This window comes from Methylobacterium sp. BI1 (assembly GCF_056680125.1).
The window spans coordinates 1-56282 of the sequence record NZ_CM155267.1 but is presented as its reverse complement, the minus strand read 5'-3'; the positions used below and the strand labels follow the sequence as shown (position 1 = coordinate 56282).

Sequence of the window (56282 nt, the reverse complement as noted above, 5' to 3'; positions counted from 1 at the left end):
AGTGTCGACTTGAGAGAGAGGCGCATGGGAAAACCAGGGACCGCGTGGCGGGAAAGAGCCTCTCTCGATTAGCGGACTTATCTTAAGATAGACTTGATCTTCGCAAGACAACACCTCTAGGTTGTTATCTGAAAATAATACCAATCAAAACGGGTTTTCCAGCGGCGGTCAGGCCGCCGCATTGATCGAGCGCAGGCCGGCCACGAGGTCCGAGAAGCGGTCGCCCTGGACGATGACGTGCGCCCGCAGCCGCTCGGAGGCCGCGGTCTCGTCGCCCGACACGATGGCGGCCACGATGGCCTCGTGCTCGGCCAGGGACTGGCTGAGGCGGTTGCGAGCGCGAAGCTGCAGCCGGCGGAACGGTGCGAGCCGCCGGTGCAACTGGCGCGCCTGCTCCTCGAGGAAGCCATTCCGGCAGGCCCGGTACACCACGGTGTGGAAGATGTAGTTCTCGGCGTAATAGGTCTCGGGATCGCCGGCCGCGGCCGAGGCGGCGCAGGCTGCCAGGGCCGCCTTGAGGGCGGCCTCGTCGTCGGGAATGAGCCGGCGCGCCGCCAGCCGCCCGCACGAGGCCTCGATCTCCGCCATGGTCTCGAACATCGCGATCAGGAGTTGCGGGTCGGGAGCGCTGACGATGGCCCCGCGCCGGGGCTTGATCTCCACGAGGCCGGTCATCGCCAGCTGCAGCAGCGCCTCCCGGATGGGCGTGCGCGAGACGCCGAAGCGCTCGGCGAGCTCCGTCTCGTCGAGGCGGGCGCCGATGGCGAGGCGGCCGTCCACGATCTCGGTCTCGATGGTCTGCCTGAGGCGGCGCGATTGGTTCATGCGCTGAGATCCCGGCCCGTTTTTAATCCCGCCGACTCGCAAAAATCAGGCGTCCACCATTATTCAATCGCGTTGACAAAATATACAAGACATCGTTTCATGTATAACGAAGACGCAGTGCAGTATAAATGCTGCGCTGCAAAACGAGCGGCCGGGACCCGGCCTAGGGAGAGACACGCCATGATGCTGACACGCCGTGCCCTCGTCGCTGGCGGCCTCGCCGCCCCCGCCATCCTGTCCCTGGGCTCGCGGGCCCAGGCTGCCACCACCCTGAAGCTCTCGCACCAGTTCCCCGGCGGCACCATCGACGAGGGCGACTTCCGCGACCGCATGTGCCGCAAGTTCGCGATGGCCCTGGCCGAGCGCTCGAAGGGCGCCCTCGAGGTGCAGGTCTATCCCGGCTCGTCCCTGATGAAGACGAACGCCCAGTTCGCGGCCATGCGAAAGGGGGCCCTCGACCTGTCGCTCTACCCCTCGCCCTACGCCGGCGGCGAGGTGCCGGAGCTGAACATCGGCCTGATGCCGGCCCTGGTGAGCTCCTATGAGCAGGCCATCGCCTGGAAGAAGGCGCCGGTGGGCCGCAAGCTGACCGAGATCCTCGATTCCAAGGGCATCCTCCTCGTCTCCTGGGTCTGGCAGGCCGGCGGCGTCGCCAGCCGCGAGCGGCCCCTCTACGCGCCGGCCGACGCCAAGGGCCTCAAGGTCCGGGGCGGGTCCCGCGAGATGGACCTGATGATGAAGCAGGCCGGCGCCGCCACCCTGTCGATCCCGTCGAGCGAGTCCTACGCCGCAATGCAGACGGGCGCCTGCGACGCGGTCATCACCTCGTCCACCAGCCTGATCTCGTTCCGTTTGGAAGAGCTGGGCAAGTCGCTGACCTCGGGCCGCGAGCGCTCCTACTGGTTCATGCTCGAGCCGCTGATGATGTCGAAGCTCGCCTTCGAGCGTCTGCCCAAGGATCAGCAGGACCTGATCATGACCATCGGTGCCGAGCTCGAGCCGTTCGGGCAGGCCGGCGCCAAGGCGGACGACACCAAGGTCGAGGAGATCTTCACCAAGGCCGGCGCCAAGGTGCAGAACCTCGACGAGAAGACCCTCGGCCAGTGGCGCGACATCGCCCGGGACACGGCCTGGAAGGACTTCGCCGGCAAGTCGGCCGGTTGCGCCGAGCTTCTCAAGCTGGCGGAGCAGGTGTCGTGAGCCACGCCTTCGACGCGGCTTCGGCCGCCGCCGAGACGCACACCACGGTAGAGCCCCGGGTTCCGGGGCTCCTCGGCACCATCGACCGGGCCCTGAAGGGGGTCAATCACGTCATCATGCTGCTCGGCGGCATCGCCCTGGTCTGCGCCTGCCTGGTCCTCAGCTACAGCGTCGTCATCCGTTACGTCCTGCACGAGCCCACCGACTGGCAGGACGAGATGGCGGTGTTCCTCATCGTCGGCGCCACCTTCTTCTCGGCCGCCGCCGTGCAGTCCAAGCGCGGCCACGTGGCCATCGAGGCGCTGACCGGCCTGCTCTCGCCGCGGGTCAACCGCGCCCGTCTCCTGGTGGCGGACGTGATCAGTTTCGTCTTCGTGGCGTTCTTCGCCTGGAAGAGCTGGACCCTGCTCCACGAGGCCTGGGTCGACGGACAGGTGTCGCAGTCGAGCTGGGGGCCGCCCCTCTGGATACCCTACATCCTGATGGCGATCGGCATGACGCTGCTGGGCATCCAGTTCGCCCTGCAGATCGCCGAGGAGATCCTCTACGGCGCCGAGAAGGCCGGCTGGGCCAACCCGAAGATCGGCCTCGGCGCCGATCTCAACCGCGACACGCAGGGGCATTCCGGCGCCACGCCCGGGGCCACTCCGACGGGCACGCGGCCCCTCGGCGACCCCCTCGCCAACACCGTACCGGACACGAAGGTCACCCGGAGGCATCCATGAGCGTCGCGGCCATCGGCTTCCTCTATGCGGGGGCCACCCTGAGCGCGATGCTCGCCGGCATCCCCATCGCCTTCGCCCTGGGCTTCGTCGCCCTGGCCTTCATGTACGTCTTCATGCCGGGCGCCTCCCTCGATACGGTGGCGCAGAACGTCTACGAGGAGATGGCCTCGATCACCCTGCTGTCGATCCCGCTCTTCATCCTGAAGGGCGCGGCGATCGGGCGGTCCAAGGCCGGCCAGGACCTCTATTCGGCCATGCACGCCTGGATGCACCGCATCCCCGGCGGCCTCGGCATCGCCAACGTCTTCGCCTGCGCGCTCTTCGCCGCCATGGCGGGGTCGAGCCCGGCCACCTGCTCGGCCATCGGCTCGGCCGGCATCCCGGAGATGCGCAAGCGCGGCTACTCGCCGGGCTTCGCCGCCGGCATCATCGCGGCGGGCGGCACCCTCGGCATCCTGCTGCCGCCCTCGATCACCATGATCCTCTACGCGGTGGCGGCCGAGCAGTCGCTGGGACGCCTGTTCCTCGCCGGAATCGGACCGGGTCTGCTCCTCGTCGGCCTGTTCGCGGCCTGGTCGGTCTACCGCTTCCGCGCCGAATACGCGGCGGCGAAGGTCGCCTACGAGCGGAACGGCACCGCCTCGGCGATCCTGACCGAGGACACCTACAGCATGCGCCAGCGCTTCTCGACGCTGCCGCGGGTGCTGCCCTTCGTGATCCTGCTCACCGGCGTGATGGTGGCGCTCTACGGCGGCTACGCCACCCCGTCGGAGACGGCCGGTCTCGGCGGCCTCCTGGCGCTGGGCCTGATCGCCGTCATCTACGGCGTCTGGCGTCCCCGCGACGTCAGCCCGATCCTCACCGCGACCCTGCGGGAATCGACCATGCTGATGCTGATCATCGGCATGTCGCTCCTCTACGCCTACGTGATGAGCTACCTGCACATCTCGCAGTCGGCGGCGGCCGCGATCGTGGCGATGCAGCTCTCCCCCTGGGTGCTGCTGGTGACGATCCTGGGCCTGGTGATCCTGCTCGGCTTCTTCCTGCCGCCGGTCTCGATCATCCTGATGACGGCGCCGATCATCCTGCCGCCGCTCAAGGCCGCCGGGTTCGACCTCGTCTGGTTCGGCGTGGTGATGACCATCACCATGGAGATGGGCCTGATCCACCCGCCGGTGGGCCTCAACATCTTCGTCATCAAGAACATCGCCCCCGACATCCCGCTGAAGGACATCATCTGGGGCACGCTGCCCTTCGTGATCCTGATGGCGGTGGCGATCCTGATCCTCTGCCTCGTGCCCGGCATCGCCATGTGGCTGCCGAACTGGCTGCTGCCCACCACGCGGTGACGGCGACCGCCGCGCGGGCGGCGACCTGACGACGGACCCGGCCCCGGAGGGGGCGTGCGATCGGCCCCAAGCCGTCGCGCGCACCGTCCGGGGCCGATGTGTTTCGCGCGCCGCGTCCCTGGATCATCGGATCAGAGGAAAATGCGCGCCTTTAATCCTTTGAATACGGGTTGTTAACGAAGCGGTAACCATACCGGGCATCAATGGTCTGGTAAGGAATCGCGAGAGCCCGTGACTGACACAAGCCCTCCCCGCAGACCCGTTCAGCTTCGTGGCCGCGCCTTCAAGTCCCTGGTGCTGGCCCCGGAGACTCCGCTTCCCGATTGGTTCGCCGATCTGGACGAGGCGCTCCAGCGCTCGCCGACCCTGTTCGACGGGCGCGCCCTGATCCTCGACGTGGCGGCGCTGGCGCCCGCCGCGCCGGACCTCGACAGCCTGCTCGCCGAACTCGGCAGCCGGCAGATCCGCATCCTCGGCATCGAGGGCACGGACGTGTCGCTCCTCGGACCGGGGCGCCCGCCGCTCCTCGTCCAGGGACGGCCCTGGAGCACGATCGAGATCCCGGCCCAGCCGGAGCCGGAGCCCGAGGTGCCGCCGGCACCGCCCGAGCCGGCCACGACGTCCCTCACCATCGAGGGGTCGGTCCGGTCCGGGCAATCCATCGTCCACCCCACCGGTGACGTCACCGTCATGGGGTCGGTCTCTTCCGGCGCGGAGATCCTCGCCGGCGGCTCCATCCACGTCTACGGCGCGCTGCGCGGCCGGGCCATCGCCGGCGCCGCCCGCAACCCCCGCGCCCGCATCTGCTGCCGCAAGTTCGAGCCCGAGCTTCTCGGCATCGACCGCCTCGTCCGCACGGCCGAGGAGATGGGCAACCACCTGCGCGGCAAGGCCGTGCAAATCTGGCTCGATGGCGGCGCCATCAAATTCGCATCCTTGGATTGAGGAGACAGCTCATATGGCCAAAATTCTGGTCGTGACATCAGGCAAGGGCGGCGTCGGCAAGACGACGACGACGGCGGCCCTCGGCGCGGCGCTCGCGCAGGCCGGCAAGAGCGTGGCGGTGGTCGACTTCGACGTCGGCCTGCGCAACCTCGATCTCGTGATGGGCGCCGAGCGGCGCGTCGTCTACGATCTCATCAACGTGGTCAACGGCGACGCCAAGCTCAACCAGGCCCTCATCCGCGACAAGCGGCTGGAGAAGCTCCACCTGCTGCCCGCCTCGCAGACCCGCGACAAGGACGCGCTGACCGACGAGGGCGTCGCCCGCGTGATGGACGAGCTGCGCGAGAAGTTCGACTGGGTGATCTGCGACTCGCCGGCCGGCATCGAGCGCGGCGCCACGCTGGCCATGCGCCACGCCGACGTCGCCGTGGTGGTGACCAACCCCGAGGTCTCCTCGGTGCGCGACTCCGACCGCATCATCGGCCTGCTCGACTCCAAGACGCTCAAGGCCGAGCGCGGCGAGACCATGGACAAGCACCTGATCCTCACCCGCTACGACCCCGCCCGGGCCGATCGCGGCGACATGCTGAAGATCGAGGACGTGCTCGAGATCCTCTCGATCCCGCTGCTCGCCATCATCCCGGAGAGCATGGAAGTCCTGCGCGCCTCCAACGTCGGCTGCCCGGTGACCCTGAACAACCCGCTCTGCGCCCCGGCCCGCGCCTACACCGACGCCGTGCGCCGCCTCAACGGCGATGCGGTCCCGATGTCGGTCCCCACCGACAAGAAGTCCTTCCTCGACAAACTCTTCACCCGGAGGGCAGCATGAGCCTCCTCAACATGTTCAACCGGCGCGGCTCGGCGCCGGTCGCCCGCGACCGCCTGCAGCTCATCCTCGCCCATGAACGGGCGGGGGTCGGCGGCTCCGATCTCGTGATGGTGCTGCGCGAGGAGATCCTCGCGGTCATCGCCAAGCACGTCGAGGTGAACAGCGACAAGGTCCAGATCCGCCTCGACCGCGGACAGGACATGTCGACCCTCGACATCGACATCGAGCTGCCGCTCACGGCCGTCACCAAGGCCGGCCCCGCGAAGGTCAAGGCGGCGAAGCTCGCCGCCGCATGAGCCTCCGCGCCCCCGTCCCGGCCGGCATCGCCGTCAGGCCCCGATGAACAACCCGGCGAGCGTCGCGCTCGTCAGGTTGGACAGGGTGCCGGCCAGGATCGCGCGCAGGCCGAACCGGGCGATCTCCGCCCTGCGCTCCGGCGCGAGGCTGGCGAGGCTCGCGAGCTGGATCGCCACCGAGGTCAGGTTGGCGAAGCCGCAGAGCGCGAAGCACAGGATCGCAGCCGTCCGCGCATCGAGGGTGCCGCCCTTCAGCACCGGCGAGAGCTGCGCGTAGGCCAGGAACTCGTTGAAGGCGATCTTCTGACCGAGCGCCCCGCCGACGAGGCCGGCCTGGTCCCAGGGCACGCCCATCAGCCAGGCCAGGGGCGCGAACACCGCCCCGAGGAGCCCTTCCAGGCTCAGGGCGGGATAGCCCGCGAGGCCTCCGGCCCAGCCCATGAATCCGTTCAGCAGGGCGATCAGCCCCGTGAACGCGATCAGCATCGCCCCCACCGACACCGCCACGGCGAGCCCCTTCTGGGTGCCGTCGGCCGCCGCCTCGATGACGTTGACCGCCCGCGTCTCCGCGAAGGTGACCCGCGTGGAGGTGACCCGGCTCGGCTCCGTCGTCGGCACCAGGATCTTGGCGTAGAGGAGCCCCCCCGGCACCGCCATCGCGCTGGCCGCCAGGAGGTATTCCATCGGCACGCCCAGCGCCGCGTAGCCCGCGAGGATCGTGCCCGCCGTGGAGGCGGCCCCGCTCGACATCACGGCGAACAGCTCGGCCGAGGTCAGCGCCGCCAGGAACGGGCGCAGCGCGATGGCGATCTCGCTCTGGCCGATGGCGATGGTGATCACCGCCGAGAAGGTCTCGATCCGCGAGGTGCCGATCACCCGCTGCAGCACCGCGCCGATGCCGCGTGCGGCCGCCTGCATCACGCCGAAATGGTAGAGCACCGCGATCAGCGCCGAGACGTAGAGGATCTGCGGAAGGATGCGCAGGGCCAGGATGAAGCCGCTGCCGCCGAACAGCTCGAACATCCGCGGCTCGACGAGGCCGCCGAACAGGAAGGCGGTGCCGCGGTCGCCGTAGTTCAGCACGGTCTGGACGAAGGAAGCCGCTGCCGCGAGGCCCGTCCGGCCTGCCGGGATGAACAGCACCAGGGCTCCCAGCGCCACCTGCAGCGCCAGGGCCGAGAGCACCACCCGGGGCGAGATCGCCCGCCGGTTGGTGGAGAACAGCACGGCGACGGCCAGCAGCAGGGCGAGGCTCGCGCCCGCGTGAAAACACTTCTCGACCATGCCGCCCCGCTCTTTGCGCCCGAGCGGAGCAAGCCCGATGCCGCGGCGTTTGTCGCGGGCAATATGACGTTGTCTACCGGCTCCACGGGGACAGGGCGGCCGGGGTTCGCTCCCTGCTGTGGGCGACCGTCACGACACTGTCGCCCACACTTGCGATCCAGCGCCGCGACCGTCGGCGGTTTGCCGGCAACAGGGCTGCCCGCATGCCGCGCCTCCTCTCCGATACCGCCGCCCTGCCGTGCCTGCTCTTCGCGATGGTGTTCGACGCAGAGGGGCGCGGGCGCCCGTGGGAGGGTGGCGGTCTGCCAGAGCCCGTCGCCGAGGGGTTCCTGTGGCTGCACCTCGATCTCGTCGATGCCCGCCTCGACGGACTGATCGCTGCCGGGCGCTTCGGGCCACCCGCGCTCGCCGCCGCCACCTTCGCCCGGGACGGTCACCAGCGCGTGGTGATCGAGGGCACCGATCTCGGCCTCGTGATCGCCGACCGGGCCCGGGAGTTCGGCGGCCGGATCGAGGACGAGCCCGCCGGGCGCCTCCACTGTGTCCTCGGCGCGCATCTCCTCGTGAGCGGACGCCGGCACGCCACCGCCGCCGCCGAGGCCGCCCGCGACGCGGTGCTGGCCGGGCGCCGGGTGACGGCGCCGGCCGGCCTCCTCGAGATCTTCGTCACGGGAGTCGCCGCCTCCCTCGACGCCTCGGCCCGGCGCTTCTCCGACGCCCTCGACGCCATCGAGGACCGCATGCTCGACGAGGATCAGCCCGACGATCCCCGGCCCCTGGCTCCGATCCGCCGGCAGGCCGTGCGCCAGCACCGCCAGCTCGCGGGCCTGAGCGCGGTCTTCCACCGCCTTGAGGCCGAGACCGAGGAGGAGGACGACGCCCTGCCCGAGGCGGTGGTGAGCATGGCCGCCCGGGTGGTCCAGCGCCTCGACTCGCTCCACCGCGACATGCTGGTCCTGTCCGAGCGCAGCCGCCTGCTGCAGGACGAGATCGCCGGGCGCACGGCGGCCGAGACCAACCGCCAGCTCTTCACCCTGTCGATCCTCACCGCGCTGTTCCTGCCGCCCACCCTGGTCACCGGCGTGTTCGGCATGAACACCAAGGGGCTGTTCCTCGGCGAGTTCGAGAACGGCTCGCTCCTCGCCCTGGTGATCTGCGCGGTCGCCGCCCTGGCGGTCTACGGCGTGATCCGGCGTCTCGGGCTCGTCAAACGGCGCGGCTGATCGTAAGCCGGCTCTCTGTCGCGGCGCGGGGAGCCTGAAAACACCGCGACCGCCGCAAGTTCGTCATCGAAGCGTCACGTCCCGTCGCGAACGGTGCGCCAAACGCCTCTGGGAGCCTTTTCCGCATGGACTTCTTTCGCCGCTTCACCGTCCTGATGTGCGCGCCGAACTTCGATCCGGACGATCTCGAGGGCGTGCGCGTCCAGCAGATCATCGGTTCCGTGGAGAAGCTCGGCTTCGAGGTGGTGCGGGCCCGCCGCGTCGAGGATGCGGCCATCGCGGTCCAGACCGATTCGGCCATCGGCTGCATGGTGGTGGACTGGGGCAAGCGCGGCCTCGACGGCAAGGCGGCGGCGCTGATCAACCTGATGCGCAAGCGCGGGCTGGAGATGCCCATCGTCATCATGGTCCGCCGCAAGCGCCTGGAGGACATCCCCGTCGAGGTGCTGGACTTCATCGACGGCTACATCTTCCTCGCCGAGGAGACCCCGGACTACATCGCCCGCGGCCTGGTCAGCCGGGTGAAGCAATATGCCGAGACCCTGAAGACGCCGTTCTTCGGCGCGCTGGTCGACTATGCCGAGCAGGGCAACCAGCTCTGGACCTGCCCGGGCCACAACGGCGGCATCTTCTACAACCGTTCGCCGATCGGGCGGATCTTCGTCGAGCACCTGGGCGAGGCGGTGTTCCGTGACGACCTCGACAACTCGGTGCTCGATCTCGGCGACCTCCTCGTCCACGAGGGGCCGGCCCTGAAAGCGCAGAAGGAGGCGGCCGTCATCTTCGGGGCGGAGAAGACCTACTTCGTCCTCAACGGAACCTCGGCCTCCAACAAGATCGTGCTCTCGGCCCTGGTCGCCGAGGGCGACCTCGTGCTGTTCGACCGCAACAACCACAAGGCCGCGCATCACGGCGCGCTGTTCCTCGGGGGCGCGATCCCCGTCTTCCTCGAGACCGACCGCAACGCCTACGGGCTGATCGGGCCGATGTACCACGAGGCCCTGGACGAGAAGACCATCCGCGAGAAGATCCGCACCAACCCGCTGATCACCGACAAGGAGGCCTGGCGGCGCGAGCGGCCCTTCCGCGTCGCGGTGGTCGAGCAGTGCACCTACGACGGCACGATCTACAACGCGCAGATGATCCTCGATAAGATCGGGCATCTCTGCGACTACATCCTCTTCGACGAAGCCTGGGCGGGCTTCATGAAGTTCCACCCGCTCTTCGCCGGCCGCTTCGCCATGGGGCTGAAGGGTCTCGACGAGACCTCGCCGGGCATCATCGCCACCCAGTCGACCCACAAGCAGCTGGCGAGCTTCTCCCAGGCTTCGCAGATCCACACCAAGGACAGCCACATCCGCGGCCAGACCCGGCGCATCGAGCACCGGCGCTTCAACGAGACCTTCCTGGTCCACGCCTCGACCTCGCCGTTCTACCCCCTGTTCGCCTCGCTCGACGTCGGCGCGCAGATGATGAAGGGCCGCTCCGGCGTCGTCCTGTGGGACGACACGATCCGCCTTGGCATCGAGTGGCGCAAGAAGGTCCGCGCCATCCGCCGCGAGTTCGAGGAGAAGGAGGGCGATCCCCTGCGGCGCTGGTTCTTCGACCCCTTTGTGCCGGACACGGTCAAGGGGCCGGACGGCAAGGTGCCGTGGGAGAGCCTCTCCACCGACGAGCTCGCCGGCAGCGCGAAGTACTGGGAGCTGACCCCGGGGGCCGACTGGCACGGCTTCACCCACGTGGCGCCCGACTACGCCATGACCGACCCCAACAAGCTCACGGTGCTCACCCCCGGCTTCAACCGACACACGGGCGAGTATGCCGAGCACGGCGTGCCGGCCCCCATCGTGGCGCAGTACCTTCGTGAAAACCGCATCGTGCCGGAGAAGAACGACCTCAACTCGCTCCTCTTCCTGCTGACGCCGGGCGTCGAATCATCCAAGGCCGGCACACTGATCTCCGGCCTCGTGGCCTTCAAGCGCCTGCACGACGACAACGTGCCCCTCGAGGAGGCGATGCCCGAATTCGTGCGGCGCCGGCCCAATCGCTACAAGGGCGTGCGCCTGCGCGACCTCTGCGCCGACTTCCACGCCTTCCACCGCGAGCACGGCACCAGCACGCTCCAGCGCAAGCAGTTCGAGCCGGGACACCTGCCCGAGATGGTGATGACGCCCAAGGAGGCGGTGCAGCAGCTCACCCGCAACAACGTCGATTACGTGCCGATCGCCGAGGCCGAGGGGCGCGTGGCGACGACCTTGCTTCTGGTCTACCCGCCGGGCATCGGCACGGTGCTTCCCGGCGAGCGATTGGACGAGCGGGCCAAACCCATGCTGGACTACTTCAAGATGTTCGAGCGCTCCGCGAACCTGTTCCCGGGCTTCGAGGCCGAGATCCAGGGCGTGTTCCGCGACGTCGATCCGGACGGGACGATCCGGTTCTACACCTATGTCATGCGCGAGGGGCGCTGATGGCGGGCGCGGCCGAGAGCGACCCCGACCTCGTCATCCGGCCCTCGTCGGATGCCGACGTGCCGGACATGGTGGACATCTACGCCCACCACATCCGGCGCGGCGTCGGCGATGTCGGGGATTTCGAGGCGGATCCGCTCCATCCCGACGACCTGAAGCGGCGCCGGAAAGCCATGCGCAAGAAGCGCCTGCCGCACCTGGTGGCCGACCGCGACGGCATCGTGGCGGGCTACGCCTACGCGGTGCCGTTCCGCAAGCGTCCCGCCTACCGCTACACTCTGAAGCACTCGATCTACGTGCATCACGAGCATCTGAACGCCGGGATCGGCCGGCGCCTGCTGCCGGCGCTGATCGAAGCCTGCGCGGCGGGCGGCTACCGCCAGATGATCGGTTACATCGACGCGCAGAACGAGGCGTCCCTGCGCCTCCACGAGGCCTGCGGCTTCGTCCGCGTCGGCCTGCTGCCGGCGGTGGGCTACAAGTACGGACGCTGGAGCGACAGCGTCATGGTCCAGCGCGCCCTCGGGTCCGGGGCCACGGACCAGCCCGGCACCTGGACCCGCACCGTGGAGGCGGTGGTGGCAGGGCACGACTGGATCGGGAAGTAGCGAGGGAGGGGCGCCGGGGGCGCCCGCGCAGGAACGGGGCTGCCTATTGCTGCGCGCGGTTGATCAGCGCCTGCAGCGCCCGGGCCACGGCCTCGCTGACGTTCTTGCGGTACTTGCGGTGGACCAGCTGGCCGTTGTGATAGATGTCGTGCTCCACGTAGAGCTTCTCGCCGTCCCACCGAACGATGTTGTCGGTCTCGGTGGTCTCCTCGACGCCGAGATCCTCGCGAAAGGTAACGCCCCCGGCTTGCGCAAACATGGCTCGTCCCTGCTGATCGAAGCGACTTTCCGGCTTCCTGGAGCCGCATCTTAGGCAGCCGGCGCGCGGCGCGCTACCCGAAACGGGCCTCAGCGCACCGTGACCTGATCCTTGATCCGCTCGTAGACCGCACGACTGAGAACGCGCTTCGACAGGAGCTCGCCGACGGAGGCGTAGGGGCGCTTCTGCACGATGGCGCGCCCGATCATGCCGCCGCCCCGCAGCCCGTTCAGTTCGGCGACCGTTCCGGTGTTGAGGTCGACGATCGCGATGCCGCGCGGTCCGGCCGTCTCGGCGGCGTTGTCGATGGCCTCCTCGCCGGCCGACGGGGACGTCGGGCGGGCGGCGGTCCCGAGGTCCGGATCGGGCGCCGGGAGGCTCGGCACCGGGGTGCGCGGCGGCGGAGAGGTGGGCGTGGCTGCATTCGGCGCAAGCGATGGGGCCGGCGAGGGGGCCGGCAAGGGCGCAGTCGGTGCCGGTGCGGTCGTCGGCGGCATCGCGGCCTGTGGTGCCGGGGCGGGCGGCGGAGCGACTTGCGGCAGGGGCGCCGGCGCCACGGGGGAGACGGGCCGTGTCGCGGCCGGCGGCACCGCCGCCTGGGTTCCGGCGGCCCCGGTTTCCGGGGTCGTCCGGGTGATGGGCGCCTCGGATGTTCCGCTGTCATGCGGACGCAGGATTTGGATGATCCCGGCCAGGACGGCTGCCACCACGATGAGAATGCCGACCCGCAGGACCGCTGAACCGCTGAGCATTGTGAGGGCGGCCTCGCGCCTGTGATGAGGATGAACGCCTAACATAGGCGATAAAGTGAAGTCTCGCCGGTGAAACGCCTGTCCTCAAGAGCTTGAAGACTTCGGCCGGTCCTGCGCTGACATCTGCGCGATGGGGGTGCGGCGTCTGCGGCATCGACGGGGGGAGCCTGCCCGGTCATGGTCCCGGCCGATGCCCGACCGCCTCTCCGCCCTGACGGCCCTCTCCGCGCGCCTCGGCGCCCTGCGCCACCTGCCGGCCCTGGCGCGCCTCGTCTATGCCGCGAGTCCCCGCCTGCTCGTGGTCAGCCTCGGCCTGCGCCTGGCGCGGGCGAGCCTGCCCGTGGCGATGCTCTACCTCGCCAAGCTCATCCTCGACGCGATCGTGGCCGAGCATGCCCGGCCCCATCCGGGCGGCCTCGGGCCCGAGGCCTGGCTGTCCGATCCGGCCTTGCGGCACCTCGCCGTGCTGGTGGCGGCGGAGTTCGGCCTCGCCATCCTGGCGGACCTGCTCGGGCGGGCCAGCACCCTGGTCGACGGCCTCGTGGCCGATCTCTACGGCACGGCCGCCACCCTGAAGCTGATGCGGCACGCCGCCAAGCTCGATCTCGAGCAGTTCGAGGACAGCGCGCAGCAGGACCGACTCGAGCGGGCCCGCCGTCAGGTCACCGGCCGCTCGAACCTCCTGTTCCAGCTCTTCGGCCAGGGGCAGGATCTCATCACCCTCGTGGCCTTCGCCCTCGGGCTCGTGGCCTTCGCACCCTGGCTGATCCTGCTGCTCGTGGTCGCCCTGGTGCCGGCCTTCCTCAACGAGACCTACTTCAACCGCGAGGGCTACCGGCTGGCCTGGACCCGGACGCCCGAGCGGCGCGAGATCGACTACCTGCGCTTCCTCGGCGCGAGCGTGGAATCCGCCAAGGAGGTCAAGCTGTTCGGGCTGAACGGCTACATCGCCGAGCGCTACCGGGGGCTGGCATCCAAGCTCGTGGCCGACAACCGCGCCCTGGCCCTGCGTCGTGCCGGCTGGGGCGGGGCCTTCGCGGCCCTGGGCACGCTGGCCTATTATCTCGCCTACGCCACCATCGTCTGGCGCACGGCCGCCGGCCAGTTCTCCATCGGCGACCTCGCCTTCCTGGCGGGCTCCTTCCAGCGCCTGCGCGGCCTGATCGAGGGGCTGCTCCTCGGCTTCTCGCAGATCGCCTCGCAGGCCCAGTATCTCGACGACCTGTTCTCGTTCTTCGCCGTGGTGCCGGCGATCCGCTCGCCCGCGAACCCGGAGCCGCTGCCGCGTCCGATCCGGAGCGGGATCGTCTTCGAGGCGGTGGGATTCCGCTACCCCGGCACCGAGACCTGGGCTGTGCGCGACCTCAGCTTCCACCTCGCGGCCGGAGAGGTGCTGGCCCTGGTGGGCGAGAACGGCGCCGGCAAGACCACCATCGTCAAGCTGCTCACCCGCCTCTACGACCCGACGGAGGGCCGCGTGCTCCTCGACGGTCGGCCCCTCTCCGCCTACGACCTCGACGACCTGCGCGGCCGCATCGGCGTGATCTTCCAGGATTTCGTGCGCTTCAGTTTCACCGCCCGCGAGAACGTGGCCGTGGGCCGGATCGAGGCGCGCGACGACACCGGCCGGGTCGCCCGGGCGGCCGGGCGCAGCCTCGCCGACGGGGTCATCGGCCGGCTGCCGCTCCAGTACGACCAGCCGCTGGGCAAGCGCTTCGCCGAGGGCGTCGATCTCTCGGGGGGCGAGTGGCAGAAGATCGCCATCGCCCGCGCCTACATGCGCGAGGCCGAGATCCTGATCCTCGACGAGCCCACCGCCGCCCTCGATGCCCGGGCCGAGTTCGAGGTCTTCGAGCGCTTCCGCGAATTGAGCCACGGGCGTACGGCGGTGCTGATCTCCCATCGCTTCTCCACCGTGCGCATGGCGGACCGCATCCTGGTGCTGGCCGGCGGGCGGGTCATCGAATCGGGCAGCCACGCGGAGCTGCAGGCGCTGGGCGGACGCTACGCCGAGCTGTTCGAGCTTCAGGCGGCCGGCTACCGCTGAGCCGGCCTAGGCGCCGAGGGCGTCGCGATAGGCGGGCGCGAGGCGCAGGCCGAGGGGCACGGGGGAGCGCGGCGGCGGCGCGTGCATGCATTCGTGGAAATACGCCAGGGTGTCGAAGACGACCGCCTCGGTGTAGGGCTTGGCGATGACGCCGGCGGCGCCTTCGAACCCCTCCGGCAGGTGCTGGGCATTGGCGGTGACGAAGACCAGGATCATGGCCGTGTCGTCCCGCAAGGCGCGGACGATGTCGATGCCGGACGAGCCGCCGCGCAGCTGGAGGTCGACGAAGACGAGATGCGGCCGCACCGCCCGGGCGATCCCGATCGCCTCCTCGGCGGTCGCCGCGCTGCCAACGACGACGTGACCGGCATCCTCCACGAGGAATTCCAGCTGCATCAGGATGAGCGCTTCGTCTTCCGCGATCAGGACCCGGAGGGGTTCGCTCACGGGCTGTCCTTGGCGCCCGGGGCTTCGCGCGGCAGGCGAATGTCGATCGACGTCCCGGGGTCGCCGGGCTGCCAGGCGATGCTGGCGTTCAGCTGGCGCGCCAAGCTCTCGATCAGGCGCTTGCCGAAGGAGCGCGTGCCCACGACCTCCTGGGGCATGCCGATGCCGTCGTCGATGATCCGGATGCCGAAGTAGCGTCCGTCCGGGTGAACCCGGATCGAGAGGCGGCCCGGCCGATTGTCGGGGAAGGCGTGCTTCAGCGCGTTGGTGATGAGCTCGTTCATCATCAGCGCCACGGGCGGTGCCTTCTCCACCGGCACCTCCACGGGCTCCAGGTCGAGGTGGAGGCTGATCTCGGAGCGGCCGGAGCCGCGCACGAGATCCGTGGCGAGTTCGCGGGCGAACTCGGCCACGTCGAAGCGCTCGACGTCGTGGGACTGGTAGAGGCGCTTGTGCACCGTCCCCAGGGCCTCGACCCGGGTCAGCATCGACTTCATCGCCTCGCGCGCCGTGGGGTCGGAGATGCTCCGGGTCTGCATCGTGAGGAGCGAGGCCACCATCTGGAGATTGTTCTTCACCCGGTGGTCGACCTCGTGCACGAGCATGGTCTTGGCCGCCAGGGCGTCCGAGAGCTCGCGCGTCCGCTTGGCGACCTCGCGCTCGAAATGCTCCTTCTCGTTCTGGGTCCGCATCTGCGCGTCCACCCGGTCGGTGACGTCGAGCTGCGAGGCGAAGAAGTAGTGCAGGTCGCCGGCCTTGGTGATGACCGGGCTCATGTAGAGGGCATTCCAGAACGGGGTGCCGTCCTTGCGGTAGTTCAGGATGTCGACGGCGATGTCGCGCCGGGCCTCCACGGCCTCGCGGAGCTGCTGGACCGCGTTCGGGTCGGTGTCGGGACCCTGCAGGAAGCGGCAGTTGCGCCCCATGATCTCCCCGCGCTCGTAGCCGGTGAGGCGCAGGAAGGCATCGTTCACGAAGACGATCGGATTGTCGTCGCGGCGCGGGTCCGTGACGATCATGGGCATGCGGGTGGCCCGGATGGCGGCGGCGAAGGGATCGCCCTTGCCGTCCTCGACCATCAGATCGCCCGTCAGGTGCCACGCGTCGTCTCGTTCCATCGTCTCCGTCTCCTCCTCGCGCCGCCGATCTCTGGGGCTGTCCTGCTCATGCCGGCATCGTCAGGACCATCGACGGCACATGCGGGCGGCACGGCCGGTCCGCGTGAGCGGGGCCGGTCGGCGAAAGCAGGTTTCGCGAGGGAAACTGGATGTCGGATCATGACCGCAACGGTCAACCGTCACCGTATGGTGCTCCAACGGACGTGTGCGCAGGAAGTTCATTTGATGTCGGGACGGGCCGCGGAGGCCCCCTCCGTCCACACGCTTTCGCGAGATCCCGTGGGATCCCGGCGGCTGCTGCCCGAATGCCACACCGGTGCGGCGTCGCGAAGCGTAGCCGGAACACGGCAACGGCCAAGCTCGTTTTCCGTGCTAGGGTCGCGCTGGGGTTGGGCTCCGGACTTGAGACTGTGGATTTGGCTGTGAACATGTCGAAGATGCGTCGTCTCGGTTGGACCCGGGGACTCCTGGCCCTGCTCGTGGCAGGCCAGGTCGCGGCGTGCGGCACCACGCCGCGCACGCCCTACACGGCGAGCGAGGCGGCCGCCGCCGTCCTGCCCGGGCTCGATCCCAACGTCCGCGCCTACGCGGATGCCTCGGAGAAGACCTTCACCGAGATGTCGGCGCGCCCCCAGAACAGCAAGGTGCCGTTCGCCTACCTCGCCCTGTCCGGCGGCGGCGGCGACGGGGCCTACGGCGCCGGCCTGCTGAACGGCTGGACCGAGTCCGGCAAGCGCCCGGAATTCTCCCTGGTCTCCGGCGTCTCCACCGGTGCCCTGATCGCGCCCTTCGCCTTCGTCGGGCCGGAATACGACGCCATCCTGAAGGACATCTACACCAGCGGCGTCGCATCGACCCTGGTCCAGTCGCCGAGCTTCGCCAACGTGCTGTTCGGCTCGGGCCTGTTCGGGGACGGGCGCCTGCGCGACCTCGTGCGGCGCTACGTGACGCCGGACCTGCTGGCGGCGGTCGCGGCCCAGCACGCCAAGGGTCGCCGCCTCCTCGTGGTGACGACGAACCTCGATGCCCAGCGCGCCGTGATCTGGAACATGGGCGCCATCGCAACCAGCGGCGGCCCCGCCGCCCTCGACCTGTTCACCGACGTGCTCACCGCGTCGGCCAGCATCCCGGCGGTGTTCCCGCCGCAGCTCATCGACGTCCAGGCGGCGCAGCGCACCTTCCAGGAGATGCATGTCGACGGGTCGGTGGTGACGCCGGTGTTCACCCTGCCGCAATCGTTCCTGCTGCGCGACGGCCGGTTCAAGGCAGGCGCCAAGTCGGACATCTACGTCATCATCAACGGGCGGCTGGAGCCGGAATTCGACCTCGCCCAGAACAACACGCTCTCCATCGTGGAGCGCTCGTTCACCACGGCGAGCCGTGCCCGCAGCCGCGCCACCCTGGCCTCGACCTACGCCTTCACCCGCAACAACGGCATCGGCTTCAACCTCGCCTACATCGACGAATCCGCGCCCAACACGTCCACGGCCCGCGGCTTCGACACCGGGTACATGCGCAGCCTGTACGAGACCGGCTACGCGACCGGCCGCACCGGCACCTTCTGGCACAAGAGCGTCCCGGTGGCGCCGCTGGTGAAAGCCTCCGTCGTAGCCGCGCAGTAGGCCGGCCCGCGGGGCCGTCGCGTCGCGGGCACGACCCGAGCCGCGTCGGGCGAGGGGGCTGGTTGCGTACGGCGCCCCTCGCGCCGGATGGTGCGGTGCGATAGGGTCCGGCCCGTGTCCGGGTCCGTCCGGTGCCCCCGCCCCCGACGAGCCCTCGCATGATCCAGATCGAAGACCTCACCTTCAGCGCCTGGGGCCGGCGCTTCTTCGATCGCGCCAGCGTCGCGGTGCCGCCCGGCTCCAAGGTCGGGCTCGTCGGCCGCAACGGCGTTGGCAAGTCGACCCTGTTCAAGATCATCCTCGGCGAGCTGCAGCCGGACGGCGGCGCCATCCTGCTGCCGAAGACCGCCCGCGTCGCCTCCGTGGATCAGGAGCACCCCGCGACCCCCGTCAGCCTGATCGACACGATCCTGGCCGCCGACGTGGAGCGCGAGGCCCTGAACGCCGAGCTCGAGACCGCCGCGCCCGAGCGCCTGGGCGAGATCTATGCCCGCCTCATCGAGATCGACGCCGACCGGGCCCCGGCCCGGGCCGGCGAGATCCTGGCCGGCCTCGGCTTCTCGGTGGAGGACCTGGCCCGACCGATGGCGGAGTTCTCCGGCGGCTGGCGCATGCGCGTGGCCCTGGCCGCCGCGCTCTTCGCCGAGCCGGACATGCTGCTCCTCGACGAGCCCACCAACTACCTCGATCTCGAGGGCGCCCTGTGGCTGGAGGCGCGGCTGAAGCGCTACCCGCACTCGGCCCTGATCATCAGCCACGACCGCGAGCTCCTGAACAATTCGGTGGACGCGATCCTGCACGTGGCCGGCGGCAAGCTCGAACTCTACACGGGTGGCTACGACGACTTCGAGAAGCGCCGGGCCGAGAAGGCCCGCCTCCAGGCCTCGACCAAGCAGAAGCAGGAGGCCGAGCGCGCGCACCTGCAGAGCTTCATCGACCGCTTCAAGGCCAAGGCCTCGAAGGCCGCCCAGGCGCAGTCCCGCGTCAAGCGCCTCGCCAAGCTGGAGCCGATCGCCGCCACCATCGAGGAGCACGTGGCGCCGTTCCACCTGCCCTCGCCGAAGCGTCCGCTCGCCCCGCCCCTGATGCACCTCACCGACGCCACCATCGCGTATGGCGACGATGCGCCGGTGCTCCGCGGCCTCAACCTGACCCTCGACGTCGACGACCGCATCGGTTTGCTGGGCGTCAACGGCGCGGGCAAGTCGACCTTCGCCAAGATGGCGGCCGGCGCCCTCGCGGTGCGGGACGGGCGGATGGTGCGGGAAGGGCGCGTGCAGGTCGGCTGGTTCCACCAGCACCAGATCGAGGCCCTCGACCCGAAGGACACACCGCTGGCGATCATCCGGCGCGAGCGTCCCGACGACAGCGAATCGGCGCGGCGCGCCAAGCTCGCCAGCTTCGGCCTCGCCTTCGACAAGCAGGAGACGACGGTGGACGCGCTCTCGGGCGGCGAGCGGGCGCGCCTGCTCCTGAACCTGGTGGCGATGCAGGCGCCGCACCTGCTCATCCTCGACGAGCCGACCAACCACCTCGACATCGACAGTCGGAGGGCTCTGCTCGACGCGCTGAACGATTACGGCGGGGCTGTCATCCTCATCACCCACGACCGCTCGCTGATGGAGCTGGTGGCGGATCGCCTGTGGCTGGCGGCCGACAACACGGTCAAACCCTTCGCGGGCGACATGGACGACTACGCGAAGTTCGTGCTCGACCGGACCCGCGCGGGCCAGCGCGCGCCCGGCCAGGGACGCGAGAAGAAGGCCAAGCGCCGGGCTGCCTGAGCCTCCAGGGCTTTCGAAGGCGGACAACCTTCCGCCGCCAAGGGTTTTCAGAACCGGGCGGCGTTGAGCCGCAAGGAGGGGGGAAGAACCGGGCGGCCTCGAGCCGCAAGGGGGGGAAGAACCGGGCGGCCTCGAGCCGCCCGGCCAGGCAAAACTTACTTCCGCAGGATCTTGGTCACGAGGCGGCCGAGCGGCGTACCGGAATCGTAGTTGCGGTCGTCGCGGACCACGGGACGGTCCTCGTTGCCGAGGAGCTTGGTGACGATGCGTCCGATCAGGCTCATGGGTGGACCCTCATTCTGTGTGTGGGGCGCCGGGCGAGCCAGGCTCGCGGTTCGCGAAATGGCGCAGCTTGCCCTTCAACCCGCGGGGTGCGGTCCCCGTTCCCTCGGGCCGTCGCCGGCGCACCCTGCCGTATCAAGCCTGTCATGATGCCGTGCTCTAAGCGCGGCCGATATTGCGACCGGAACGGGGCTTCCACATGGACGGCGGACAGCGGGCAGCGGAGGTCGAGGCGATCCGCCGGGAGGTCGCCGACGACTTCGACGAGGAACTCGAACTCGAGATGGAGGACGAGCGCCTGGAGCGCCTGGCCGACGAACTCGGGCAGCCCGCCCGTCCGCCCGGTCTCGACCGCAAGGTTTATTTCCGCGCGCTGTTTCGCCTGCAGCACGAGTTGGTGCGCCTGCAGGACTGGGTCCAGGCCCACAAGCTGCGGGTCGTGGTGATCTTCGAGGGCCGCGACTCCGCCGGCAAGGGCGGCGTGATCAAGCGCATCACCCAGCGGCTCAACCCGCGCGTCTGCCGCGTCGCGGCGCTGCCCGCCCCGAACGAGCGCGAGCGCACGCAATGGTATTTCCAGCGCTACGTCAGCCATCTTCCGGCCGGCGGCGAGATCGTGCTGTTCGACCGCTCCTGGTACAACCGCGCCGGCGTCGAGCGCGTCATGGGGTTCTGCTCACCCGACGACGTCGAGGAGTTCTTCCGCTCGGTGCCCGAGTTCGAGCGCATGCTGACCCGCTCCGGGATCCTCGTGCTCAAGTACTGGTTCTCGATCACCGACGAGGAGCAGGCGTTCCGCTTCCAGATGCGCATCCACGATCCCCTGAAGCAGTGGAAGCTCTCGCCGATGGACGTGCAGTCCCGCCGCCTCTGGGAGGACTACACCAAGGCCAAGGAGGACATGCTGGCCCGGACCCATATCCCGGAGGCACCCTGGTGGGTGGTCGAGGCCGTCGACAAGAAGCGCGCCCGCCTCAACTGCATCAGCCACCTCCTGGCGCAGATCCCCTACGGCGACGTCGCCCATCCGCCCGTGCACCTGCCGGACCGCGAGCGTCACGACGATTACATCCGCCATCCGGTGCCGCCCGAGATGTTCGTGCCGTCCGTGTTCTGAGGCGGGGACGGAAGCCGGCCGCTTGCTCCGGCCGGCTCCGATGGGCGAGAGGAGGGGTCCGCGTCCGCGCCCGGGGACCCCGCATGACCCAGACCCACGAAACCCAGACCGACGAACTCCTCGTCGCGGTCGAGGCCGGCATTGCCCGCCTCACCCTGAACCGTCCGCAGGCGCGCAACGCCCTGACCTTCGGGATGTACCAGGGCCTGATCGACGCCTGCGCGCGTATCGAAGCGGACGGGAGCGTCAAGGCGCTGATCATCACGGGTGCGGGCGACAAGGCCTTCGCGGCCGGCACCGACATCGCCCAGTTCCGCCGCTTCACGAGCGCGCAGGACGCGATCGACTACGAGCGCTTCATGGACCGGGTGATGGGCGCGCTGGAGCGCCTGTCCGTGCCCACCATCGCGGCGATCGCCGGCGCCTGCACGGGCGGAGGCGCGGCCATCGCGGCGGCCTGCGACCTGCGGATCGCCACCCGCGACGCCAGGCTCGGCTTTCCCATCGCCCGCACCCTCGGGAACTGCCTCTCGCTCGGCAATCTGCGCCGCCTCTCAGCCCTGATCGGGCCGGCCCGGGTCAAGGACATGATCTTCACCGCCCGCCTCGTCGGGGCCGAGGAGGCCCTGGCCATCGGGCTCATCGGCGAGGTGGTGGCCGATGCCGAGGCCCTGGCGGCCCGTGCGGCGGAACTCGCGACCCTGATGGCCGGCCACGCACCGCTCACCCTGCGGGCGACCAAGGAGGGCCTGCGCCGCCTCCAGGGCGAGGACGAGACGGGGACCGAGCGTCCCGGCGACGATCTCATCCGGCTCTGCTACACCAGCGCCGATTTTCGCGAGGGCATGGAGGCGTTCCTCGCCAAGCGTCCCCCGGCTTGGACCGGCCGGTAGGGTCTAGTCCAGGGCCGCCACCTTGATGGCGTCGCCCTCGAGCCGGACCTGGGCCGGCAGGCCGCGCTGGACCGGGCCGAGGTCGTCGGCGGTGCGATAGAGGCCGTCGATGGCGATGAGTTCGGGCTCGAACCGGCGGCAGGTGATGCGCGCCTCCGGATTGCCGGCCGCCCCCGCGATCGCCCGGCCCCGCAGGGCGCCGTAGACGTGGAGCGAGCCGCCCGCGATCACCTCGGCGCCCGAGGCCACCGAGCCCATCACGGTGATGTCGCCCTCCAGGTGCAGGATCGTCTGGCCGGAGCGCACGGGCGCATCCAGGATCAGGGAGCGGAACGGGGCCGGCGCCGACGGCACCACGGGCGCATCCGGCGCGGCGTCCGCCGTCGCCTCCGGGGTCGGGACCGCGTCGACCGGGCGCCCGCCCGCCGGGGGCGGCGGCAGGCCGGCCCCGAGCTGGCCCGGGTCGGCCCCTTCGATGCCCATCACGGCGACGTCGCGGGCGGCGAGGTCGGCCACCAGGGCGACGAGGGCCTCCCGTTCGAGCCCGAGTCCGGCCACGTCGAGGATGACGGGGCGCCCGACGAAGAAGGCCGGCGAGCGCCGGGCCAGCGCGTCGAGTTCGCCGAGCCAGTCCGAGACGGGCAGCACCGGGGCGAGCACCAGGGCCATGAACGAGCGACCGCGGAAGCGGATCGGGGGACGGGAGGAACTTGCGGTCACGATCAGGTGTCTTGTTCTCGGGCGGTGTTCGCGGGAAGCGGGCGCTGGCCGTCACCTTATCCTAACCCGCGTTCCGGGTGCACAGGGCGCGACCTGCGGCCCGTCAACACGAATTCCGCCGAAGGTCTTGCATTGGACGCCGTCGCGGCGGCGTCGGAGCGTCGACGATGTCGCGGCGTCGGTCGCAGCGTCGAAAGGTCGAATTGGAATGATTCCATAACATAGCGTTTGCGGGCCTAAGACCAGGATCGCTATAGCGGAGCGATCCCCGTGAAATCGGGAGGTCGGCCGGTGGTCAGCCCCGGCCGGGACTATCGATCCTGCCTGCCATTGCGGAGCCCGTCTCCGCATTCGTCTCGCCTGTGCGCGTCTCGAAGGTGTTGCCCGTGACGGATATTTCCGGTCCCCTCGACAGGACCCGCTCGCGAAGGGGCTGGCGCTACCGCTCCGCGGTGGCCGCGCGCGTGGGCCTGGCGGCCTTCGGCGGATACGCCCTGGCCGGGCTCGCGACGGCCTTCCTGTCACTGACCCTGCCGATGGTGCGCTCCGAAGCGGTGGCCACCGCGACCCTGATCAGCTTCGCCATCCTGGCCGCTGCGGTGATCTGGGTCTTTGCCGCCCGCACGCTGTTGCGCGCCGCCCTGGGCCTCGGGCTTCCGATCGCGCTGATGGGCCTCGGCCTCTGGCTCGCCCTCGACGGCGTCGCCATGGGACCGCCCGCATGAGGCAGGGATTCCGCCAATCCATGGCCTGGCTCCACACCTGGGCCGGGCTCGTCACCGGATGGGTGATGTTCGCCGTGTTCGTCACCGGCACCGCCACCTACTACCGCACCGACCTCTCGCTCTGGATGCGCCCGGAACTGCAGGCCGGCCCCAGCGATGCGATTCCCGCCGCCGAGCGCGGCGTCGCCTACCTGAAGGCCCACGCGCCGAAGGCCATGGCCTGGTACGTCTCCCTGCCGCAGCCGGACCGGCCGGTGATCGCCGTCTACTGGATGGACAGCCTGGAGGCCCCCCTCGGGCAGGCCCTGCTCGACGTCGAGACCGGCGCGCCCACGAGGGCGCGCGACACCCAGGGCGGCGACTTCTTCTACCATTTCCACTACGAGCTCCAGATGATGCCGGCCGTCGGCCGCTGGATCGTCGGCGCCGCGGCGATGATCCTTCTCATCGCCCTGATCTCCGGCATCGTGACGCATCGGCGCATCTTCGCCGACTTCTTCACCTTCCGGCGGGACAAGTCGGCTCAGCGCGGCTGGCTCGACGCCCACAACGTCACCGGCGTGCTCGCCCTGCCGTTCCACCTGATGATCACCTATACGGGGATCGTGACCCTCGGCGTGATGTACATGCCCTGGGGCGTGACGGCGGCCTACAAGGGCGACGACCTGCGCTTCTACGTCGAGGCGGCCCAGACCACGACCTGGCGCCCGGCCGCCGGCCGGCCCGGCGAGGCCGTGCCTCTGGCACCGCTCCTGGCCCGGGCCCGGGGCGAGGTCTCGGAACCCCTCGAGATGGTCATCGTCAACAACCCGGGCGATGCCAACGCCACCGTGGTCGCCGTCTTCGAGGAGCCCCACGGCCTCGCCCACCAGCATCCGCAGATCGCCTTCGACGCCGCTTCCGGGAGCGTCGTCGAGCGAATCGAGCCCCTGAAGCCGGCCGCCCGCGTCTTCACCAGCTTCATGGGCCTGCACGAGGCGCACTTCGCCAGCACGGCCCTGCGGGCGCTGTTCTTCCTCTGCGGCCTACTCGGTGCTGCCACCATCGCCACGGGCCTCGTCCTCTGGACGGTCGCCCGGGCGCCGAAGACGGGGGAGGCGCCGGGCTTCGGCCTGCGCCTGGTGCGCGGCCTCAACATCGGCACCATCCTCGGCCTGCCGATCGGCATGGCGGCGCTCCTCCTCGGCAACCGGCTGCTGCCCGTCGACCTCGCCCACCGGGCGACCTGGGAGGGCGGCGTCTTCTTCGGCGCCTGGGCGCTGGCCGCCGTCGTGTCCCTGCTTCGGCCGCACCGCAGGGCCTGGACCGAGCTCGGCCTCGCCGCCGGCCTCCTGTTCGGCGCCGTGCCGGTGGTCGGCGCGCTGACCGCGGATCGCGGCCTCGACTTCCTGGCCTTCGATGCCGCCATGCTGGGTCTCGGCCTCGCCCTGGCTCGCGGCGCGCGCAAGGTGTCCCACTACGAGGCGCGCCGGCAAGCCGCGCGGGTGGCCCGTCCCACCCAGGGCCGGGCGTCCGAAGGTCTCGTCGAAGCATGACGCCGCTCTCCATCGCCCTCAACCTCGCCCTGAGCTTCGCCGGGCTCGCCGCCCTCTGCCTCGCCATGGACCGTCATCATCGCGCCATCGCCGGGCGCGGCCAGACGCGGAGCCGGGCCCGGGCGCTGCGGCTCGCCGGATGGGCCGCCATCGCGGGGTCCTTCGCGGCCGCCGTGGTCACCTCCGACTGGAATTTCGGCCCGGTGCAGTGGATCGGCTCGCTCACCGGCGCGGCCCTCCTGGTGGTCGGGCTGGTCTCCTACCGTCCGGCCTGGATCCGCCCGGCGGCCCTCCTGGCCCTGCCCCTGGCGCTGGTGGCGGCGCTGCTCGCCTGATCCGGCCGGCCTCGCTATCCTGGCCGCTCCCCTCGCCAGCGCCGGAGCGCCGATGCCTCTCGATCCCGCCCTTGCCGCCCGCATCGCCGAGGCCGTCGCGGCGGGCTTTCCCGAGCAGGTCGCCCACACCCAGGCCCTGGTGCGCTTCGGGTCGACGCGGGGCGCCGAGCACGCGATCCAGGACTTCGTCTTCCGGGCCTTCCGCGCCCGCGGCTACGCCCTCGACCGCTTCACCATGGACGGGGCCGCCCTCGCCGCCCATCCGGGCGGGGCGGCGATGTCGGAGACGCATTCCCGGGCGCCCCTCGTCGTCGGCATCCACCGGCCACGCGCCGAGACCGGGCGCTCGCTGATCCTGCAGGCCCATGTCGACGTGGTGCCGCCCGGCCCCGCGGATCTCTGGACCCACCCGCCCTTCGAGCCCGTCATCGACGGCGACTGGATGTACGGACGGGGCGCCGCCGACATGAAGGCGGGCCACGCCGCCAACCTGTTCGCCCTCGACGCCCTGGCCCGGATCGGCCTGCAACCCGCGGCCACCGTCACCCTGCAATCCGTGGTCGAGGAGGAATCCACCGGCAACGGCGCCCTGATGACCCACCTGCGCGGCTACCGCGCCGAAGCGGTGCTGATCCCCGAGCCCGAGGACGAGAAGCTCGTGCGCGCCAATGTCGGCGTGCTGTGGTTCACCGTCGAGGTCCGCGGCCGCCCGGTCCATGTCCGCGAGATGGGCGCCGGGGCCAACGCCATCGACGCGACCTACCGGGTGATCGGCGCCCTGCGGGCCCTCGAGGCGCGCTGGAACGCCGAGAAGGCGGCCCACCCTCACTTCGCCGACCAGCCCGACGCCATCAACCTCAATGTCGGCCGGATCGAGGGCGGCGACTGGGCCTCCTCGGTGCCGGCCTGGTGCCGGATCGCGTGTCGCATCGCCCTCTATCCGGGCGTCTCGGCCGGGGAGGCCGCCCGCGCGGTGGAGCAGGCGATCGCGGATTTCGCCCGGGACGACGCCTTCCTGTCGAACACGCCGCCCCGCGTCAGCTTCGACGGCTTCTTCTCGGAGGGCTATGCCCTGGTGGAAGGGTCGGAGGCGGAGGCGGTGCTCGGCCGGGCACACCGGACCGCCACCGGCGCGGACCTGCAGAGCTTCATGTCACCGAGCTATCTCGATACCCGGGTCTACGCCCTCTACGATCAGGTGCCGGCGCTCTGCTACGGGCCGATCAGCCAGAACATCCACGGCTTCGACGAGCGCGTCAGCCTCGCCTCCGTGCAGCGGATCACCACCGCGATGGCCCTGTTCATCGCCGAGTGGTGCGGGACGGAGGCCCGGAACGCCGGCTGACCCGGCGACCCTCCGCGGAAATGTGAGGACCGGCGGTGTGGATGGCGCCCCGGCGAAGCCTTGTCGAACCGCGGGGCTACGCTAACCCTCTCCACCGTGACACATCCGCGGACCTTCCCCCTCGCTGCGCCCTCCGGCGTCCCCCGTCAGCCGGTCCGCCGGCGCGTCGTCCCATCGGCGTTCCTGCCGCTCCTCCTGGGGTTCGCAGCCGGCCCCGCCGACGCGCAGACCACCGACACGAGCTGCTACGTCACCGGCGGCGGCACCCTGGAGATCTGCCGGGGCAGCGAGGCCGAGGGGGTGTTCTTCACACCCCCGGCCTGTGAATCCGCCAGCGGCGTGCAGGTGATCCGCACGACGCCCGGCACCGGCCCGCTCCAGGCCGTGTACCAGGCCGAGACGCCCCTGATCGCCAGGAAATCCCGGCGCGGCGAGACGGCCGGACCCTGCGCGCCGCGCCGCGCCACCGACCCCCTCGACGGCGGCTCGGTCCGCTCCGGCGCGATGCCGGAGCAACTCGCCACCACCATGCCGCCGACCCAGGGGCGCCTGTGGGAGATGGCCCGCGAGGTTGCCCGCAGCCAGGAAGGTGCCAGGGGACAAGAAGGCACCAGAGGCCAGGAAGGTGCCGGTGCCGAGGAGCGCGGACGCCGACGCGGTCGTCGCCGGGCCGAAGCCCCGCCGGCCCCGGCCCCCGAGCCGGCCGGCGAGGGCATCGCGGCCCGGCATCCGATGACGGTGGCGGGGCGCGCCTGGGGCGGGGACGCCTACAGCTACGTGTTCTTCCTCGCGGCGGTGCCCACCGAGGCCGGCAACCGGCACGCGCTGCTCCAGGCCCGCACGCTGGATTTCAAGGGCTTCGACATCCGCGGCCGCACCGAGGCGGGAACGGTCTGGACGCCGTTCGGCGGGGAGCGTCCGGAGGGGCGCTCCCGCCGCGGCCGGTCGCGGACACCCGAGGCGCCGAGCCCCAGCGCCGTTCTCGACGAGACCGGGGCGGCGATCATCGGCAACTGCGCCGGGCAGGGCTTCGACCGCACCGATCTGGTCGGCGCGATCAGCGTGGTCGATCAGGTCTACCACTACTACTACACCGACGTGCTGCCCTCGGACTGCAACGAGCCGGCGGCGAACCGGCGGATGGGCCTCTACCTGCGCACCAGCCGGGACCTCACCGCCGATCGCGTCTGGTCGCCGGCCCGGACCGTCGCCGAGCCGCTGCCCGCCCAGAGCCTGATACGGGTGGCCAAGGCCCGGGACATGGACCGCTGGGTGGCAGCCTATCGCTGCAACCGCCCGGCCAACACCATGGACGGTCCCGTCGCCGACATCTGCGTGCAGTACACCGCCGACCTCGCGCCGGGTTCGCTGGCGGGCCTGACGTGGTTCTCGGAGCCGCAGGCGATCATGCGCTCCACCGCCTATCTCGGCCTGCGCTCGGGCGGCGACGGATCGGGCCGTTTCGGGCGCAGCCAGCATTTCTGGATGACGGACCGCTACGGCAACCTCGCGACCCCGACGAACTACCGCGCCAAGGCCGGGTTCCTGACCTGGCTCGACCGGCTCGCGCCGGGGCCGGGCGGCGCGAACGCGTCGACCGTGTTCGGCCGCCCCGTCTACTGGGCCACCTGGTCCGTGCGACCGGTGGCGGCGAAGTAGCGCCTCAGGCGCGGGCCGCGGCCAGGGCGGGCGCCGCCTCCGTTGCGGCCTTCGGGGGCCCGTCCGTCTCCGCATCGCGCTCGGCGTCCATCTCGCCCTGCCACTGGGCGACGGCGGCAGTGGCGAGGCCGTTGCCGAGGACGTTGGTGACGGTGCGGCCCATGTCGAGGATCTGGTCGACCCCCATGATGAGCAGGATGCCGGCCGCCGGCAGACCGAACATCGGTACGGTCGCGGCCACCACCACGAGGGAGGCGCGCGGCACGCCGGCGATGCCCTTGCTCGTCACCATCATGACCAGCAGCATGGTGAACTGCTCGGCGACGCCGAGATGGATGCCGAAGGCCTGGGCGATGAAGAGCGCGGCCATCGCCTGGTACATCATCGAGCCGTCGAGGTTGAACGAGTAGCCGAGCGGCAGCACGAAGCCGGTGACCCGGGGGCGCACGCCGAACTTCTCCAGCACCTCGACGGTGCGGGGGAAGGCGGCCTCGCTCGAGGCGGTGGAGAAGGCCAGGATCATCGGTGCGCGCAGGAGATCGAGGAGGCGCACCACCCGGTTGCCCAGCACCAGCCAGCCGGCGCCGATCAGGAGCACCCAGAGCACCGCGAGGCCGAGGTAGAACGCGCCGATGAACTTGCCGTAGTCGATGAGGACGCCGAGGCCCTGGACGGTGATCACCGCCGCGATGGCGGCGAAGACCGCGAAGGGCGCCAGCCGCATCACCGCGTCGGTGACGGCGAACATCACGCGGGCGAGGCCGTCGATCATGTGCACCATCGGCTCGGCGTAGCGCCGGTCGATGACGCTGAGGCCGGAGCCGAAGAAGATCGAGAAGACCAGGATCTGCAGCACCTCGTTGGTGGCCATGGCCGAGACGATGCTCGTCGGGAACACATGGGTGAGGAAGTCGCGCAGGTTGAGGGAGGCGGCCTTCAGCCCGGTCTGGGCGCCGGCCTCCGGCAGGGGCAGGGCGAGGCCGGCCCCCGGCTGGAACAGGTTGGCGACGAGGAAACCGAGGGTCAGCGACACCACGGAGGCGGTGAGGAACCAGCCCATCGCCATGGCGGCGACCCGGCCGACCGAGCGCGTGTCGCCGAAGCTCGCGATGCCCGACACGATGGTGGCGAAGACCAGCGGCGCGATGATCATCTTGATCAGGCGCAGGAAGATGTCCGTGCAGAGGGTGAAGTACCCGGCGATCTCCTTGGCCTCCGCCGGTCCGGCCGCCATCCCGTGCAGGACCGCGCCAACCAGGATGCCGAGGACGAGCCCGAGGCCGGTATAGAGGGTGAGCCGCCCGGATTTCCTGCCGTCCGCCTTGGCGTCGCCGTGAGTCATGGTGTTCCTCCCTGTGGGGTGCTGTCGGCGCTCGTGATGGGCGCTCTGTTGGGCGGGTCATGGCGTGACCCGGTGGTGCGGTGATGGGCGCGACGCGACAGCGTCAGGTCTGAATCACCCCTCTCCCGCAGAGGAAGAGGGGGCCATCCTCAGGCTGCCGCGAAGGCCTGCGGCCGGGTCAGGCGATCCGGCTGGAGCACGGCGTCGAGCTGCGTCTTGGCCATCAGGCCCTTCTCGAGGACGAGCTCGTAGACGCCGCGCCCGGTGGCATGGGCCTCCAGGGCCACGGCGGTGGCGTTGCGGTAGCCGATATAGGGGTTCAGGGCGGTAACGATGCCGATCGACTGCTCGACGCTGGCCCGAAGGTGCTCGCGGTTGGCGGTGATGCCCCGTACGCAGTGGACGTCGAGGGTGATGCAGGCCGCGCGCAGGTGGGTCAGGCTGTCGAACAGGCTGTAGGCGATGATCGGCTCGAAGGCGTTGAGCTGGAGCTGGCCGGCCTCGGCCGCGAAGGTGATGGTCACGTCGTTGCCGATGACTTCGAAGGCGACCTGGTTGACCACCTCGGGAATCACCGGGTTGACCTTGCCGGGCATGATCGAGGAGCCCGCCTGGCGCGCCGGCAGGTTGATCTCGTTGAAGCCGGCCCGCGGCCCGCTGGAGAGGAGGCGCAGGTCGTTGCAGGTCTTCGACAGCTTGACGGCCACGCGCTTGAGCACCCCCGAGAGCTGCACGAAGGCGCCGCAATCCTGGGTCGCCTCGACCAAGTCCTCGGCGGTCTCCAGGGGGATGCCGGTGATCTCGGAGAGGCGCGCGCAGACGAGGGCGGCGTAGAGCGGATGCGCGGTGATACCGGTGCCGATGGCGGTGGCCCCCATGTTGATCTCGCGGATCAGCAGGGCGGCTTCCCCGAGCCGGGCCTCGTCCTCGCGCAGCATCAGCGCGTAGGTGCCGAATTCCTGGCCCAGCGTCATCGGCACCGCGTCCTGCAGCTGGGTGCGGCCCATCTTCAGGATGTCGGCGAAGTCCTTAGACTTCGCGGCGAAGCTGGCGCGCAGGTCGGCCATCGCGGCGATCAGCCGGTGGATGGCGCCGGCGGCGGCGATCTTCAGGGCGGTCGGGTACACGTCGTTGGTGCTCTGGCCCATGTTGACGTGTTCGTTCGGGTGCAAGTGCTCGTAGGCGCCGCGCGGATGCCCGAGGATCTCCAGCGCCCGGTTGGCGATGACCTCGTTGGCGTTCATGTTGGTGGAGGTGCCGGCCCCGCCCTGGATCAGGTCGACCACGAACTGGTCGTGCAGGGCGCCGGCACGGATCTCCTCGCAGGCCGCCACGATGGCCTCGGTGCGGGATGCGTCGAGGAGGCCGAGCTCCCGGTTGGCCAGGGCCGCCGCCTGCTTGATCGCCGCGAGGGCGTTGATGAGATCCGGGCAGTCGGCCAGGGTCCGGCCCGTGATCGCGAAGTTCTCGACCGCCCGCAGGGTGTGGACGCCGTAATAGGCCGCCTTCGGCACCTCCCGGTCGCCCAGGAGGTCGTGCTCGGTGCGGGTCGGATGGTCGGTCACGGGGGGCTCCTGGTGTTCGGTTGCGAGGGGCGTGCGGGTGCGGTCCGGTACGGCGTACCGGTCGGGGCGCGGCCACGCGGACGCGACGGCGCAGCCGCAGGGACGGCCTCACCTCGGGACGGCGTGGAGGGTCGGAAGGGTCGCGCCCGCGGCTCGATGCGGAACGGCTGCGGCGCGATGCGCCGCCGGGGAGGGCAGTAGTCCCGGCTCGACGCCGGCGCCAATGCTAGTTTCGACCGAGATTATTCCTGCAATGCATAGTTTGGTTCGTCGAGGGCGGCGGCGGCCCAGACCGCATCGAGGAAGGGCCAGGCACGCTCCGCGCTGCGATAGAGGCGGATCTCCATCAGCATCTCGGAGCTGACGACCGTCAGGGCGCCGGAGGCGATCTCGCCCGCCACCAGGCTGACGGGAAGCCAGGCGACGCCGTGGCCGGCCAGCGCCATGGAGCGCAGGGCTTCGGCCATGGAATTCTCGTTGGTGTGGATCGGGTAGGTGACGGGCGCGCCCTCCGCGGATTGGGCGATGGCGGCGAGGAGGCCGAGGAAGGAGCCGCGCGAATACTGCAGCAGCGGGAGCCGTCCCTCGCGGTCGGGGGGCAAGCCGTTCGGGGCGGCCACCGCCACGAGGCTGTCGCGCCCGACGACCCGGTGGGGATAGCGCTCGGGGTCGAGGGGCATCGGGATGCCCGGATGGTGATAGGTCAACAGGAGGTCGTAGCCGCCCTCCACCAGGGCCTGGACGCAGATGTTGAAGTTGTCCGGCAGGACCCGGCTCGCCATCGGTCCCACCGCCTCGCGGATGCCGTTCAGCCAGCGCGGCAGGACGGAGAGGCAGAGAGAGTGGAGGGCGGCGATCGTCACCACGGGCAGGCTGGAGCGCTCGCTGCGATTGCGGAAGTCGGCGCGGCTGAGGGTGAGGAGGCGCAGGACCTCCTCGGCGGTCTCGAGGAACTGGCGGCCGTCCGCCGTGAGCGTGATCGGGTAGGTGCTGCGGTCGAGGAGCACCGTGCCGAGCCAGACCTCAAGCGACCGGATTCGCCGGCTGAAGGCCGATTGCGTGACGAACCGCGCCTCGGCCGAGCGCGAGAAGCTGCGGGTCTCGGCGAGGCTGATGAAGTCCTCGATCAACTTGAGTTCCATCGTCGTCCTTCGGCCCCGCCCCGCACGTGCTCCGGCGACGGGCCAGGAACTCTCGCATCGGTGCGCGCGACGGGGCAAGCTGGGGCCGGCCGCGCCCGGTCCGTCCCTTGCTGGGCGGCCCGGCCCTGTTTCCCCAGAAGAGAGCCGCGCATGCGTTCGAGCCCATCCCCCGAGTCTGCGCCGCGCCAGCCCGCTCGGGCCGCCATCGCCGCCTTCGTCGGCACCACGATCGAGTGGTACGACTTCTTCATCTACGGCACGGCCGCCGCGCTGGTGTTCGGGCCGCTCTTCTTCGCCGAGGCGACGCCGTTCGTGGCGACCTTGGCGGCCTTCGGCACCTTCGCGGTGGGCTTCCTCGCCCGGCCGCTCGGCGGACTGGTCTTCGGCCATATCGGCGACCGGCTCGGGCGCAAGCGGGCCCTCGTCGTCACCCTGGTGATGATGGGGCTGGCGACCACCGGCATCGGCCTGCTGCCGACCTATGCCAGCATCGGGATCTGGGCGCCGGTCGCACTGGTGTGCCTGCGCATCCTCCAGGGCATCGCCGTGGGCGGCGAGTGGGGCGGGGCGGTGCTGCTCGCGGCCGAGCACGCGCCGAAGGGGCGCGCGACCTTCTTCGCCTCCTTCGCCCAGCTCGGCAGCCCGGCCGGGCAGATCCTGTCGCTGCTGGCCTTCCGCCTCGCCGGGCTGATGGACAAGGAGAGTTTCCTCGCCTGGGGCTGGCGCCTGCCGTTCCTCGTCAGCATCGTGCTGCTCGGCGTCGGCCTGTTCATCCGCCTTGGCGTCGGCGAATCACCGGACTTCCAGGATGCCAGAACCGCGGAGAACCGTGCGGCGGCCCCGGCCCCGATCCGCGAGGTCCTGGCCACCAGCCTGACGCCGCTGGCCCTGGCGGCGGGCGCCAACACCTTCGCGATCGGCTCGGTCTACCTCTTCAACACCTTCATGATCACCTACACGACTCAGTATCTCGGTCTGCCCCGGGCGACGATCCTCGACGCGCTGCTGGTGGCGGCCTGCGTCCAGCTGGTGATGACGCCGGTGGGCGCGCGAATCGCCGAGGCCATCCGCAACGAGCGCCTCTTCCTCCAGGGCACCCTGATCTGGGCGATGCTGGCGCCCTATCCCCTGTTCCTGCTGGTCGATCTCGGCTCCGTCCCGGCCCTGATGCTCGGGCTGGCCCTCAACGTGGTCGGCAGTGCCACCTTCTACGCGGTCATCGCCGGCTACGTGGCCGGCGCCTTTCCGACCCGGGTACGCTACACCGCGATCTCGGTGGCCTATCAGGTCTGCGGCGCGGTGGCGGGCGGGCTGACCCCGATCATCGGCACCATCCTGGCCGAGCGCTTCCAGGGTCACTGGTGGCCCATCGCCGCCTTCGGCACCGCTCTCGCGGCAATCTCGTTCGTCTGCGTCACCGCGCTCGGGCGCTACCGGACCCGGGCCTCGCGCCTGGAGCTCGCCCGCGCCTGACGGGGGTGGGGCATGCTCGCCCCGGCGGCGGTCGCCCCTTGCCCCGGAGCCCCACACCTTATATTGCGACGCGATAGCTCGATCCCGTGACCCGGCGCAGCCGGCCGCATTCCTGCGGCCCGTCGCGTGACGGGCTCTTCTCGCTTCCGGATACCCTATGAAGCTTCGCAACATCGCCATCATCGCCCACGTCGACCACGGCAAGACGACGCTCGTCGACAAGCTGCTGTCGCAGTCCGGATCGTTCCGTGAGAACCAGCGCGTCGAGGAACGCGCCATGGACTCGAACGACCTCGAGAAGGAGCGCGGCATCACCATCCTGGCCAAGGCGACCTCAGTCGTCTGGAAGGACACCCGCGTCAACGTCGTGGATACCCCCGGCCACGCCGATTTCGGCGGCGAGGTGGAGCGCATCCTCTCGATGGTGGACGGCGTGATCGTGCTCGTCGACGCGGCCGAGGGTCCGATGCCCCAGACCAAGTTCGTGGTCGGCAAGGCCCTCAAGATCGGCCTGAAGCCGATCGTGGCGATCAACAAGGTCGACCGTCCGGACGCCCGCATCACCGAGGTGGTGAACGAGGTGTTCGACCTCTTCGCCGCCCTCGACGCCACCGACGAGCAGCTCGACTTTCCGATCCTCTACGGCTCCGGCCGCGCCGGCTGGATGGCGACGGCCCCCGACGGCGACCAGAGCCAGGGCCTCGCGCCGCTGTTCGACCTCGTGCTGGAGCACGTGCCCCAGGCCAAGGTCGAGGAGGGTCCGTTCCGGATGCTCGGCACCCTGCTGGAAGCCAACCCGTTCCTCGGCCGCATCATCACCGGCCGCATCGCCTCCGGCACCGTGAAGCCGAACCAGGCCATCAAGGTCATGGACCGCACGGGCAAGCTCGTGGAAACCGGCCGCGTCTCGAAGATCCTGGCCTTCCGCGGCCTGGAGCGCGCGCCCATCGACGTGGGTGAGGCCGGCGACATCGTCTCCATCGCGGGCCTCGTGAAGGGCACCGTGGCCGATACCTTCTGTGATCCGCAGGTCGAGACCCCGATCCAGGCCCAGCCGATCGATCCGCCCACCGTCACCATGTCCTTCATCGTCAACGACTCGCCGCTCGCCGGCACCGAGGGCGACAAGGTCACGAGCCGCATGATCCGCGACCGCCTGTTCAAGGAGGCCGAGGGCAACGTCACGCTCAAGATCGAGGAGGCGGCAGACAAGGATTCGTTCTTCGTCTCGGGCCGCGGCGAACTCCAGCTCGCCATCCTGATCGAGACCATGCGCCGCGAGGGCTTCGAGATCGCCGTCTCGCGTCCCCGCGTGGTCCTCTCCAAGGACGAGAACGACAACGTTCTCGAGCCGGTCGAGGAGGTCGTGGTCGACGTGGACGAGGAGTACTCGGGCGTCGTCGTGCAGAAGATGTCCGAGCGCAAGGCCGAGATGATCGAGATGAAGCCGTCGGGCGGGTCCCGCCTGCGCCTCGTCTTCCATGCGCCCACCCGCGGCCTGATCGGCTACCAGGGTGAGCTCATGACCGACACCCGCGGCACCGCGATCATGAACCGGCTGTTCAAGGCCTACGAGCCCTACAAGGGCGAGATGCCCGGCCGTCGCAACGGCGTGCTGATCTCGAACGACAAGGGCGAGGCCGTGGCCTACGCCATGTGGAACCTCGAGGATCGCGGCCCGATGATGATCGAGCCCGGCGCCAAGGTGTACCAGGGCATGATCATCGGCGAGCACAACCGCGAGAACGACCTCGAGGTGAACGTGCTCAAGGGCAAGAAGCTCACCAACATCCGCACCACCTCGAAGGACGAGGCCGTGCGCCTGACGCCGCCGATCCGCATGACCCTGGAGCGTTCGCTCGCCTGGATCCAGGACGACGAGCTGATGGAGGTCACGCCGAAGTCCATCCGCCTGCGCAAGACCTACCTCGACCCCAACGAGCGCAAGCGCTTCGAGCGCTCGGGCGGCGTCGCCTAAGCACACACCCTTCTCAAGCACAGATGACGGGAGGCCGGGCGAAAGCCCGGCCTTTTTTCGTTTTTCGTCGTGCCTCCCGCGCAACGCGCATGACCGCAAATAACACCTAGAATATATTTTTATCCAACGTTAGGTTGGATCATGGTCAGCGTTCCTGCCTCCAATCGTCCCGCCCCCGATCGACCCGGCCCCATGGGCTTCCCCGGCTCACCCCCGCGTCGAACCAGATCCTGTCGGGCACCGGTCCATCCGAGCCTGCCCGGTTCGTTCGGGCGCGGCTCGCGGGCGCCCGCACGGTGGTGCCCCGCAACGCCGGGCGGAAAGACCCGGCAGGCGACCGGGCCTGTTCGTCTTCGCCCCGGTGCCGGTCCGGTGATCGGCTGACGCCGGACCACGCGGTCGAGATGGATGCGGAAGGGTTGGAGTGTATCGGATGGACCTGCAGCGAGGCCGCGAGTTCGATCAATTTCTCGTCGTCCTGGACCGGTTGTGCCAGCGCTTCGCGAAGTATCGTTCGGAGTATCGCAAAGGGCTGGACGAGTACTCTCTCCGGAACGAGTACCTGGATCCGTTCTTCGAGGCGCTGGGCTGGGACGTCAGGAATACGAAGGACGACCCGCCCTTCATGCGGGACGTGCGGGTCGAGTACAGGGCCTATGATGGCGTCATCAATGGCAAGGCCGATTACGTGTTTCGGATCGGCGGGTTCGATCGGTTCGTCTGCGAGGCGAAGAAGTTTCCCGAGAAGCTGGAGAACCATCGTTTCCAGCTGCAGAACTACGTCTACAACCTGCGTCTCTGGATCGGCCTGACCACGAATTTCGACGAGCTGAACCTGTTCGTCGTCGGGGGGAAGCCGAGTCGGGAGAAGCCGTTCAGCGTCGTGCCGGGCTGGCGCCTCTGCTACCAGGATTACCTGGATGCGGCGCCGAAGATCTGGGATCTGCTGTCACGGCCAGCCGTCGCCGCCGGCTCCCTGGAAGCCTTCATCCAGGACCTGCCCAAGGTCATCTCGCGGACCGAGCGGCAACTCTGGCTGATCAAGCCGGACCGCAATCGGGCCGTCGATACCGATTTCCTGCAATACCTCGAAGGCGAGCGCGCCCGGCTGGCCAAGTCCCTGATCCGGCACAACGCCGCCCTGCACTGGGACGTGGCGTCGATCAACGAAGCCGTCCAGGTGATCCTCGATCGCCTCATCTTCCAGAGGGTCTGCGAGGACCGCGACATCGATACCTTCCAGACGCTCCGGCAGGCGCTGGCGCTCTGGGAACGGCACGGACGACGCAAGGGCGACCTGTGGACCCTCATCGTCGGCAACCAGGCGAACATGCGGGCGGCCTTCAACGGGGGGCTCTATGGGCGGGCCGGAGCGCCGTCCCACTTCGTCGAGTCCTGCGTGGTCGACGACCGGTGGCTCGCCGACTTCATCGATCATCTCGCCGGGGACGAGTCCCCCTATCTCTTCAGCACCCTGCCGATCGAGATCCTGGGGTCCGTCTACGAGCGCTTTCTCGGCTCGATCATCGACGAACAGGGGAACGTGACCCCGAAGCCCGAGATCCGGAAGCAGGGCGGCGTCTTCTACACGCCCGAGCACATCGTCGCCCACATCGTCGACGGCGCCCTGGCGCCGCTCCTCGACGGCAAGACGCCGGAACAGATGCGCCGGATCCGGATCCTCGATCCGGCCTGCGGCTCCGGGACCTTCCTGATCCGTGCGCTGGAGAAGCTTTTCCAGGCGCATATCCACTATTACCATCTCAACGCGGACAAGCGGGACGGAAAATCCGTCTATCTCGACGCGCATGGCGACCTGAAGCTGACCAGCGAGCTGAAGAAGCGCATCGCCAAGGATTGTATCTTCGGGGTCGATATCGATCGCCAGGCGATCGAAGTCTCGGAGATGTCGATCTATCTCAAGATCCTCGAGGGCGAGACCCAATCCACCCTGGGGCGGCAGAGGGTTCTGTTCCCGAACGAGACGTTCCTGCCGGACCTGTCCGGCAACATCCATGTCGGGAACAGCCTCCTCGGGCAGGATGCCTACGCGCTCCTGCAGGCCGACCTGCCGATCACCGAGGCGAAGCCGTTCTCCTGGGAGCTGTCGTTTCCGGAGGTCCATGCCCGCGGCTGGTTCGACGCGGTCATCGGCAATCCGCCCTACGACGTCATCGAGAAGGCGCGCGGCGCGGCCTCCTGGCCCCACGACGTCTTCCGCGCTTACCTCACCCGGACGGATCGGCTGGATGCCGCCAAGGGCGGCAAGCTGAACCTGTTCCGGTTCTTTCTGATCCAGAGTCTGCAGCTCGTCAGGCACAACGGGTCCCTGGGCATGATCGTGCCCATGGCCCTCCTGGCCGATTTCAGCTGCAAGCGGACGCGCCTCGCGGTCCTCGATCAGGTCGACGAGCTGAACGTGCGGGCGTTTCCGCAGAAGGACATGCGCCAGCATCGCGTCTTCTACGATGCCAAGCTGTCGACGGTGGTCGTCGGAGGCCGCAAGCGCTCACCCACCCGGCGCAGGCACAACCCGCGGATCGACCTTCACGTCTATCCCCGGGCGTCCTTCGACGATCCCTACCGGGACGTCACGATGCGCCGGAGCGAATTGGCGGCCATCGATCCGCAGGGACTGCCGATCCCGATCACCGATCAGGCCTCGTGGGAACTGGCCAAGAAGCTGCATCAATCGAATTCGGTCGCACGCCTCGACGGGATCGCGGGCATCCGGATCGCCCGGGGCGAGATCAACCAGACGATCTACCGCGCCTGCATCACGGACGATCCCAGGCACAGCCGACTCCTGAAGGGCGTCGAGGTCTCCGCCTACGCGATCCACCGCACCCTCAGCCAGGGGCGGGTCGAATGGTTCGACCGTGCGCACTACGAGCAGACCCATGTCACGCCGGATGCCGTCGGCGTCCGCCGCATCGCGACGCAGAGGATCACCGGCGTCGACGAGCGGCATCGGATCGTCGCGACCCTCTCGGAGCCGGGCTGGTACTTCGCCGATTCGACCAACGCGGTCGTCGTCGCTCCGACCTGTGACCTGGCGCCGGAATACATCCTGGCTTGCCTGAACAGCCGGCTCCTGCAATGGCGCTTCCAGCTCACCAGCTCCAACAACAATGTCGGGACGAACGAGCTCGCCGCCCTGCCGATCCGGTTGCTCGACCTGGGAGATGCCGGCGAGGCGCGGACCCATGCGGCGATCGTCGCGCAGGTCGGTCACTTGCTCCAACTCGGCGTGCAGATCCATGGCAGCCCGAGCGTCAAGGTCCGGACGGACGCGACCCAGCGCTTCAACCAGATCCGGGCCGGCCTCGATCGGACGATCGAATCGCTCTACCGCCTGACCCCACCCGAAGCGGCCCTGGTGCATCGCCGCTTCGCGGCCCCCTGACCCAGAGCGGAGGATGACGGTTTTCCTCCGCCGCTCACGACTCCTTCGCCCGCTCCCGCAGCAGGTACTTCTGCACCTTGCCGGTCGAGGTTTTGGGCAGTTCGCCGAACACGATGTGGCGTGGGAGCTTGTAGCCCGCCAGCCGCTCGCGGCACCAGGCGATGAGGGCGTCGGCCTCCACGGTGGCGTCGGGCTTCAGCTCGACGAAGGCCATCGGGGTCTCGCCCCACTTCGCGTCGGGGCGGGCGACGACCGCGGCGGCGGAGACGGCGGGGTGGCGGAACAGGGCGTCCTCCACCTCGATGGAGGAGATGTTCTCGCCGCCCGAGATGATGATGTCCTTCGAGCGGTCCTTGAGCTGGATGTAGCCGTCCGGGTGCTTGACCCCGAGGTCGCCGGAGCGGAACCAGCCACCCGCGAAGGCGGCCTGGGTCGCCTTCGGGTTCTTCAGGTAGCCGCGCATCACCACGTTGCCGCGGAACATCGCCTCGCCCATGGTCGCGCCGTCGGCGGGCACGGATTCGCAGGTCTCGGGATCGCGAATGTCGAAGCCCTCCAGCACGGGGTAGCGCACGCCCTGGCGCGCCATCTTTTCCGCGCGCGCATCCGCATCCAGGGCGTCCCAGTCCCGGTGCCAGGCGTTCACCACGGCCGGGCCGTAGGTCTCGGTGAGACCGTACAGGTGGGTGACGTCGAAGCCGGCGGCCCCCATGGCGCCGAGAACCGCCTGGGGCGGCGGCGCGGCCGCCGTCAGGAAGGCGACCCGCCGGGGCAGGGGGCGGCGCTCGGATTCCGGGGCGTTGAGGAGCAGCTGCATCACGATCGGCGCACCGCAGAGATGCGTCACGCCGTGCTCGGCCAGGGCCTGGTAGAGCGCCCCGGCGCGGACCTGGCGCAGGCAGACATGGGTGCCGGCGACCACCGACAAGGTCCAGGGAAAGCACCAGCCGTTGCAGTGGAACATCGGCAGGGTCCAGAGATAGACCGGGTGCTGCCCGAGATGGCCCGTGATGACGTTGCCGAGGCAGAGCAGGGCGGCGCCGCGATGATGGTAGACCACGCCCTTCGGGTCGCCGGTGGTGCCCGAGGTGTAGTTCAGGGAGATCGCGTCCCACTCGTCGCCGGGCATCGCCCAGTCCCAGGCCGGGTCGCCCTCCGCCAGCAGCGCCTCGTAGCCGAGGCTGCCCACCGCCGTGCCGGGGCCGGTGAATTCCGGATCGTCGACGTCGATCACCAGGGGCTTGACCCGGGCCTGGGCCAGCGCCGGGGCCACGACCTTCGAGAATTCCCGGTCGGTGATCAGCACCTTGGCCTCGCCGTGGTCGAGGCAGAAGGCGAGGCCGGCGGCGTCGAGGCGGGTGTTCAGGGTGTTGAGGACGGCGCCGGTCATCGGCACCCCGTAATGGACCTCGATCATCTCGGGCGTGTTGGCGAGGATGACCGCGACGGTGTCGCCGCGCCCGATGCCGCGCGCCGCCAGGGCCGCGCCGAGGCGGCGGCAGCGCGCGTAGAGTTCGGCGTAGCTGCGCCGCAGGGGGCCGTGGATCACCGCGCAGTGATCCGGGAACACCCGCGCCGACCGGTCGAGGTAGCTCAGGGGCGTCAGCGGCTGGTAGTTCGCCGGATTCCGGTCGAGGTCCCGGTCATAGATGGATGGCGCGGCCCTGTCGGCCGTCGTTGAGGTGGTCATCGGCGTATCTCCCTGGCCAAGAGAGTACCGCGTCGCGGCATTCCGACAAATCGCCGCGGATCGTCGCCCACAGCGGGCCTCGGCCGATGTGGCAGGCCCTAACGGGCGGCGCCGGCGCGACGCCAGATCAGGTGGTAGGTGACCTCTCGGCCGCCGGAGCGGATCGGCGACGCGGTGCTCAGGCGAAGGGTGTCCCCCTCCAGGGAGACGAGGCGCGGCTGTGTCTGCCCGAGCCAGTTCGGGAACAGCGACACGGCCATCGTGTGGGAGAGCAGCCCGTCCGCCTCGATCCGGAACGGGCCGGAATAGGCGATGTACCCGGACGCCTCCGCGGCGAACTCCTCGGGCGTGGCCACGAACCAGTCCCCGGAGGCGAAAGCGGGACGATCCGGCCGCATCAGCTGCGCCGACATGTACCCGTCCGGGGTGTACAGGATCAGCCCCCACGGGTTCTCGCCCAGCGGATAGGACGGGGCCGAGCCGTCGGTGGGCCGCTCGACATACGACACCAGCGTCCAGGCTCCGATCAGCTGCGCGTGCAAGGTTCCGGTCATCGTCCCTCCGTGCCGGGATGCGGCGGCTGTTGTGGTCCTGACGGGAGAGGGGCAAGGATCGAAGCCGCCTGGGCCCGCCCTGCACCGAGGACGGGCCGCGGATCTAACGCGGGACCTACGCCCCGCGCTCCCGTGCGCGGTTCATCACGCGCAGACGCAGCGGGCGGCCGGCAACGGCGCCGCCGAGGCCATCCGTGATCGCGAGGGGAAAGCAACTGGCGATGCCCCTGAGCACTTCGGCGAGGAACGCCTTCTGCGCCCCGTCATCGCCCCTGAGCGTCGCGTGGGTGATCCGCGGCTGCCCCTGCAGGCTCCCATCCCGCTTGATGCTGAACAGGACCGTCACATCGGACCCCGCCGACTCGGCCGAGCCGCCGACCGCCTGCGAACAAGCCCCCAGCCGCTGCCAGAGCCCCGCCAGCGTCGACGCTGGCTCGGCCTGGGCGCTGGAAGCCGCAGCGACGGTGAGCAGCGCCGCGAGTGCGAGAGACCGCATCACGGCAGCATCGATCCTGAAAGCTACGGGTTGCCGCACCGGACTATTGGTTTTGCTTGGGAAAGGTGGTGCTGCTGGAACGGGTTGAACTGTCGACTTCCTGATTACCAAAAGTGTCGCACCCGGTGCATAGAGGTGTGCGGCGGTATATATCATCACTCGTAACCTGCTGTTTCGGTTTGTCTAATCAGGATAATATCGGATATGCGGCGTTCGGCAGGTTTGCGAAAACCGTGCTGCCCATGTGCTGCCTACAGGTTCCCGATCGATGAAACAGAAGCTGACCATGCCCTCGACGTGTTCGAGTTGCCGTCGGTCTTCGTGAGGCAGGCCCCCGTGGGCACAAGGTACGCGTAATGGCTCAGCTACAAAGCCTGCTGGATCTCCGCCATTGGGACAAACGATCTATCTCGTCTTCCCTTCCGTCCGGACAGGCGGCTCAATGAGCGGCTGGACGAAGCTGGCCGCCAGCCTGACGAAGGCCTCCGGCGTCGAGTTCAACCGGGTAATTCTGGCGCGCAAGGCGAAGGGCTGGATCGGCAACGAAGCCGGCACCGCGCCATCGACGCCCTCAGCGAGGCCGACGAGGATTCGACCATGTCGGCGGTCAAACACTCAATGTGTTCTTCCCAGCAATCCGGAGCGGCCCAATGAAGATACAGTCTTTAACACTTGCGCCTGGTAGCTACAACCTTCTCCTTGGCGACAAGATCGTTTGTAGCGTGGTTCATGAGCCTGTTGCCGGCGAGGATGGCCCCATCTAGCATATCGAGTTGCTGGACGATCCACTGCCGGAGAAGCGGCCGCATACGTTCCGCAAAATCGATTACGCTTTCGGCATTCTTGATGCGGCCGTAATGTGTCTCGACGGCGCGCCAGTTCAGATGTTTTGGAAGATGATCAAGTCTTAGTGTCTGTCCTTTTTGGGAATATTAAGCACGTCAGGCCTAGTTTTAAATTCCCAGTTCTGTAAATTTCATTACTCGTTTGGTGACGGATGTCAGATTTGCTGGTGCTTACCGCTAGTAATATTGTGCTTAGCGCGTAAATTTCTGGGAGACCCAATTTAATATATGGCATAGGACGTTAATCCGTTTCTCTAGCGATGGGTTAAGTCAGCTCCCACTACTTATTAGCAGCGTCTGGTTCGAAGCTGTCTTCATCCTTTACACATACAAGCTTGGAATGAGACGCTTTGGACTAAAGAGAACGGCTCTTCCGATGTATACCTTCCGTAGCGAGTGACGCTGCCTCAGATCACGACACCCTCGCCGCCCTGCTGCTGCTGATGGGCTGTGGTGATCTTCTTCATCAGCCGGATCAGGGTCTCCCGCTCGGGACCCGTGAGGGGCTCGAGGGTCGCGTCGTGCGCCTGACGTGCGGCTTCCTCCATACGCTCGAGCAGATCGCGCCCCGCCTGGGTCGGGCGACAGCACTGGGCGCGCCGGTCGGTTGGGGACGCCGTCCGTTCGATGAAGCCGCGGGCTTCGAGGCGTTTCAGAGCCCCGGTCGTCGTCGTTCGGTCCAAGGCGACCGAATTGGCCAAGGTCGTCTGATCGGCTTCGCCCCGCTCTGCCAGCAGAGAGAGCAGACTATACTGCAGCGGAGTGACGCGGAATGCGCCACAACGCTCGGAAAAGAGGCTGACGTGGATCTGATGCAGCCGCCGCATCAGAAAACCCGGTCGCTCCGGCAGGGGCCAGGGTCGCCCCCGCTCCTGAATGCGCTCCGGTGATAGTGCCGTCCCGGCATCGACCGGCCCGATCTCGTCCATCCGCGTTCTGTGCCTCCCCGTGCGATCCGCATCCCGGACGGCGCCTGGCACATACCATGCTTGAGGCAGATGCGAAGCATACTTCGCATCTGCCCGTCCAGGCGATGCGCAGGCCGATGCGAGACGCTGGAGGACGCCGAATGGACGATGGACGCTACGACATGCTGCTGCGCGGCGGCCGGGTGATCTGCCCGGCCTCGGGCATCGACGGCCTCAAGGACGTCGCCATCCGTGATGGGCGGATCGCCGCGGTTGCGGACAGCATCATTCCCTCTGCAGCCACCGAGGTGGTCAACGTGGCGGGTAAGCTGGTCCTGCCGGGCCTGATCGACACGCATGGGCACGTCTACCAGTACGTGACCGGCCGGTTCGGCCTGCCGCCGGACATGGTCGGCGTGCGCTCGGGCGTGACCACGGTGATCGACCAGGGCGGCGCGTCCTGCATGACCCTGCCGGGTTTCCGCCACTTCATTGCCGAGCCAGCCGAGACCCGGATCTACGCCTTCCTGTCGGCCTATCTGGTTGGCGGTCTCGAAGGACATTTCTATCCCAATCTCTATAGCCCGGACGGCGTCGACATCGACGCCACGGTGAAGTCGGCGGTGGAGAACCGCGATCTGGTGCGCGGCATCAAGGGGCACGCCGAGATCGGCGGGTTCGCCCGCTGGGGCATCAAGGTTATGGAGATGGCGGCCGAGATCAGCCGTCGCGCCGACCTGCCGCTCTACGTGCATTTCGGCCAGCTCTGGGGCCTGCCCGAGAGCGGCGCCAACGGCGAGGACGCCAACACGATCATGGAGCGGGTGATCCCGCTGCTGCGCCCCGGGGACTACCTCGCGCACCCGTTCACCCGCCATCCCGGCGGCTTCATCAACGAAGAGGGTGTGGTCCACCCGATCATCCGGGCGGCGATGGACGCTGGCCTGCGGGTCGATGTCGGGCATGGCAGCCACTTCTCCTACCGGGTTGCTCGCGCCTCCCTGCCGGCGGGCGTCGTGCCCTACACCCTCGGGGCGGACATGCACGGCTACAACACCGAGGTGCCGCGGCCGGCGGGGACGCCCGACGAGCACCACGACGACGAGAACCACCCCTTCCTCGGCCAAGCCCGCTTCAGCCTGACCCAGGCCATGAGCTCGATGATGGCACTCGGGCTCAGCCTCGAACAGGTCGTGCCGATGGTGACGCAGCACCCAGCCGAAATGCTGGGCCTCTCCGATCGCATCGGCGCCCTGACCCCGGGCTTCGCCGCCGACGTCTCGGTGCTGCACGATCATCGCGGCCGCTTCCTCCTGCGCGACAACGAGGACACGCAGGTGATCGCCCAGCGTCTGCTGCAGCCGGCCTTCTGCCTGCGCGCCGGCAAGCGCTTCGACGCCGACTCGCCGATCCTGCCCCAGGCCATCGCGGCCTGATCCCGGGCATGCAGGCATACGACCGCAGGGAGAACGACAGCATGGGCGACCACCAGACGCCGGAGACCCCGCTGCCGCCCGACCCCCGGCGCGCTTGGGCGCGCCTCGACCGGGCCGCCCGCGACGCCGCCTACGACAACAACGGCGCGGTGCCCGATGCCGCCGCCCAGGCGGCCGCGCGCAACGCGGCCTCCGCAGTCTACCGGGCAGCGCATCCCGCGGCGCTCGACATTTCCTATGCGACCGCGCCGCGCACGGCCTTCGATCTCTACCCGGCCGCCGACTCGGCCGCACCCTGCCTCGTCTTCATTCATGGCGGCTACTGGCAGCGCAATTCCCGCGATCTCTTCGCATGCCTCGCCGAGGGGCCCGCCGCGGCAGGCTGGTCCGTGGCGATGCCGGGCCATACCCTCGCACCAGAGGCGAGCCTCACCCGGATCGTCGCGGAGATCGGCCTCGCCCTCGACTGGCTGGCCGAGCACGGACCGGCGCACGGCATTGCCGGTCCCCTGGTGCTCGCTGGGTGGTCGGCCGGCGCCCATCTCGCCGCCTTGCAACTCCATCACCCCGCCGTGGTGGCGGGGCTGGCGATCTCGGGCGTCTACGAGCTCGGACCGATCCGCGACACGGGCCTGAACGAGGCCCTCTGCCTCACCGATGCGGAGGTCGCGGGTCTCTCGCCCCTGCGCCAGCCCGTCGTGGCCAAGCCCCTGGCCATCGCCTACGGGACCGCCGAACGCCCGGCTCTGGTCCGCGATGCCCGCGACTTACATGCCCTGCGCAGCGCCCATCACGCGCCAGGGGCCCTGCTGCCCGTGGCCGGTGCCGAACATTTCTCGATCCTGAACGAATTGCGCCGCCCCGGCGGCGCCCTGGTCCGTGCCGCCCGCGACCTCGTCGCGGGCCTGTCCGACGGAGGTCCGTCCGCATGACTGATGCGAGCCCGCTCACCGAGGGCGTCGGCGCCCGCCTGCCCCGCAAGGAGGACGATCGCCTTATGCGCGGGCGCGGACAGTATGTCGGCGACCTGCGCCTGCCCGGCCTGCAGGACGTTGCCTTCGTGCGCAGCCCCCTCGCGCATGCCCGCATCCGGGCCATCCAGGTCCCGGAGGCCTATCGCGGGCAGGTCTTCACCGCGGCCGACCTCGCGGACGTGCAGCCGATCCGGGCTGTCTCGGGGCTCGCCGGATTCAAGGTCTCCGAGCAGCCGGTCCTGGCCAAGGACAAGGTGCGCCAGGTCGGCGAACTCCTGGCGATCTGCCTCGCCCCGACCCGGGCCGAGGCCGAGGACATCGCCGCGGCCGTCGTCCTCGACCTCGAGGAGTTGCCGGCGGTCCACGACATGCAGGCGGCCCGCGCGCCGGGGTCCGCCCTGGTCCACGAGCACTGGGGTGACAACGTCTTCCTCGAGACCTTCGTTGACGTGAATTTCGCGGCCGCCCTCGACGCGCCGATCCGGGTCTCGCGGACCCTCTCCACGGGCCGCCAGTGCATGGCGCCAATTGAGGGGCGGGGCACGGTGGTGCATCTCGACCACCGCCTCGACCAGCTTGTGGTCCAAACGGCGAGCCAGATGCCGCACATCGTGCGCAACGGCCTGTCCGAATGTCTCGGGATCGAGCAGGGACGCCTGCGTATCGTCTCGCCCGACGTCGGCGGCGGCTTCGGCTACAAGGCCATCCTGCTCGCCGAGGACGTCTGCCTCGCCTGGCTGGCGCTCAGGGTCGGCCATCCGGTCCGCTGGCTCGAGGACCGGCGCGAGCACCTCACCGCCAACGCCAATTGTCGCGAGCACCACTACCGCATCACGGCCTACGCCGAGCGTGACGGCACCCTGCGGGGCATCGATTGCGAGGCCACCGTCGATTCCGGCGCCTACTCGGCCTACCCCTTTTCGGCCTGCCTCGAGGCCGCGCAGGTGGCGAGCATCCTGCCCGGCCCCTACGACTTCCCGTCCTATCGCTGCCGGACCTGGTCGGTGGCCACCAACAAGTGCCCGATCCTGCCCTATCGCGGGGTCGCCCGCACCGGCGTCTGTTTCGCGATGGAGCTGATCCTCGATGCCGTGGCGGCCGAGGCCGGCCTGGAGCCCTGGGTGATCCGCGAGAAAAACCTCGTGCGCGCCGACCAGATGCCCTTCGACAACATCACGGCAAAGCATTTCGACAGCGGCGATTACCCGGAGGCACTCCGGCGCGCCCTCGTGGCCATCGACGTCGAGGCCGTGCGGGCGCGCCAGCGGACGCCCGAGCCCGACGGGCGCCGGATCGGTCTCGGGCTGTCGATCTACTGCGAGCAGGCGGCGCACGGCACGTCAGTCTATTCCGGCTGGGGCATCCCCATGGTGCCCGGCCACGAGCAGGCCGGCGCCCGCTTGACGCCCGACGGGGGCCTCGAACTCCGGATCGGAGCGCATTCTCACGGCCAGGGGCTGGAGACTACCCTGGCCCAGGTGGCGCTCGAGATCCTCGGGGTGCCGGTGTCACGGACGCGGGTCGTTCATGGGGACACCGCGATGACGCCCTACTCCACCGGCTCCTGGGGCTCGCGCGTGATGGTGATGGCGGGGGGCGCCGTGGCGGCGGCCTGCCGCGAACTCGCCGACCGCGCCCTGCGTATCGGCGCGCACCTGCTCCAGGCCGACCCGGCGGCCTGCCGCTTCGAGGCTGGCCGCGTCGTCGGTCCCTCGGGTGACATCGGTCTCGCGCAGATCGCGCACACTTGGTACCGGCGCCCGCAGGATCTCGCCCGCGACGTCGATGCCGGTGGGCTCGAAGTCACCGCCGGCTACAAGCCCCAGCGCGATTCCGGCACCTTCTCGTACGCGGCTCACGCGGCCGTCGTCGCGGTGGACCCTGATCTCGGTGCGGTGGAGATCCTCGACTACGTCATCGTCGAGGACGGCGGCACTCTGGTGAACCCGCTTGTGGTCGACGGCCAGATCTATGGAGGCCTCGCGCAGGGGATCGGCACGGCCCTCTACGAGGAGATGTGCTTTGATGCCCGCGGGCAGCCCCTCGCCTCGACCTTCGCCGACTACCTCCTGCCGGGTCCCGCCGAGGTGCCCGAGCCGCGCATCGACCACATGGCGACGCCCTCGCCCTACACGCAGTTCGGCGTGAAGGGCATCGGCGAGGGCGGGGCGATCGCACCGCCGGCGGCTCTGGCCAACGCGATCAACGACGCCCTGCGCCCCCTCGGCGCGACGATGCTGCATGCACCGGTGAGCCAGCATCGCATCGTCGAGGCTGTGCTGGAGGCCCGCGCAGCCGCCCTTGCACGCCCCCAGGAGGCCGCATGAAATCCGCCCGCTTCGCCTACGAGCGCCCCGGCGACCTTGCTGCCTTGCTGGCGCGGCTGGCCGAGGCCGGGGACGGCGTGAAGCTGATGGCAGGGGGCCAGTCCCTCGGCCCGATGCTCAACCTGCGTCTGGCGGAGCCCGGCCGCGTCCTCGACATCACGGGCGTCCCCGAGCTGCGCCGTGCGGCGATCGAGGGCGACACCCTGGTGCTCGGCGCCTGCGTCACTCACGCGGACATCGAGGACGGGCGCGTTCCGGACCTCACCGGCGGGGCGATGGCCCGCGTGGCGACGGCGATCGCCTACCGACCGGTGCGCAACCGAGGCACGATCGGCGGATCCCTGGTCCATGCAGATCCCGCTGCCGACTGGGTCAGCGCGCTGATCGCCCTCGGCGCTGAGGTCGAGCTGGCCACCGCCTCCGGACGGCAGCGCCTGACCCTCGAACGCTTCGTCACCGGCGCCCTCGACGTGGCCCTGGCACCTGGCGAAATGCTGGTGGCGGTGCGGATCCCCGCCCTGAGTCCCGGCGCCGCCTGGGGCTACGCCAAGCACTGCTCCAAGATTGGCGAGTTCGCCCACGCCATCGGCGCCGTGCGGATCGAGCCCGATACGGGACGCGCCCGGGTGGTGGTCGGCGCCATCGAGCGCGCGCCCCTGCTGGTCCCGGACCCGCGCGACCTGTTCGGCGGCCGCATTGACCGGGATTTTGGCGAGCGCTTCGACGCCCACGCCGCCGAGGCTGTCCTGCGGCAGGCCGGCATGACGGACGCGGTGGCACGCCACGTCCACGTCACCGTGCTGGGCCGCGCCGTCGCCCAAGCTGCAGCCCCGCGCCCTTCCACCGCCCTGCCACCGTCCCCCACTCGTACCGTCAGTGAGGCCGCATGAGTACCGCATCGGCCGCCCTTCGCGACGACCGCCTTCCCCTCGACCTCACCGTGAACGGCCGGGCCCGGAGCCTGCGCGCCGAGCCGCGCACGCATCTCGGCGACGTCCTGCGCGACGCCCTCGATCTCACCGGCACGCATCTCGGCTGCGAGCACGGGGTCTGCGGCGCCTGCACGGTGCTCCTCGACGGCGAGCCGGCCCGCGCCTGCCTCACCTTCTCGGGGGCCTGCGTTGGCGCCGAAATCGTTACCATCGAGGGGCTCGACGACGATCCGGTCGCCGGCGAGCTGCGCGCCGCGTTCAACCGCGAGCACGCCCTGCAGTGCGGCTACTGCACGCCCGGCATGCTCATCGCCGCCCGCGATCTCGTCCTGCGCCTGCCGGAGGCCGACGAGCGCCGAATCCGGGCCGGCCTCTCCGGCAACCTCTGCCGCTGCACCGGCTATGTTGGCATCGTCCGGGCCGTGCACAGCGTCATCGCCGAGCGCCGGGCCAGGGGCATCGCGCCGGAGACCGGTGCGCATCGCCCTCTCGGACCCGTCGGGGCCCGCCCCGGCACGTCCGTCGCGGCGGTTCGAACCCCGCTGCCCCGCGCCGCGGCGAGCCCTCCGGCGAAGGCTACGCTGCCGACTGCGAATCTTGGGGCGGATTTCGTGCCCGCCCACCACTTCGAACAGTCGTTTCAGGTGGCGCATTCGCCCGAGATCGTCTTCGCCGCGTTCGGCGACGTGGAGGCCGTGGCCGCCTGCCTGCCCGGGGCGGTGCTGACGGGTCCACCGAGGCCGGATGCCGTCGAGGGCGCCCTCCAGGTGCGGATCGGCCCCATCGCGGCGCAATTCCGCGGGCGAGCCCGCATCAGCCGGGACGAAGAGGCCCGGTCGGGGCGCATCGTAGGCGCGGGCAGCGATGCCGGCGGCCGGTCGGCCACTCAGGGCGAGATCTGCTACCGGGTCATGGCGGGCGAGGAAGCCGGCACGGCCCGAGTCGATCTCGCCATCGGCTACACCCTCAAGGGACCGCTGGCGCAGTTCGGCCGGCCCGGGCTCGTACGCGATCTCGCCGGACGGCTCGGTGCGGACTTCACCCGGAACCTCGAGGCCCGGCTCTCAGGCGCTCCGGCTCCTAAGACAACCGGCCTGAACCCGCTGCACCTCCTGCTCTCCACCCTCCTGGCGCCGTTGCGGCGGCGCCTCGCCGCCCTCCTGGCGCCGCTGCGGCGCCCCTGAGCGCCCCTCCATCGTCGCCAGACCGCCTTCGCCACACCGCCCTCGCCTTCCCATCCGCCCACCGAGACCGGAGCCCACCATGACGCGCAGCAGCCTCACGAGACTCCCCACCCTCACGCTCGCGCTCAGCCTCTCGGCAGGATTTGCCCAGGCCCAGGCGATCCGGATCGGCGTCAACCAGCCCCTGACCGGCCCGTTCGCGGCCTCCGGCACCTACGTGGTCAACGGCGCGAAGATCGCCGCGGACGAGATCAACGCCAAGGGCGGCGTCCTGGGCCGGACGCTCGAACTCGTCATCGAGGACAACAAGAGCAATCCCACCGAAGCCGCGGCGGTGGCCGAGAAGCTGATCACCAGCGACAAGACTCCGGTGCTAATGGGCGCCTGGGGATCTAGCCTCACCCTGGCGGTGATGCCCAAGCTCGCCGATTACGAGACAGCAATGCTGGTGGAGACCTCGTCCTCCGGCAAAATCACCACCTCGGGCAATCCGTTCGTCTTCCGCATCTCGCCGCCCTCAGCGCTGGAGGCCGAAGCCTTCGCGCCCCTGGTGGAGAAGATTGGCCTGAAGAAGGTCGACTTCCTTGCCATCAACAACGACTGGGGCCGGGGGGCGGCCGCCGATTTCACCAAGATGCTCAAGGGCAAAGGCGTCAGCGTCGGCCTCGTGGAGACCATGGATCAGGGCGCGCAGGACATGAGCGCCCAGCTCTCCAAGCTGAAGGGGTCGGATGCCGACACCATCATGATCACCGCCGCCGTCGATCAGCTCACATTGCTATTCAAGCAGATGGCGGCCCTCGGCCTGAAGAAGCGGGTCATCACCACCGGCGGCTCGCAGAACCCCGACCAGATCATCGCCCAGGCGGGGGCTGCGGCCGATGGCACGATGCACCTGACCACCTTCCTGCCCTGGTACCCCGAGAAGACCCCGAACCCGGCGGCGACGGCCTACTTCATCGGCGAGTGGAAGAAGCGCGGCTTCGAGTTCGCCGGCGTCACCGAGAGCTTCCGCGGCTACGACGGCATCCGCGCCATCGCGGTAGCCATCGAGAAGGGCGGCGCCGCCGACGCCGCCGCGATTCGCAAGGGCTTCTGGTCGGTGGACTTCACCGGCCTCAACGGTCCGATCCGCTTCGCGAAGGCCGGCCCGTCCGGGTCCGAGAGCGGCCAAAGCAAGCCGGACGTCTACCTCGTGAAGATCGACGCCGGCAAAGTTGTCGTCCCCGAGCTCTAACGCCGGCCGCTCCCATGCCCGGCCGCCCGCCTGCGGGGCGGCCGAGCTCCCGTCCGCTCCGGCGAGGGCCCTCATGAACGAATTTCTGCAGCACCTCCTCAACACCCTGATCCTGGGCGGCACCTATGCCCTCCTGGGCATCGGCCTGACCTTGATCTTCGGCATCATGAACGTGGTGAATTTCACCCACGGGGCGCTCTACACGGTGGGCGCCTACGTCATGTACCTGGCGGTGACGGCCCTGGGTCTCAACTTCTTCGCGGCCCTGCCGACGGCGATCCTCGGCGGCCTCCTCCTCGGGGCGGTCCTCGACCTAGCCCTGCTGCGCCCACTGCGCGGCGCGGACATGGACACCACCATGCTGGTCATGATCGGGGCCGGCATCGTCCTACAATCGGGCACGCTCTGGCTCTTCGGCGGCGTCGCCAAGTCGATTCCAACGCCGTTCCCTGACGCGCCGCTCCAGCTCGGCCCCATATCGGTGTCCTGGCTGCGCCTGTTCGTGCTCGGAGCGGCCCTTGTGTTGATCGGGCTGACCTACTGGCTGATCAACCGCACCCGGCTCGGGCTCGCCATGCGGGCCACCTTTCAGGACCACGACACCGCCGCCCTGATGGGCGTCAACGTGCGGCTGATCTACACCGCGACCTTCGCCATGGGTTCGAGTCTCGCGGCGGCGGCCGGGGCCCTGCTCGGCCCGGTCTACGTCGTGTTCCCGCAGATGGGTGGCATGGCTGAGTTGAAGGCGTTCGCCATCGTCATTCTGGGCGGCCTCGGTAACGTCACCGGCGCCGCCATCGGCGGCTTCATCCTGGCGCTCGCCGAGGAACTGGGCGCCGGCTACATCTCCTCGGGCTACCGGGACGCCATGGGCTTCCTGATCATCATTGCGGTGCTGATCTTCAAGCCGACCGGCCTGTTCGCCAAGGCGGAGCGCATCGGATGACCCAGCCTTCCAGGACGCGCCACCTCCCCGCCCTCGCCCTCCTGGCGGCGCTCGCCGCCCTGCCTTTCGCGCTCGGCCACGACCCGTACCTGCTCAACGCGCTGATCACGACGGGCATCGTCACCATCGCGGCCATGAGCCTGAACCTGCTCCTCGGCTTCACCGGGCAGCTCAGCCTCGGGCACATCGCCTTCTTCGGCATCGGCGCCTACGTCAGCGCCCTTACGAGCCTCGGCTTCGAGGTCGAGCTCTTCGGCGGCTTGCGCGTCGTGCACGAGCCGTGGCCGCCGGCCGTCGGATTCGGTCTCGCCGTGCTGGCGACCGCCGCCTGCGGCTACCTCGTCGGACGCCTCTCCTTCCGGGTGCGCGGCGCCTACTTCGTGATCGTGACGATCTCCTTCGCCGAGGTAGTGCGCCTCGTCGCACTCAACTGGGTGGAGCTGACGCAGGGTCCCCTGGCCCTCACGGGGATCCCGCCCCTCGGCTTCTGGCTTCCTGGCCTCGGCACGACGGTCCTGCGCACGAAGCTGCAGAACTTCTACCTCGTCCTCGCCGTCGGCACGCTCTGCTACGTCCTCATCGCGCGCCTCGTGGCCTCGCGCTTCGGCCGGGCCATGCGTGGCCTGAAGGAGAACGAGTCCCTCGCCCTCTCGCTCGGCATCAACGCCACGCGCACGCTTACCCTCGCGGCGGTAATCTCGGCAGCGATGGCGGGAGCGGCGGGCAGCCTCTACGCTCACTACCTGCGCATCATCGACCCCGACGTGTTCCTGTTCTCCACCACGGTGACGATGGTCATTATGGTGGTGGGCGGCGGCAAGGGCACGCTGCTCGGCCCCGTCGTCGGCGGCCTGATCTTCGGCCTGCTTCCCGTCGCCCTGCGCCCGGTCATGGTGCCGGAGGCGCAGTGGATGGTGTTCGGTCTCGTGCTGATCGGGATCCAGTTCGTCATGCCGAAGGGCATCGTTCCAGGCCTCGTCCGCCTCGTCGCACGCCGCCGTCCCGCAGCGGCGTCCTCCAGCCCTGTCCCCGCGGAGGTTCGGTCATGAGCGAACGCGCAGTCCCCATCCTCTCCGTGGACCATGTCGGCGTGCGCTTCGGCGGCTTGGTCGCCATCGCGGACCTGCATTTCGACGTCCATCCGGGCGAGATCGTCAGCTTGATCGGCCCGAACGGCGCCGGCAAGACCACGGCCTTCAACGTGATGACCGGATTTCTGAAGCCCAGTCAGGGACAGGTCCGCTTCCGCGGCACCAGCCTGCACGGCTTGCAGCCCCACGAGATCGTCCGGCTGGGCCTGAGCCGGACGTTCCAGCGAACCAGCGTGTTTCCCGACGACACGGTGTTCGACAACGTGATGATCGGCCTCCACCGCCGCAGCCGCGCGCGCCTCGTCGACACGCTGCTCAGGCGGGATCGCGCCAGTGAGGCGGCCCTGCGCGACCGTGCCCGCGAACTTCTCGATTGGGTCGGCCTCTCTGGCCGGGCCCAAGAGAAGGCCGGGGCCCTGGCCTACGGTGAGCAGCGCCTCGTTGGGGTCGCGCTAGCGCTCGCGACCGAGCCCGCCATGCTCCTCCTCGACGAGCCGGTCTCGGGCATGAACGCGTCCGAGACGCAGGTTTTCGTCCGCCTGATCCGCGCGATCCGCGACCGGGGCGTCACTCTGCTGCTGGTCGAGCACGATATGCCAATGGTGATGGAGGTCTCCGACCGCATCGTGGTGCTGAATTATGGCCGCCTCATCGCGGAGGGGCCGCCAGCGGTGATTAGGTCCGATCCCGCCGTGATCGAGGCCTATCTCGGCCAGGGCAGTGCAGCCCGCGCGGCCGCGCAATCCGTCCGGGAGGCGGCTAATGCTTGAGATCCGCGACCTCGTCTGCGGCTACGGCACGGTGACCGCCCTGAAGGGCCTCTCACTCAGGGTCGACGAGGGCCAACTCGTGGCCCTGGTCGGGGCCAACGGCGCCGGTAAGTCGACGACGCTCCGGGCGGTCTCGGGCCTGATCCCGGCGCGCGCGGGCAGCATCCACTTCGCCGGCCGGGACATCACCGGCACCGATCCGCGCAAGGTGCTGGCCCACGGCATTGCCCATTGCCCCGAGGGACGCCGCGTCTTCCCGCAGATGAGCGTCGCCGAGAACCTCGCTATGGGCGCCTACCTGCGGCGCGACCCTGCCGGGGTCTCCGCCGATCTGGCGCGGATCTACAGCGAGTTCCCGCGCCTCGCCGAGCGCCGGCATCAGGCGGCCGGCACCCTCTCGGGCGGCGAGCAGCAGATGCTGGCGATTGGGCGCGCACTGATGTCCCGCCCGCGACTGGTCCTGTTCGACGAGCCCTCCCTCGGCCTCGCGCCCAACATCGTCGAGCGCATGTTCGCCGTTATCCGGGCGATCTGCGACACCGGCACCACGGTCCTCCTGGTGGAGCAGAACGCATTCGCCGCCCTCGAGCTCTGCGACTATGCCTACCTCCTGGAGACCGGCCGCATCGTCCTTTCGGGGCCGGGCGCGACGCTGATCGCAGACCCCCATGTGCGTCAAGCCTATCTTGGAGGTTGAGGCGGGAACCTGGGTCCGGGCCTGCCGGATCGAGGCGCTGGCGGACCGTGCGATCCTCCCCGTCCGCGTAGCGGGCCTCGATCTCGTGCTCGTCCAGGACGGGGGCCGGATCTTCGTCGCCGACCGGGCCTGTCCGCACGAGGGCGCGGACCTAGCCCTGGGGCGCTGCGCCGCCGGGCGCCTGTTCTGTCCCCGGCACCTGGCCTGGTTCACCCTGCCGGGTGGGGCTGTCTCACCGGGATGGTCCTTTCGGGACCTGCGCACCTATCCGGTCCGCATCGAGGGATCCACGATCGTAGTCCGCATCGACGGAGGCCTTTAGTGCTTCGAGACGAACAGCACCTGGGCGAAATTTCCGCCGTTTCGTTTCAGGAACACTCTAGCGGTCAGGCAGGCGCTTTGGCTGGCTAACCCGTTCCCGGGATCAGCAGAGACCAACGAGTGCGACACCGCCGATCATCAAGAGGGCGCCGACAATGCGGCCTAAGCCCGCTCGGTGTTGTTCGAAGCCAACCCAGCCAAAATGGTCCAGTAGGATCGAAGTGACGACGCCGGCCGTGACGAACATTCCAAGGAAGGCGGCGGCGCCAATCTGCCGAACGATGAAGAACTGGGCAAGGATGATCCCGCCACCCATCAGGCCGCCGAACCAAGCCCACCAGGGCATTTGAACCGCTTGGTCGAGAGAGGGCCACGTCAGCCGCCCCGTAATCAGGCCAACGACCAGAATACAGGTGGCTGTACCTGCCACAACAATGAGGCCAGCGGTCAGCGACTGCGCGAGGCCTTTCGACAGAGCCCCGTTCTGACCAGCCTGAACGGCGTTGGCGACGCCTGCGAGCAGGACGAAGCCGTAGAGATACCACATTTTACTTGTCCGACATAAGTGATCCCTTG

At 69.4% G+C, this 56282-nt stretch carries 50 protein-coding genes (1 of these 50 running past the window's edge); 33 read left to right on the top strand and 17 right to left on the bottom strand.

Going from position 1 to position 56282, the window contains the following annotated elements:
• A protein-coding gene (locus tag AC1MGR_RS00250) for a methyl-accepting chemotaxis protein (RefSeq protein ID WP_480233300.1) crosses the window boundary here: on the bottom strand, positions 1-26 show its 5' end (the start). The gene continues 1651 nt to the left of window position 1, outside the view; the window shows 26 of its 1677 coding nt (coding positions 1-26); its start codon is at positions 24-26; its stop codon lies beyond the left edge, outside the window.
• Positions 27-168: 142 nt separating this feature from the next.
• Positions 169-825, bottom strand: a complete 657-nt coding sequence (locus AC1MGR_RS00245) for a GntR family transcriptional regulator (RefSeq protein ID WP_480233299.1) — start codon at positions 823-825, stop codon at positions 169-171.
• 180 nt (positions 826-1005) lie between these two features.
• On the opposite strand from AC1MGR_RS00245, the gene dctP reads away from it, so the two are divergent.
• From dctP to minE, 6 genes are all read left to right on the top strand, one after another.
• Positions 1006-2025 carry a TRAP transporter substrate-binding protein DctP gene (gene dctP, locus AC1MGR_RS00240; RefSeq protein ID WP_108037647.1) on the top strand — a complete coding sequence of 340 codons (1020 nt, stop codon included), beginning with the start codon at positions 1006-1008 and terminating at the stop codon, positions 2023-2025.
• Entirely contained in the window at positions 2022-2750 is a 729-nt protein-coding gene (locus tag AC1MGR_RS00235; protein WP_108037648.1) for a TRAP transporter small permease, read from the top strand. Before dctP ends, AC1MGR_RS00235 begins: the two co-directional genes overlap by 4 nt.
• The gene (locus tag AC1MGR_RS00230; protein WP_108037650.1) at positions 2747-4099 is read left to right on the top strand and encodes a TRAP transporter large permease; all 1353 of its coding nucleotides are present in this window, start codon (positions 2747-2749) and stop codon (positions 4097-4099) included. The genes AC1MGR_RS00235 and AC1MGR_RS00230 overlap by 4 nt, the downstream gene beginning before the upstream one ends.
• Before the next feature lie 231 nt (positions 4100-4330).
• The gene (gene minC / locus AC1MGR_RS00225; protein ID WP_108037652.1) at positions 4331-5044 is read left to right on the top strand and encodes a septum site-determining protein MinC; all 714 of its coding nucleotides are present in this window, start codon (positions 4331-4333) and stop codon (positions 5042-5044) included.
• A 13-nt stretch (positions 5045-5057) separates the two neighbouring features.
• Positions 5058-5873 (top strand): septum site-determining protein MinD, encoded by an 816-nt coding sequence (gene minD / locus AC1MGR_RS00220; RefSeq protein WP_108037654.1) that lies wholly within the window; start codon positions 5058-5060, stop codon positions 5871-5873.
• Complete coding sequence (minE, locus tag AC1MGR_RS00215; protein ID WP_055945853.1) at positions 5870-6169, top strand: cell division topological specificity factor MinE; 300 nt, start codon at positions 5870-5872, stop codon at positions 6167-6169. Before minD ends, minE begins: the two co-directional genes overlap by 4 nt.
• 33 nt (positions 6170-6202) lie before the next feature.
• On the opposite strand, the gene AC1MGR_RS00210 is transcribed toward minE, so the two are convergent.
• Positions 6203-7453 carry a NupC/NupG family nucleoside CNT transporter gene (locus AC1MGR_RS00210; RefSeq protein ID WP_480233298.1) on the bottom strand — a complete coding sequence of 417 codons (1251 nt, stop codon included), beginning with the start codon at positions 7451-7453 and terminating at the stop codon, positions 6203-6205.
• A 203-nt stretch (positions 7454-7656) separates the two neighbouring features.
• Here AC1MGR_RS00210 and AC1MGR_RS00205 point away from each other — a divergent pair, with 203 nt between their 5' ends.
• The 3 genes from AC1MGR_RS00205 (at position 7657) to AC1MGR_RS00195 (ending at position 11752) form a co-directional block, all read left to right on the top strand.
• On the top strand, positions 7657-8676 hold the full coding sequence (locus tag AC1MGR_RS00205; RefSeq protein WP_480233297.1) for a CorA family divalent cation transporter: 1020 nt from the start codon (positions 7657-7659) through the stop codon (positions 8674-8676).
• A gap of 125 nt (positions 8677-8801) precedes the next feature.
• Entirely contained in the window at positions 8802-11144 is a 2343-nt protein-coding gene (locus AC1MGR_RS00200) for an Orn/Lys/Arg family decarboxylase (RefSeq protein ID WP_108037664.1), read from the top strand.
• Positions 11144-11752, top strand: a complete 609-nt coding sequence (locus AC1MGR_RS00195; RefSeq protein WP_480233296.1) for an N-acetyltransferase family protein — start codon at positions 11144-11146, stop codon at positions 11750-11752. Before AC1MGR_RS00200 ends, AC1MGR_RS00195 begins: the two co-directional genes overlap by 1 nt.
• A 43-nt stretch (positions 11753-11795) precedes the next feature.
• On the opposite strand, the gene AC1MGR_RS00190 is transcribed toward AC1MGR_RS00195, so the two are convergent.
• The gene (locus AC1MGR_RS00190) at positions 11796-12011 is read right to left on the bottom strand and encodes a hypothetical protein (protein WP_055945841.1); all 216 of its coding nucleotides are present in this window, start codon (positions 12009-12011) and stop codon (positions 11796-11798) included.
• 89 nt (positions 12012-12100) lie between these two features.
• Positions 12101-12763, bottom strand: a complete 663-nt coding sequence (locus AC1MGR_RS00185) for a helix-hairpin-helix domain-containing protein (RefSeq protein WP_480233295.1) — start codon at positions 12761-12763, stop codon at positions 12101-12103.
• Positions 12764-12953: 190 nt separating this feature from the next.
• Between AC1MGR_RS00185 and AC1MGR_RS00180 the strand changes: the two genes are divergently transcribed.
• Complete coding sequence (locus AC1MGR_RS00180) at positions 12954-14810, top strand: ABC transporter ATP-binding protein (protein WP_480233294.1); 1857 nt, start codon at positions 12954-12956, stop codon at positions 14808-14810.
• Positions 14811-14816: 6 nt separating this feature from the next.
• On the opposite strand, the gene AC1MGR_RS00175 is transcribed toward AC1MGR_RS00180, so the two are convergent.
• Both AC1MGR_RS00175 and AC1MGR_RS00170 read right to left on the bottom strand, forming a co-directional pair.
• Positions 14817-15257 (bottom strand): response regulator, encoded by a 441-nt coding sequence (locus tag AC1MGR_RS00175; protein WP_480233293.1) that lies wholly within the window; start codon positions 15255-15257, stop codon positions 14817-14819.
• Positions 15254-16375, bottom strand: coding sequence for a histidine kinase dimerization/phosphoacceptor domain -containing protein (locus AC1MGR_RS00170; protein WP_480233292.1), 1122 nt, complete (start codon positions 16373-16375; stop codon positions 15254-15256). Before AC1MGR_RS00170 ends, AC1MGR_RS00175 begins: the two co-directional genes overlap by 4 nt.
• Before the next feature lie 428 nt (positions 16376-16803).
• Here AC1MGR_RS00170 and AC1MGR_RS00165 point away from each other — a divergent pair, with 428 nt between their 5' ends.
• Positions 16804-17997, top strand: coding sequence for a patatin-like phospholipase family protein (locus tag AC1MGR_RS00165; RefSeq protein WP_480233291.1), 1194 nt, complete (start codon positions 16804-16806; stop codon positions 17995-17997).
• Positions 17998-18155: 158 nt separating this feature from the next.
• Entirely contained in the window at positions 18156-19781 is a 1626-nt protein-coding gene (locus AC1MGR_RS00160; RefSeq protein WP_480233290.1) for an ABC-F family ATP-binding cassette domain-containing protein, read from the top strand.
• A gap of 155 nt (positions 19782-19936) precedes the next feature.
• On the opposite strand, the gene AC1MGR_RS00155 is transcribed toward AC1MGR_RS00160, so the two are convergent.
• On the bottom strand, positions 19937-20065 hold the full coding sequence (locus AC1MGR_RS00155; protein WP_055945825.1) for a hypothetical protein: 129 nt from the start codon (positions 20063-20065) through the stop codon (positions 19937-19939).
• A 197-nt stretch (positions 20066-20262) separates the two neighbouring features.
• On the opposite strand from AC1MGR_RS00155, the gene ppk2 reads away from it, so the two are divergent.
• Both ppk2 and AC1MGR_RS00145 read left to right on the top strand, forming a co-directional pair.
• A complete protein-coding gene (gene ppk2, locus AC1MGR_RS00150) occupies positions 20263-21180 on the top strand; it encodes a polyphosphate kinase 2 (protein WP_108037681.1) in 918 nt (305 codons plus the stop codon).
• An 83-nt stretch (positions 21181-21263) separates the two neighbouring features.
• The gene (locus AC1MGR_RS00145; RefSeq protein ID WP_480233289.1) at positions 21264-22073 is read left to right on the top strand and encodes an enoyl-CoA hydratase/isomerase family protein; all 810 of its coding nucleotides are present in this window, start codon (positions 21264-21266) and stop codon (positions 22071-22073) included.
• A gap of 3 nt (positions 22074-22076) precedes the next feature.
• On the opposite strand, the gene minC (AC1MGR_RS00140) is transcribed toward AC1MGR_RS00145, so the two are convergent.
• The gene (minC, locus tag AC1MGR_RS00140) at positions 22077-22742 is read right to left on the bottom strand and encodes a septum site-determining protein MinC (protein WP_480234891.1); all 666 of its coding nucleotides are present in this window, start codon (positions 22740-22742) and stop codon (positions 22077-22079) included.
• A 437-nt stretch (positions 22743-23179) separates the two neighbouring features.
• Between minC (AC1MGR_RS00140) and AC1MGR_RS00135 the strand changes: the two genes are divergently transcribed.
• The 5 genes from AC1MGR_RS00135 (at position 23180) to AC1MGR_RS00115 (ending at position 28392) form a co-directional block, all read left to right on the top strand.
• Positions 23180-23518 carry an iron transporter gene (locus AC1MGR_RS00135; RefSeq protein WP_480233288.1) on the top strand — a complete coding sequence of 113 codons (339 nt, stop codon included), beginning with the start codon at positions 23180-23182 and terminating at the stop codon, positions 23516-23518.
• Positions 23515-25053, top strand: coding sequence for a PepSY-associated TM helix domain-containing protein (locus AC1MGR_RS00130; protein WP_480233287.1), 1539 nt, complete (start codon positions 23515-23517; stop codon positions 25051-25053). Before AC1MGR_RS00135 ends, AC1MGR_RS00130 begins: the two co-directional genes overlap by 4 nt.
• Entirely contained in the window at positions 25050-25388 is a 339-nt protein-coding gene (locus tag AC1MGR_RS00125) for a DUF3325 domain-containing protein (RefSeq protein ID WP_108037689.1), read from the top strand. The genes AC1MGR_RS00130 and AC1MGR_RS00125 overlap by 4 nt, the downstream gene beginning before the upstream one ends.
• A gap of 52 nt (positions 25389-25440) precedes the next feature.
• Positions 25441-26733 (top strand): ArgE/DapE family deacylase, encoded by a 1293-nt coding sequence (locus tag AC1MGR_RS00120; protein ID WP_480233286.1) that lies wholly within the window; start codon positions 25441-25443, stop codon positions 26731-26733.
• 96 nt (positions 26734-26829) lie between these two features.
• Positions 26830-28392, top strand: a complete 1563-nt coding sequence (locus tag AC1MGR_RS00115; protein WP_480233285.1) for a hypothetical protein — start codon at positions 26830-26832, stop codon at positions 28390-28392.
• Positions 28393-28396: 4 nt separating this feature from the next.
• Here AC1MGR_RS00115 and AC1MGR_RS00110 read toward each other — a convergent pair whose 3' ends face one another.
• The 3 genes from AC1MGR_RS00110 to AC1MGR_RS00100 form a co-directional block, all read right to left on the bottom strand.
• Complete coding sequence (locus AC1MGR_RS00110) at positions 28397-29734, bottom strand: dicarboxylate/amino acid:cation symporter (protein ID WP_480233284.1); 1338 nt, start codon at positions 29732-29734, stop codon at positions 28397-28399.
• A 149-nt stretch (positions 29735-29883) separates the two neighbouring features.
• Entirely contained in the window at positions 29884-31299 is a 1416-nt protein-coding gene (aspA, locus tag AC1MGR_RS00105; protein WP_480233283.1) for an aspartate ammonia-lyase, read from the bottom strand.
• A gap of 242 nt (positions 31300-31541) precedes the next feature.
• Entirely contained in the window at positions 31542-32441 is a 900-nt protein-coding gene (locus tag AC1MGR_RS00100) for a LysR family transcriptional regulator (RefSeq protein ID WP_480233282.1), read from the bottom strand.
• A 150-nt stretch (positions 32442-32591) separates the two neighbouring features.
• Between AC1MGR_RS00100 and AC1MGR_RS00095 the strand changes: the two genes are divergently transcribed.
• From AC1MGR_RS00095 to AC1MGR_RS00085, 3 genes are all read left to right on the top strand, one after another.
• A complete protein-coding gene (locus AC1MGR_RS00095) occupies positions 32592-33914 on the top strand; it encodes an MFS transporter (protein WP_480233281.1) in 1323 nt (440 codons plus the stop codon).
• A gap of 157 nt (positions 33915-34071) precedes the next feature.
• Entirely contained in the window at positions 34072-35892 is a 1821-nt protein-coding gene (typA, locus tag AC1MGR_RS00090; RefSeq protein WP_480233280.1) for a translational GTPase TypA, read from the top strand.
• 433 nt (positions 35893-36325) lie between these two features.
• Entirely contained in the window at positions 36326-39298 is a 2973-nt protein-coding gene (locus AC1MGR_RS00085; protein ID WP_480233279.1) for an Eco57I restriction-modification methylase domain-containing protein, read from the top strand.
• 34 nt (positions 39299-39332) lie between these two features.
• Here AC1MGR_RS00085 and AC1MGR_RS00080 read toward each other — a convergent pair whose 3' ends face one another.
• The 4 genes from AC1MGR_RS00080 to AC1MGR_RS00065 all read right to left on the bottom strand — a co-directional run bounded on the left by AC1MGR_RS00080 (position 39333) and on the right by AC1MGR_RS00065 (position 43812).
• A complete protein-coding gene (locus tag AC1MGR_RS00080; protein WP_480233278.1) occupies positions 39333-40988 on the bottom strand; it encodes an acyl-CoA synthetase in 1656 nt (551 codons plus the stop codon).
• A gap of 98 nt (positions 40989-41086) precedes the next feature.
• Positions 41087-41542 carry a lipocalin-like domain-containing protein gene (locus AC1MGR_RS00075; RefSeq protein WP_480233277.1) on the bottom strand — a complete coding sequence of 152 codons (456 nt, stop codon included), beginning with the start codon at positions 41540-41542 and terminating at the stop codon, positions 41087-41089.
• Between the two features lie 115 nt (positions 41543-41657).
• A complete protein-coding gene (locus tag AC1MGR_RS00070) occupies positions 41658-42038 on the bottom strand; it encodes a hypothetical protein (RefSeq protein ID WP_108037708.1) in 381 nt (126 codons plus the stop codon).
• 1252 nt (positions 42039-43290) lie between these two features.
• A complete protein-coding gene (locus tag AC1MGR_RS00065; protein WP_480233276.1) occupies positions 43291-43812 on the bottom strand; it encodes a MarR family winged helix-turn-helix transcriptional regulator in 522 nt (173 codons plus the stop codon).
• Between the two features lie 140 nt (positions 43813-43952).
• On the opposite strand from AC1MGR_RS00065, the gene AC1MGR_RS00060 reads away from it, so the two are divergent.
• The 11 genes from AC1MGR_RS00060 (at position 43953) to AC1MGR_RS00010 (ending at position 55707) form a co-directional block, all read left to right on the top strand.
• Entirely contained in the window at positions 43953-45227 is a 1275-nt protein-coding gene (locus AC1MGR_RS00060; protein ID WP_480233275.1) for an amidohydrolase/deacetylase family metallohydrolase, read from the top strand.
• Positions 45228-45235: 8 nt separating this feature from the next.
• Entirely contained in the window at positions 45236-46159 is a 924-nt protein-coding gene (locus AC1MGR_RS00055; protein ID WP_480233274.1) for an alpha/beta hydrolase, read from the top strand.
• The gene (locus AC1MGR_RS00050) at positions 46156-48528 is read left to right on the top strand and encodes a xanthine dehydrogenase family protein molybdopterin-binding subunit (RefSeq protein ID WP_480233273.1); all 2373 of its coding nucleotides are present in this window, start codon (positions 46156-46158) and stop codon (positions 48526-48528) included. The genes AC1MGR_RS00055 and AC1MGR_RS00050 overlap by 4 nt, the downstream gene beginning before the upstream one ends.
• Positions 48525-49418: an FAD binding domain-containing protein gene (locus AC1MGR_RS00045; protein ID WP_480233272.1), complete on the top strand. Its 894-nt coding sequence runs from the start codon at positions 48525-48527 to the stop codon at positions 49416-49418. Before AC1MGR_RS00050 ends, AC1MGR_RS00045 begins: the two co-directional genes overlap by 4 nt.
• On the top strand, positions 49415-50644 hold the full coding sequence (locus tag AC1MGR_RS00040; RefSeq protein WP_480233271.1) for a xanthine dehydrogenase family Fe-S subunit: 1230 nt from the start codon (positions 49415-49417) through the stop codon (positions 50642-50644). The genes AC1MGR_RS00045 and AC1MGR_RS00040 overlap by 4 nt, the downstream gene beginning before the upstream one ends.
• A gap of 79 nt (positions 50645-50723) precedes the next feature.
• Positions 50724-51881 (top strand): ABC transporter substrate-binding protein, encoded by a 1158-nt coding sequence (locus tag AC1MGR_RS00035; RefSeq protein ID WP_480233270.1) that lies wholly within the window; start codon positions 50724-50726, stop codon positions 51879-51881.
• A gap of 73 nt (positions 51882-51954) precedes the next feature.
• Positions 51955-52827, top strand: a complete 873-nt coding sequence (locus tag AC1MGR_RS00030) for a branched-chain amino acid ABC transporter permease (RefSeq protein ID WP_480233269.1) — start codon at positions 51955-51957, stop codon at positions 52825-52827.
• Positions 52824-53876 (top strand): branched-chain amino acid ABC transporter permease, encoded by a 1053-nt coding sequence (locus tag AC1MGR_RS00025; protein ID WP_480233268.1) that lies wholly within the window; start codon positions 52824-52826, stop codon positions 53874-53876. The genes AC1MGR_RS00030 and AC1MGR_RS00025 overlap by 4 nt, the downstream gene beginning before the upstream one ends.
• A complete protein-coding gene (locus tag AC1MGR_RS00020) occupies positions 53873-54688 on the top strand; it encodes an ABC transporter ATP-binding protein (protein WP_480233267.1) in 816 nt (271 codons plus the stop codon). The genes AC1MGR_RS00025 and AC1MGR_RS00020 overlap by 4 nt, the downstream gene beginning before the upstream one ends.
• Complete coding sequence (locus AC1MGR_RS00015; RefSeq protein ID WP_480233266.1) at positions 54681-55385, top strand: ABC transporter ATP-binding protein; 705 nt, start codon at positions 54681-54683, stop codon at positions 55383-55385. The genes AC1MGR_RS00020 and AC1MGR_RS00015 overlap by 8 nt, the downstream gene beginning before the upstream one ends.
• Complete coding sequence (locus AC1MGR_RS00010; protein WP_480233265.1) at positions 55357-55707, top strand: Rieske (2Fe-2S) protein; 351 nt, start codon at positions 55357-55359, stop codon at positions 55705-55707. Before AC1MGR_RS00015 ends, AC1MGR_RS00010 begins: the two co-directional genes overlap by 29 nt.
• Before the next feature lie 102 nt (positions 55708-55809).
• Here AC1MGR_RS00010 and AC1MGR_RS00005 read toward each other — a convergent pair whose 3' ends face one another.
• Entirely contained in the window at positions 55810-56253 is a 444-nt protein-coding gene (locus tag AC1MGR_RS00005) for a DMT family transporter (RefSeq protein WP_480233264.1), read from the bottom strand.
• Positions 56254-56282 lie beyond the last annotated feature (29 nt).

Bases quoted from the DNA above. Each gene is read 5' to 3' on its own strand.
- AC1MGR_RS00190 (WP_055945841.1), bottom strand. From the start codon at position 12,011: ATGTTTGCGCAAGCCGGGGGCGTTACCTTTCGCGAGGATCTCGGCGTC.
- AC1MGR_RS00035 (WP_480233270.1), top strand. From the start codon at position 50,724: ATGACGCGCAGCAGCCTCACGAGACTCCCCACCCTCACGCTCGCGCTC.
- AC1MGR_RS00070 (WP_108037708.1), bottom strand. From the start codon at position 42,038: ATGCGGTCTCTCGCACTCGCGGCGCTGCTCACCGTCGCTGCGGCTTCC.
- AC1MGR_RS00065 (WP_480233276.1), bottom strand. From the start codon at position 43,812: ATGGACGAGATCGGGCCGGTCGATGCCGGGACGGCACTATCACCGGAG.
- AC1MGR_RS00120 (WP_480233286.1), top strand. From the start codon at position 25,441: ATGCCTCTCGATCCCGCCCTTGCCGCCCGCATCGCCGAGGCCGTCGCG.
- AC1MGR_RS00165 (WP_480233291.1), top strand. From the start codon at position 16,804: ATGTCGAAGATGCGTCGTCTCGGTTGGACCCGGGGACTCCTGGCCCTG.
- AC1MGR_RS00030 (WP_480233269.1), top strand. From the start codon at position 51,955: ATGAACGAATTTCTGCAGCACCTCCTCAACACCCTGATCCTGGGCGGC.
- AC1MGR_RS00155 (WP_055945825.1), bottom strand. From the start codon at position 20,065: ATGAGCCTGATCGGACGCATCGTCACCAAGCTCCTCGGCAACGAGGAC.
- AC1MGR_RS00095 (WP_480233281.1), top strand. From the start codon at position 32,592: ATGCGTTCGAGCCCATCCCCCGAGTCTGCGCCGCGCCAGCCCGCTCGG.
- AC1MGR_RS00055 (WP_480233274.1), top strand. From the start codon at position 45,236: ATGCAGGCATACGACCGCAGGGAGAACGACAGCATGGGCGACCACCAG.
- minE (WP_055945853.1), top strand. From the start codon at position 5,870: ATGAGCCTCCTCAACATGTTCAACCGGCGCGGCTCGGCGCCGGTCGCC.
- AC1MGR_RS00075 (WP_480233277.1), bottom strand. From the start codon at position 41,542: ATGACCGGAACCTTGCACGCGCAGCTGATCGGAGCCTGGACGCTGGTG.
- minD (WP_108037654.1), top strand. From the start codon at position 5,058: ATGGCCAAAATTCTGGTCGTGACATCAGGCAAGGGCGGCGTCGGCAAG.
- typA (WP_480233280.1), top strand. From the start codon at position 34,072: ATGAAGCTTCGCAACATCGCCATCATCGCCCACGTCGACCACGGCAAG.
- ppk2 (WP_108037681.1), top strand. From the start codon at position 20,263: ATGGACGGCGGACAGCGGGCAGCGGAGGTCGAGGCGATCCGCCGGGAG.
- AC1MGR_RS00200 (WP_108037664.1), top strand. From the start codon at position 8,802: ATGGACTTCTTTCGCCGCTTCACCGTCCTGATGTGCGCGCCGAACTTC.
- AC1MGR_RS00205 (WP_480233297.1), top strand. From the start codon at position 7,657: ATGCCGCGCCTCCTCTCCGATACCGCCGCCCTGCCGTGCCTGCTCTTC.
- AC1MGR_RS00210 (WP_480233298.1), bottom strand. From the start codon at position 7,453: ATGGTCGAGAAGTGTTTTCACGCGGGCGCGAGCCTCGCCCTGCTGCTG.
- AC1MGR_RS00130 (WP_480233287.1), top strand. From the start codon at position 23,515: ATGAGGCAGGGATTCCGCCAATCCATGGCCTGGCTCCACACCTGGGCC.
- AC1MGR_RS00060 (WP_480233275.1), top strand. From the start codon at position 43,953: ATGGACGATGGACGCTACGACATGCTGCTGCGCGGCGGCCGGGTGATC.
- dctP (WP_108037647.1), top strand. From the start codon at position 1,006: ATGATGCTGACACGCCGTGCCCTCGTCGCTGGCGGCCTCGCCGCCCCC.
- AC1MGR_RS00085 (WP_480233279.1), top strand. From the start codon at position 36,326: ATGGACCTGCAGCGAGGCCGCGAGTTCGATCAATTTCTCGTCGTCCTG.
- AC1MGR_RS00230 (WP_108037650.1), top strand. From the start codon at position 2,747: ATGAGCGTCGCGGCCATCGGCTTCCTCTATGCGGGGGCCACCCTGAGC.
- AC1MGR_RS00005 (WP_480233264.1), bottom strand. From the start codon at position 56,253: ATGTGGTATCTCTACGGCTTCGTCCTGCTCGCAGGCGTCGCCAACGCC.
- AC1MGR_RS00110 (WP_480233284.1), bottom strand. From the start codon at position 29,734: ATGACTCACGGCGACGCCAAGGCGGACGGCAGGAAATCCGGGCGGCTC.
- AC1MGR_RS00040 (WP_480233271.1), top strand. From the start codon at position 49,415: ATGAGTACCGCATCGGCCGCCCTTCGCGACGACCGCCTTCCCCTCGAC.
- AC1MGR_RS00015 (WP_480233266.1), top strand. From the start codon at position 54,681: ATGCTTGAGATCCGCGACCTCGTCTGCGGCTACGGCACGGTGACCGCC.
- AC1MGR_RS00050 (WP_480233273.1), top strand. From the start codon at position 46,156: ATGACTGATGCGAGCCCGCTCACCGAGGGCGTCGGCGCCCGCCTGCCC.
- AC1MGR_RS00145 (WP_480233289.1), top strand. From the start codon at position 21,264: ATGACCCAGACCCACGAAACCCAGACCGACGAACTCCTCGTCGCGGTC.
- AC1MGR_RS00195 (WP_480233296.1), top strand. From the start codon at position 11,144: ATGGCGGGCGCGGCCGAGAGCGACCCCGACCTCGTCATCCGGCCCTCG.
- AC1MGR_RS00170 (WP_480233292.1), bottom strand. From the start codon at position 16,375: ATGGAACGAGACGACGCGTGGCACCTGACGGGCGATCTGATGGTCGAG.
- AC1MGR_RS00020 (WP_480233267.1), top strand. From the start codon at position 53,873: ATGAGCGAACGCGCAGTCCCCATCCTCTCCGTGGACCATGTCGGCGTG.
- AC1MGR_RS00125 (WP_108037689.1), top strand. From the start codon at position 25,050: ATGACGCCGCTCTCCATCGCCCTCAACCTCGCCCTGAGCTTCGCCGGG.
- AC1MGR_RS00245 (WP_480233299.1), bottom strand. From the start codon at position 825: ATGAACCAATCGCGCCGCCTCAGGCAGACCATCGAGACCGAGATCGTG.
- AC1MGR_RS00180 (WP_480233294.1), top strand. From the start codon at position 12,954: ATGCCCGACCGCCTCTCCGCCCTGACGGCCCTCTCCGCGCGCCTCGGC.
- AC1MGR_RS00185 (WP_480233295.1), bottom strand. From the start codon at position 12,763: ATGCTCAGCGGTTCAGCGGTCCTGCGGGTCGGCATTCTCATCGTGGTG.
- AC1MGR_RS00010 (WP_480233265.1), top strand. From the start codon at position 55,357: ATGTGCGTCAAGCCTATCTTGGAGGTTGAGGCGGGAACCTGGGTCCGG.
- AC1MGR_RS00025 (WP_480233268.1), top strand. From the start codon at position 52,824: ATGACCCAGCCTTCCAGGACGCGCCACCTCCCCGCCCTCGCCCTCCTG.
- minC (WP_480234891.1), bottom strand. From the start codon at position 22,742: ATGGCCCTGGTGCTCGCCCCGGTGCTGCCCGTCTCGGACTGGCTCGGC.
- AC1MGR_RS00160 (WP_480233290.1), top strand. From the start codon at position 18,156: ATGATCCAGATCGAAGACCTCACCTTCAGCGCCTGGGGCCGGCGCTTC.
- AC1MGR_RS00045 (WP_480233272.1), top strand. From the start codon at position 48,525: ATGAAATCCGCCCGCTTCGCCTACGAGCGCCCCGGCGACCTTGCTGCC.
- AC1MGR_RS00080 (WP_480233278.1), bottom strand. From the start codon at position 40,988: ATGACCACCTCAACGACGGCCGACAGGGCCGCGCCATCCATCTATGAC.
- AC1MGR_RS00100 (WP_480233282.1), bottom strand. From the start codon at position 32,441: ATGGAACTCAAGTTGATCGAGGACTTCATCAGCCTCGCCGAGACCCGC.